A 55,668-nucleotide genomic window follows, 5' to 3' on the forward strand; every position below is an offset into this window, starting at 1 on the left:
CCCCCCCAACGCCGTCCCCCACCCCGCTCCGCTTCGCGGATCGACCCTCCCCACAAGGGGGAGGGTAAATCACTCCGCCGCCCGGTCCGCCGGATACGGCGTCCTGATCAGGATCGCCATGCCTATGGCCAGGAACAGGATGATAACCGCCATGCCGAGCCGCGCCGAATCGCTCACCGCCGTGATGGTCGCCACCAGGAACGGCGCCAGGAAACTGGTCGCGCGCCCGGCCAGCGCATAGATGCCGAAATAGCGGCCGGATTCCGACGCCGTGACGCTGCGCGCCATATAGGACCGCGATGACGCCTGCACCGGCCCGAAGGCGAGCCCGATCAGCAACCCATAGAGGATGTAGGCCTTTTCCGCGGCGGTGCCGAACAGGCCCCCGGAATCGGTGGTCGAGAGCTGGATAAGCCCGAGCAGCGTGAAGCCGGGGCCGGTCGAGACGACGCCGATGGTGGCGACCGAAAGCATGACCAGCGCGATCATCACCACCGCCTTGGAGCCGAGCGCGGTGTCGAGCCGCGCGGCGATCCAGCAGCCGAAGATGGCGACGACGTTGAGGATGATGCCGAACATGCCGATCTCGGTGATCGACCACTGGAACATGCCGGCCGCGAAGGTGCCGCCGAGCGCCAGCAGCGCATTGACGCCGTCCTGATAGATCATGCGGGCGACGAGGAAGCGGAAGATGCCGCCGCGCCTGCGCACCTCGACCAAGGTCGACTTCAGCTCCGACAGGCCTTCGCGCACCGCAGGCCTGATCGGGATGCCTTTGATGGCATCGGGAGTGAAGAGGAACATCGGCAGGATGAACAGGAAATACCAGCCGGCCGACAGCGGCCCGGTGGCGCGGGCATCCTCGCCGAGCTTCGGGTCCAGCCCGAACAGCGGGTCGAGGCCGATGATGGTCTTGCCGGTCTCCTGCGATCCGGCCAGGAACAGCACGACGAAGATCAGCGCGATCATACCGCCGAGATAGCCAAGCCCCCAGGCCATGTTGGAGATGCGGCCGATCTCGCTCTTCGGCACCAGGCGCGGCATCATGGAATCGTTGAAGACGGTGGAGAATTCAGCCGCCACCGAGGCCAGCGAGAACAATGCCACGATCAGGAACAGGTTCGAGCCGGGCGCGGCGAGCCACAGCAGCGCCAGGCTGGCGATCTTGATCGCCGCGAAGAAGGCGATCCACGGCTTGCGCGGCCCGGTCTGGTCGGCGATCGAACCGAGGATCGGCGACAGCATGGCGATGACCAGTCCGGCCGCGGCGATGCCGTAGCCCCAGACGGCCTGGCCGGTGGTCGGATCGCTGGCCATGCGCGAAACGAAATAGGGGCCGAAGATGAAGGTGGTGACGACCGTGAAGAAGGGCTGCGCCGCCCAGTCGAACAACATCCACCCCCAGATGCCGCGCCCGGACGCCCGCTGCACTGCTACTTCGGCCATGTCCCCTCCGGTCGCCTTCGTTTCGTTGGGCGGTTCACCCCATGTCTGCATGTTTTCCGCTGGTCATGCAAACGAACACGAGTCGCGCCGCCGTTCTTTGGCCTACCCGCCTTCATTCAGATTAACGGAGCAAGGGCGCCAACCCTATGCCCCTTGTGCGACGGTCGGACCGAAGGTCCGGGTGAGGGCCGGCGCCGCCTCCCCGCCTAGGCGAGGGTAAGTCAGGCGATGGCTCACATCCCCGTCAGATCGCTCATCAGGCCCGATGCCACCGACAGCCGCGACACGGTGATGTCGCCGCCCTCGGTCAGCGCCTGCAGCCGTTCGCGGGTGCGGCCGATCCTCTCCCCGCCGGCCTCCAGCCACGCCGCCACCGGGTCGGCTGCCCCGGCGTGGTTCACGAGTGCCGCCACCGCGATGCCGCGCCGCGCGGTCCCGATCGTGTCGGTGGCGCGCGACAGGGCGAGCTGGTCGTAATAGTCCGCCGGTGTGATGGAGCGGGCCGCCTCCTCGACGCGCGGAATACGGAAGGCGTCGCTGACCGCGAAGAAGGCCTTCGCCGCGGCGACGATGTCGGCGCCTGCCGTTCGCGCCGTCAGCGCGATGTCGGGGATCAGCTCCGCCACATCGGCCAGCGCCAGTTGCGCTGCCAGCCTGTCCGGCGCCCCGGCCTTGAACAGTCCATGCCGCTTCTCGTCGATCCGTTCGCGCGAATAATCGGGGAGCAGCGAAACGAGTTTCGGCTCCAGCGCCTTGCGAGCCTCCTGCAATTCGGCGATGCGCTGGGCAAGCGGCGCCGTGCCGGCGTCGTTCTTCAAGTACCAGCCGCTGGTCACGTAGATCAGCCGGCTGACCGCCTGGTAGAGATCGAGCTGCATCTGGCCGTCGATCTGATTGTCGAGTGCGTCGATCTCGCGGTAAAGCGCCGGCAAGGCAAAGCCGTCGCGCACCACGGCGAAGGTGCGCACCACGTCGGCGGCGGTGCGCCCCGTTGCTTCCCGCAACCGGTTGACGAAGGAGGGACCGCCGCGGTTGACCAGCTCATTGGCTACGACCCGGGCGATGATCTCGCGGCGCAGGCGGTGGCCGTGGATCTCGGCGGCATATTTCTTCGCCATCCGGTCGGGGAAATAGCCCATCAGGTCGCGGTCGAAATGCGGCTCGTCAGGCACGTCGCTTGCGACGATGTCGGAAAACAGCACGATCTTGGCATAGGCGAGCAGCACGCCGAGCTCGGCCCTGGTCAGCGGCTCGCCGCGCGCCTCGCGCTCGGCAAGGGCCGCCGGCGAAGGCAACGTCTCGACCGTGCGGTCGAGCAGGCCGCGCGCTTCCAGCGCCGACATGAAGCGGGCCTGGTGGGCGATGTCGGCGAGGCCGCGCTTGCGGGCGATGGAGAGCGCCAGCGTCTGCTGATAGTTGTTGGACAGGACCAGCTCGCCGACCTCGCCGGTCATCTCGGCGAGAAGCTTGTCGCGCGCCGGGCGGGTCAACGACCCTTTGCGCATGGCGGACGCCAGCGCGATCTTGATATTGACCTCGACGTCGGAACAGTTGACCCCGCCCGAATTGTCGATGGCGTCGGAATTGCAACGCCCGCCATTCATGCCGAATTCGATGCGCGCGCGCTGCGTCACCCCGAGGTTGGCGCCCTCGCCGATCACCTTGGCGCGCACGTCGAGCGCGGTGATGCGGACGGCGTCGTTGGCGCGATCACCGACCTCGGCGTTGGTCTCGGTCGAGGCCCGCAAATACGTGCCGATGCCGCCGAACCACAAGAGGTCGACGGGCGCCTTGAGGATGGCGCTCATGATCTCGACCGGCGTGGCGGTCGTCTTGTTGAGGCCGATAGCAGCAGCAGCGGCGGCCGGCAAGGTGATCGATTTCTGGCCGCGCGAGACGATGACGCCGCCCTCGGAGAGCTTGCTCTTGTCGTAGTCCTGCCAGCTCGAACGGGGAAGAGCGAACATGCGCTGGCGCTCGGCCATTGACGCCGCCATGTCGGGATCGGGATCGATGAAGATGTCGCGGTGGTCGAAGGCTGCGATCAGCCTTGTCTTCGGCGACAACAGCATGCCGTTGCCGAACACGTCGCCCGACATGTCGCCCACCCCGACGACGGAGAAGGACGTGGTCTGGATGTCGCGGTTCATCTCGCGGAAATGCCGCTTGACCGCCTCCCACGCGCCCTTGGCGGTGATGCCCATCTTCTTGTGGTCATAGCCGGCCGAACCGCCGCTGGCGAAGGCATCGTCAAGCCAGAAGCCATGGCTTTCGCTGATGGCGTTGGCGGTGTCGGAGAAAGTTGCCGTGCCCTTGTCGGCGGCAACGACGAAATAGGGGTCGTCCTGGTCGCGCCTGACAACGCCGGCCGGCGGGATGACGCCGTCGAGGCCGATATTGTCGGTGATCGACAAAAGGCTGGAAACGAAGTTCTTGTAGGCCGAGGTACCGGCTTCGAAGATGGCGTCGCGGCCGGCGCTCATCGGCAGCTTCTTCGGATAGAATCCGCCCTTGGCACCGACCGGCACGATGACCGCGTTCTTGACCTGCTGTGCCTTGACCAGGCCGAGCACCTCGGTGCGGTAATCCTGGGCGCGGTCCGACCAGCGCAGGCCGCCGCGCGCCACCGGACCGAAGCGCAGATGCACGCCCTCGACCTCAGAGCCGTAGACGAAGATTTCCCGCCACGGTCGCGGCTCGGGCAATCCGTCGACCGAACGCGAATCGAGTTTGATCGCCAGCGACTGGCCCTTGGCTTTCGTATCGGCAACGAAATGATTGGTGCGCAGCGAGGCTTCGATGAGATTGAGGTAGCGGCGGATGATGGCGTCGTCGTCGATGTTGGGAACGTCTTCCAGCGCGTCCCTGATCTTGGCCTTGAGATGCTTTGCCGCCACCACGCCTTCCGTCTCGGCTGTCGGGCCGAGCCGGGCGATGAACAGCGCGTGCAGGCCGCGTGCGATCTCGGGATAGCGGTTGAGGGCCGCGGCGATGAAATCCTGGCTCTGCGGAATTCCGGCCTGCTGCAAATACCGCCCATAGGCGCGCAGGATGGTGATTTCGCCCGACCACAGGCCGGCGGTCTGGGCAAGGCCGTTGTAGCCGTCATTGTCGACGTCGCCGCGCCACACCGACAGGAACGCGTCCTCGAACAGCGCGCCGCCATTGCTGAGGTCGATCGGCTTTCCGTAGCTGTTCTCCAGCTCCATGTCGTGGATGAAGACGGTGCCGGGCTGATCACTATTGATCATGCCGGGCTGATCCCTATTGCCGGCCTTGTCGTCGCCGACCTCGAAGGTGCGCTCGCTGATGACGCGGAAGCCGATATTTTCCAGCACCGGAACGCGCCGCGACAGCGCCACGGGGCTGCCATGGTGATAGATTTTCAGCGCCGCCTGGTGCGGCTTCTGCTCGGCATGGCGATAGTAATCGATGGCGATCGGATTGCTGGCGCTGATCTTGGCGATACGCCCGGCATCGACCAGCGCCACACCGGCGCTGAAGGAGTCCCGGTAGCTTTCCGGAAATCGTGCCGCGATCCTCTTCAGCGCCGGGTCGCTGCCGCTGGTTTCCGCCGCCTCAGAAAGGGCGTCCTCCCAGGTGCGCACGATGTCGCGGATCGCCGCCTCGATCGTTGCCTGTTCGACCTTCGGCGTCTTGCCGCCGGAGCGGCCGATGATGAAATGCACGCGCGCCAGCCCGCCTTCCGGGAAGGCCGGGTAGTAGGCCGACAGTCGGCCTTCGAACACCGTCTTGAGGTAGGTGCCGACCTTCTCGCGCACGACGCTGTCGTAACGGTCGCGCGGCACGAAGACGAGGATGGAGACGAAGCGGTCGAACTGGTCGGCGCGCACCAGTGCCCGCACGCGCGGCCTCTCGACGAGGCCCAGAATGGCCGCGGCATGCTTCCTCAGGATCGGCACCGGTACCTGGAACAGCTCGTCGCGCGGATAGCTCTCCAGCACGTTGATCAGCGCCTTGCCGGAGTGGTCGTGCCGGTCGAAACCGGATTTGGCGATGACGGTTTCGGCCTTCGACCTGAGATAGGGGATCTTCATCACCGAGCGCGTGTAGGCGGTCGACGTAAACAGGCCGACAATGCGCAGTTCGCCCGCCAGAGCGCCCTTGGCGGTGTAGGTCTTGATGCCGATATAATCGAGATAGATGCGCCGGTGCACGGAAGACTTGGCATTGGCCTTGGTGACGATCAGCGGCTCCGGCCCATGCAGGAAGGCTCGAATCTCCGGCGTTGTCGTCACCGCTTCGGTGCCGCGCCGCAGCACCAGCACGTCCAGGTCGGACAATATGCCCAGGCCAGGCTTGTCGGCACGCTCCAGCGTGCCGCTTTCCTCGCCGCCGACATATGTGAATTCGCGCATGCCGAGGAAAGTGAAATTGTCGTCGCGCAGCCACTCCAGGAAGGCGATCGCCTCGGCCACGCTCTTCTTGTCCAGGGGTACCGCCGAATAGCGGAATTCCGAGATCGCCTGGTCGAGGCGGGCCAGCATCGGCTTCCAGTCGCTGACGGCTGAATGGACTTGGCCGAGTATCTTGCGCAGCCGCTCGGCCAAGCCGTTCGCCTGCTCCGGGGTCAGCCGGGGAATATGGACGTGAATGACGCTCAGCCGGTCGTGGCTGCCGTCGTCCCTGGCGAAATTGCCGTCGCCGAGAATTTCCTCGACGCCGTCCTTGCCATGGCGGACGGTGATGACGGGGTGGGTGACCAGGGTCGGCTCGCCGGCACTCTCGGTGATCTCGCCGAGTATGGAATCGAACAGGAAAGGCATATTGTCGTTGACGACGGTGACGATCGTGACGGGTCGGCCCTCGCGAACGACGCCGGAATCGGTATCGACGGCGACGGCGCACGCGCCCTTCTTGTGACCGGCGACCGCGCGGCCGGCGAGATCCGCGGCGCGTTCGAGGTCGGCCACCTCATAGGCGGCAATGTCTTCCGCCGGCGCGCGGGCGAGCAGGTAGTCGGCAAGCCTGGCCGGCCTTTCCTGCGTCTTCGGCATCGCCGTGGCTTTCTTCTTCGACCTGCTCGCCGATTTCACGCTGGCCATGATGCTTCTTTCCTCCCGTCGTATGCTTTTGCGGACTATGTAGCAGATGACCGCTATTTGGCGACAAAGGTTTGACGGCGTGCCAAGAATTATCGCAATTCGGCGGCAGCCGGCGACAAACGAGGAGGAATGCCCATGACCGACAGGATCACCGCGCTCGATCTCGCCGCCGCTGAACTGAGCGATGCGACCAGGACCTATTTCGCCAAATGCGAGGAGAAGCTCGGCCTGGTCCCCAACGTGTTGCGCGCCTATGCCTTCGACGACAAGAAGCTGCGTGCCTTCACCGACATGTACAATGATCTGATGCTGGGTGATTCAGGCCTGTCGAAGCTGGAGCGCGAGATGATCGCGGTCGCTGTCTCCTCCATCAACCATTGCTACTACTGCTTGACGGCGCATGGCGCCGCCGTGCGGCAGCTGTCGGGCGACCCTTCGCTCGGCGAGATGATGGTAATGAATTTCCGCGCCGCCGATCTTTCATCGAAGCAGGTCGCGATGCTGGAATTCGCGGTCAAGCTGACAGAGGAGCCGGCCAAGATCGTCGAAGCCGACCGCGCGGCCCTGCGTATGGCCGGCTTCACCGATCGCGACATTTGGGACATCGCCTCCACGGCCGCCTTCTTCAACATGTCGAACCGGGTGGCGGCGGCAATCGATATGCGCCCGAACCCCGAGTACCACGCCATGGCAAGGTGACGATCAGGGCCTGACTCGGCAGTATATTAGCTATCGCTCATTCTCATTGCTTGTTTGCCGGTTTGGTCCGATGATCGCCGGGCGGCATGACCGCATGCCGGTTCGATGCCGCCGACAAGGGAGGAGAACATGGCGAAATTTCTCTATGTCTATCACGGCTCCGGCAAGATGCCGACCGAGGAGGCCGAACGCAAAGCCGCGATGGATGCCTGGAACGGCTGGTACGGCAAGCTCGGCTCGGCCGTGATCGATGGCGGCAATCCGGTCGGCATGTCGAAGACGGTGCTGCCCGACGGCAAGGTCGAGAACAATGGCGGCAGCAACCCGACCGCCGGCTACACGATCGTGGAAGCCAGGGACATCGACGATGCCGTCGCCAAGGCCAGGGATTGCCCGATCCTGATGAACCCGGCCTTCAGCGTCGAGATCGCGCCGATCGTCGAAACGATGTGACGGTCACGAGCGCGCCGCGATCGCCGCGGCTGCACCGGCCATGGTGGTGGCGCTGACGCGGTTGGCGATTCTCATGGCGCGCTTGCTCTTCAGGAGCTTGCGCGCCTGGGCGGCGGCAAGCACCCAGGCAAGGTCGATGATAACAAGCACCACCGCCATGGTCGCCGTCAGCTCGAGCCAGCCAACCACCGTCACCGAAGCAAGGTCGATGATGGTCGGCAGCAAGGCCAGGTAGAACATCATGATCTTGGGGTTGCCGAGCGTCACGGCCATGCCGGCGAAGAACAGTTTGCCGGGCGAGTCCTCGCGCGGCATCTCGCCTTCTTTCGCTTCGACAGGCGCGGTCCACATCTTCCAGGCGAGGTAAGCGAGATAGGCGACGCCGACCCATTTGACGATGACGAAAGCGAAATGGAAAGTCTGCGCCACCACCGCCAGCCCGAACACCGCCAGGGACAGCCAGATGCCCTCGCCGATCCACATGGCGAGCAGGAACGGGAACACGTCGCGAAATCCCTTGGCGATGACGCGGGCGACGAGTGCCGCGATCGAAGGACCCGGCGAACCGGCGGCCACGAAGAGCGCGGCGGCGAAGATCAGGAGCGAGGTGAGGTGCATGGCGAGGATCTCGGCTTGAAAACCTTCAATGCCAGACATTAGCAATGCCAGACATTAGCGCAAGCGATCGAGCTTCGGTAGCATCAACATGCTTGCCGGCCCGGCATCTCGCGGCTAGATAGATCGCCGCGAAACAATTTCGAGCTTCACTTTGCCTACGTAACCGCCGGTCTCGTCAACTCCCCTGACACAATGCATGGCGCCGCCACAACGGTGCCTTTTTCCATTTCATGTGTTCCTCTGGGCGGCGGTTCGAGACCGGTTTGGCACTGCTGAACCGCTGTCGCATGCGCCGCGACGCCTGATCCCAAGAACCGCAGCCTACCGCCACGCCGCGCCCGCCTGGGCATCTCGACATTGCCGACCTGATGAACTTCCCGACGGGAAGGGCATATCGGCATGTCTTCTATTCTGCGCATCCGCTGGACGGTCGCGCCTCAAACCGCACCACGTCCCCTGATCACCTGCAATCGCTGCGGCGGCGTCAAAGCCTATCGCAGCAGCGGAAAGTTCCGCGTCAACGCCAACGGGAAGCGCATTGACGCCTGGCTGATCTATCGTTGTATCAACTGCGACAATTCCTGGAATTTCGGCATTTTTGAGCGCCGCAACCGCCGCGACATCGAGCCGGCGCTGCTGCGGGCGCTGGAGAGCAACGATGCAGCACTTGCCCGGCGCCATGCATTCGATGTGACCGCACTGCGCGGCCAGGTGTGGCGTGTCGAGGAGTTTCCCGACGTCGACGTGCACAAGACGGCGCTTGGCGGGACAAGCGAAGCTGCAAGCGTGCTGGAGCTCCGGCTCGGGCTCGAAATCCCGATATCGCTGCGGCTCGATCGTTTGCTCGCCAACGAACTCGGCATCTCACGGTCGCGACTTCAAGCCCTGGAGGAGAAAGGCCTGTTGGTTGTCGATTGCGACGGGGCCAAGGCTTTGCGCAAGCCGGCACGCGACGGGACGACGGTCCGCGTCGATCTGGCCGGCGAACCCGACCGGCAGGCCATCATATCTGCCGCCAGGGGATGAACGGCAGAGGGCGAAGCACCTGGTGCTCCGCCCCTCCCGGATACGATCAGAAAGCAGAAATTACGCGGCGCCGACGGCCTTGGACGATTTCTCGAAGCGCTTGCGCTCGTTGGGATCCAGATAAAGCTTGCGCAGGCGGATGGTCTTCGGTGTCACCTCGACCAGCTCGTCGTCCTGGATCCAGGCCAGCGCGCGCTCCAACGTCATGCGGATCGGCGGTGTCAGCTTGACCGCCTCGTCCTTGCCGGCGGCGCGGATGTTGGTCAGCTTCTTGCCCTTCAGCACGTTCACTTCCAGGTCGTTGTCGCGGGAGTGGATGCCGATGATCATGCCCTGATAGACCTTGACGCCCGGATCGATGACCATCGGGCCACGATCCTCCAGGTTCCACATGGCGTAGGCGACGGACTCGCCCTGCTCGTTGGAGATCAGCACGCCGTTGGTGCGGCCGGGCAGTTCGCCCTTATAGGGCTCATAGGCATGGAACAGCCGGTTCATCACGGCGGTGCCGCGCGTATCGGTCAAGAGTTCCGACTGGTAGCCGATCAGGCCGCGCGTCGGCGCGTGGAAGACGAGGCGCTGGCGGTTGCCGCCGGAGGGGCGCAATTCGACCATCTCGGCCTTGCGCTCGGACATTTTCTGCACGACGACGCCGGCATGCTCCTCGTCGACGTCGATGACGACTTCCTCGACCGGCTCCAGCAATTCGCCGTTCTCGCCCTTCTGCATGACCACGCGCGGCCGCGACACGGCGATTTCAAAGCCCTCGCGGCGCATGGTCTCGATCAGCACGGCAAGCTGCAATTCGCCACGGCCCGACACGAAGAAGGAATCCTTGTCAGGCGATTCCTCGATCTTGAGCGCGACATTGCCCTCGGCTTCGCGCAGCAGGCGGTCGCGGATGACGCGGCTGGTCACCTTGTCGCCTTCCGTGCCGGCCAGCGGCGAATCGTTGACGAGGAAAGACATGGTCACGGTCGGCGGATCGATCGGCTGCGCGTGCAGCGGCTCGCTCACGCTCAGGTCGCAGAACGTGTCGGCGACGGTGCCTTTGGACAGGCCGGCAATGGCGACGATGTCGCCCGCCTGCGCTTCCTCGATCGGCTGGCGCTCGAGGCCGCGGAAGGCCAGTATCTTGGAAATGCGGCCGGTTTCGATCTGGGTACCGTCATGATGCAGCACCTTGACCGCCTGGTTGGCCTTCAGCGTTCCGCTCTCGATGCGGCCGGTGATGATACGGCCGAGGAACGGATTGGCTTCCAGGATAGTGCCGATCATGCGGAACGGGCCGGGATGCACGGTCGGCGCGGGCACATGCTTGAGGACGAGGTCGAACAGCGGCGACAGGCCCTGGTCCTTGGGACCTTCCGGATTTTCCGAGACCCAGCCGTCGCGCCCCGAACCATAAAGGATCGGGAAGTCGAGCTGCTCGTCGGTGGCGTCGAGCGCGGCAAACAGGTCGAACACCTCGTTGACCACCTCGACATGGCGGGCGTCCGGCCGGTCGATCTTGTTGATGACGACGATGGGCTTCAAGCCGACCTTGAGCGCCTTGCCGACGACGAACTTGGTCTGCGGCATCGGGCCTTCGGCGGCGTCGACCAGCACGATCGCCGAATCCACCATCGACAGGATGCGCTCGACCTCGCCGCCGAAATCGGCGTGGCCGGGGGTGTCGACGATGTTGACGCGGGTACCCTTCCAGTCGACCGAGGTCGCCTTGGCCAGGATGGTGATGCCGCGTTCCTTTTCGAGGTCGTTGGAATCCATGGCGCGTTCGGCGACGCGCTGATTGTCGCGGAAGGCGCCGGATTGTTTCAGAAGCTGGTCGACAAGGGTGGTCTTTCCATGGTCGACGTGCGCGATGATCGCGATATTGCGGAGGTTCATGATCTGGTCTCGGGAGCGTTGCAGGCAGCAGGCCAAAAGGCGCCGCCTCTTTCGTGTTGCGCGGCTCATACAGGGTTTTTCGCATTTGCGAAAGAGGAAGCGCGACACCAAATAATCATCAAATCTTAAGCATCGCCATGTGAAATGGTTTTGTTAACCAAGGCGGGAACCTTTTGCGGGCCCGGGCAGTTCGAACACCATGACCAACGCAGTCGTCAAATTTCGGCCGATTCTCGCAACTGCGGCTTTCGCCGTGCTGCTGGCTGCCGGCGCCGCTCAATCCGCGGCGACGCTCAAGGAAGCGCGGCCCGCTCTGCCGAGCGATATCCCGAGCGCCGAACAGGTCTTTGCGGATGCGCCCGATGGCGTCGATCCGGTGGTGACGGGGCCGGTCAGCGCGGCCTTCAAGCAAAGGCAGCAAAGCGCCAACTGCGATAGCGCGGTTTGGCCCAACGTTCCGATAGTCTGCTATCCCGACTGATCGGCTGCGCGCCGTTGGCGAAGCTGCCGATCTCCCCCTTATTGAAAGATCGCCAATCTGACCGACGGCCCCTCGTCCGAAGGCGCACTACGCCGCCTGCGGCTCCGGGTCGAACGCCGGCCGGCTGGTGTTGATCAGGAGCGAGATACAGGCGGCGGCAATCGCGGTCATGCCGGCGATCAGGAAGGCCAGTTCGTAATTGCCTTGCAGTTCGCGCATGGTGCCGCCGAAGAAGGCGGCGGTTGCCGCGCCCACCTGATGGCCCGCGACGATCCAGCCGAACACGATCGGGCCGCTGCGGTCGCCGAAGGCTTCATTGGCGAGCCGCAGCGTCGGCGGCACGGTGGCGATCCAGTCGAGACCGTAAAGCACGGCGAAGATGATCAGACTAGTCGCCGAAAAGCCGGAATAGGGCAGATAGATCAGCGAAAGGCCGCGGATTGCATAATAGACGCCGAGCAGCTTGCGCGGATCGAAACGGTCGGTGAGCCAGCCCGACAGCGTGGTGCCGATCAGGTCGAAAATGCCCATCATCGACAACAGGCCAGCCGCCTGCACCTCGTTGATGCCCATATCGCCGCAAAATGCGATGAGATGCGTGCCGACCAGCCCGTTGGTGGTGAAACCGCAGACGAAGAAGGTGGCGAACAGGTACCAGAAGACGCGCGTGCCGGCGGCGCGGCGCAGCGTGGTCAGCGTGTGGGTCAGGAAATTGCCTTGTGCCGCCGGCGGTACCGGCGGCACGTCATCGGCTTCCGCGCCATAGCGCACCATGCCGATCGATGCCGGGCGTTCCGGCACCAGCAGCAGCACCAGCGGCACGAGACAGGCCGTTGCGACGGAGATGGCGGTGACGACGGGCTTCCAGCCGCCCGACTGCGCCAGCGAGGCCAGCAGCGGCAGGAAGACCAGCAGACCGGTGGCGCTGGAGGCCGACATCAAGCCCATGACGAGGCCGCGGTTGGTCTTGAACCAGCGGTTGACGATGGTGGCGCCGAGCACGGTGGCGACCGCGCCGGAGCCGACGCCGGAAAACACGCCCCAGGTAATCAGCAGATGCCATGGCTTGGTCATCAGCAGGCTGAGCGCGGTGGAGGCCGACATCACGACAAGCGCGGCAAGCAGCGTGCGCCGCAGCCCGATCCGCTCCATCAGCGCGGCGGCAAACGGCCCGGTCAGGCCGTAGAGGAAGATGCCGACCGCGGCAGCCAGCGACACCACGTCGCGCCGCCAGCCGAAACTTTCCTCCAGCGGCAGCATCATGACGGCTGGCGCGGAGCGCAAGCCGGCCGCGATCAGCAGGCAGAGAAAGATGACGGCGACCACGACGAAAGCGTAGCGCTGGCCAAACGGACGGGATTGAGCTAGCATGTTACTGACCGGTACGTTGCAGGGTGGAAACATGTATACGTACCGATCGGTAACAGTGTCAACCGAGACCGCGAATGCCACCAGACAATAAAATTGAACCGTCCATCAGCAGCGCTCACGCGTCGGCTCCGCCAAAGGCGGCGGAAAAGATACTCGGCGTGGCGCGCGATCTGTTTTACCGGCAAGGCATCAGGGCAATTGGCGTCGATGAGATCGTCAGGCGCGCAGGGGTCACCAAGCCCAGCCTCTATCGCAGCTTTCCCTCCAAGGACGAATTGGCCGCCTCTTATCTGCGCCGATACGACCTCGAATTCTGGGAACGCTTCGACGAGGCGGTGAACGCCCATCCCGGCGATCCGCGCGCGCAAATCCGAGCCTTCCTGACCCGCGTCGGCAAGCGCACGCAGAAGCCTGACTATCGCGGCTGCGGCATGACCAATGCGGCCGTAGAATATCCCGAGCGCGGCCATCCGGCGCGCGTGGTGAGCGAGGACAACAAGCAGGAACTGCGCCGCCGCCTGCGCGCCATGGCCGCCGCGATGAATGCCGCCGACGCCGACACGCTGGGCGACGGTCTGCTGCTTCTGATCGAAGGCGCCTATATCAGCGGCCAGTTGTTCGGCGCCGGTGGCCCGGCGGCGTCGGTGGCGATCAACGCCGATCTGCTGATCGAGGCGAGCTTGAAGAAATAGTGTTTGGCGATAGGCTGCTGCGACCTTCAACGGAGATGTCCGCGATGCGCAGCCTGGTTCTTCCGCTCGTTCTCGCCAGCGTCTGCCGGGCAGCCCATGCCGGCGAGATATCGAGCGCCTACACCGATCTCGACTGGAAGAACGACTGCGTCACCTATGCGCAGGCCGGGGACGGTGATGGCGACTGGGCCGACCTCGCCTGTTCGGGCTATCGTGGCTATCCGGTGCTGATCGCCTATGACGATGCGCGCGAATCGCTGTTTTATGGTTTCCCGCCCGGCGGCGACATGACATCGGTCTGGGAAAGTTTCTCCGGCTTCAATTCCTCAGGCGCCAGGATCGAGTGGCGCATCGAGACCGACGGCGACAAGGCGGTGCCGTTCGCGGTCATTCACCGCCGCTCGATCAGCAATCCGGAAGACGAGAAGAAACCCACCGACGTGCTGCTCGTCTCCAAGGTCGCGCAAATGGATGCGCGCGACGGCTGCACGGTCGCACTGGTGCTGGCTACAGGAAATCCTGCCGCCAACGATCAGGCGCGCAAGCTTGCCGACGAGAAAGCACGGTCCTTCGCCTGCGGCAAGGACCGGCGCACCGTCATCGGCGAGGTGCCGGCTTTCGGGCGCGTCGACAATTGAAGGACAAGCGTTCGCCGCTCGCCGACGTGTCAAATGCTTCTGTTTTCACGCGCCCTCGTCATCACCGTTGAGGAACAGCAATGTCCCGGAGCGCGCGAATCTGCTTGTTGTGGGCTCAGCCGTAGATCTGCTTGTGGACCTGATAAAGCATTTCCGAGCGGTCGGCGCGCATGTCGGCCAGATCGCGGCTGGAGAAGCTGTCGATTTCAGCGACGAGGCGGTTGTAGTTCTTGCGCTTGGCGATGCTGCTGCGGGCGCGGGTCAAGAGGCTGTCGAGGATCATAGCGAGTTTCCTTCTGGGCCGCATTTGGCGGCCGGTTTCTTCCTCCCTTGATCGATACGGAGCATGACATAGGAATAGTGCATCGCAAAAAGAAGATGTTGCAATGCACCATTGCGCTATGTGCATAGCCGGTTAATGGCGCCTGAACGCCACCCCCGGCGCCGGCGCATTGCCCTTCCGTGATGGGAATGCCGGTTCCTGTCGTTTTGTCTTACAAATTGCGGAAATGTCATCGCCGCCGACCTTGCCATATCGATCTCCTGCTGGCTTGATCGCCGCCGGATTGCCAACGTTACCGGGAGGAAAGAATGGCCGCCGCCGACTACGAAATTCTCGATCCGCGTTTTGCGCGGCTGTTCAACGGCAATGCGCAAGTGGATAAGCTCTTCACCGGCTGCCGATGGGCGGAAGGGCCGGCCTGGTTCGCCGCCGGCCGCTATGTCGTCTGGTCCGACATCCCGAACAACCGCATGATGCGTTACGACGAGACCGACGGCAGCGTCAGCGTGTTTCGGCAGCCATGCGGCAATTCCAACGGCAACACCGTCGACCGGCAGGGCCGGCTGGTGACCTGCGAGCATTCGGGGCGCCGCGTGAGCCGCACCGAGTTCGACGGTTCGGTCACCACCATCGCCGCCAAATGGAAGGGCAAGCGGCTGAATTCGCCCAATGACGTGGTGGTCAAGTCGGACGGCTCGATCTGGTTCACCGATCCAACCTACGGCATCGACACCGATTACGAGGGCGACAGGGCCGAGAGCGAGATCGGCGCCTGCCATGTCTACCGGGTCGATCCCGGTACCGGCGATGTCGAGGCTGTCATCACCGACATGGTCAGGCCGAACGGGCTGGCTTTCTCGCTCGACGAGAGCAAGCTCTATGTCGTCGACACCGGCCGCACGCATGGCGCGCAGAACCCGGCGCATATGCGGGTATTCAATGTCGGCGAGGGCGGCAAGAAGGTCTCGGGTGAAAAAGTCTTCGCCGACTGCACCGCAGGCCTGTTCGACGGCTTCAGGCTCGATGATGCCGGGCGCATCTGGACCAGCGCCGCCGATGGCATCCATTGCTACGATCCGGACGGAACGCTGATCGGCAAGGTCAAGGTGCCCGAGGTGACGGCCAATTGCGTGTTCGGCGGCGCCAAGCTGAACTGTCTCTACATTGCCGGCACCACCTCGCTCTACATGGTCCGGCTGATGGTGAACGGCGCCAAGACCTACTGAGCTGAATTAAAGGGAGGATCGTCATGCCATTCGTCAACATCCGCATCGTCAAGGAAGTGATCGCCGCCGATCCGGCCGGCAAGAAAGCCGACATCGCCAAAAAAGTCACGGCGGCGATCATGGACGCCACCGGGCTCGGCAATGACGATGTCTGGGTGGTCTTCGAGGAGGTCAACGCCCGCGACTGGTACGTCGGCAAGACCGATGTCGAGACGCTGAGAAAAGGGTAGGCGCTAACGCGCGCGAATGAAATCCGCGAAAGCGGACAACGCATCGCGCGTTGCCAACGCGTTCGCCTGCTCCCCCAGGACGGCCTCCACCTCAGCTGGCTTCTTGCCGAGCAGCCCGATCTCCAGCCCGCCGTCATAAAGCGCGAAGGACATGGTGCGCATGATCTCCGCCAATGCGGCGCGGGCATAGAGCGAGCGCGGCGAGGCGTGCACCAGCATGGCCGGCTTGTCGACGGCGGCATCGCGCGACACCAGCCAGTCGAGCGCATTCTTCAGGCCGCCCGGCACGCCATGCGCATATTCCGGGCATGAGATGATGACGCCGTCGGCGGCGGTGACGGCATCGATCAGCCTGGACGCTTCGGACGGCGTCCGCTCACCCTCGTCGTCGGGGTTGAAGATCGGCAGCAGGCCGAGTCCTTCATGGATGGCGACGCGGCAGCCCTCTGGCGCGTTCCACGCCAGTGCCGCGACCAGGGCCGAATTGGTGGAGGCCGCCCGCAGGCTGCCGGAAATGGCAAGGAGGTTCAGCAAGGCGACGCTCTGACGAATCTTCCGCGCACGCTACCACATCGTCTGCTTGTATTCGTCGTCCAGCCAGCGGTCGGTCGCCTCGGCCGAATCGGCGAGCGCCAGTTGGTCGCGCAGGATCTGACCGAGCGTCGGCAGCGTGGCGCGATCGTGCCAGCTCTCCGGCTTCCAAAGCTCGGAGCGCATGAAGGCCTTGGCGCAATGCATGTAGGCGGCCTTGACGGCGACCACGACGACGCTCTGCGGCTCCTTGCCGTCGACGGCCAGCCGTTCGCGCAAAGCGGCGTCGACGGTGATGCGGGCGTCGCCATTGACGCGCAGCGTCTCGTTCATGCCGGGAATGAGGAACAGCAGCCCGACCGACGGATTGAGCAGGATGTTCTCCAGCGTATCCAGCCGGTTGTTGCCGGGCCGGTCGGGGATGGCGATGGTCCTGTCGTCAAGCACGGCGGCGAATCCTGGCTTGTCGCCTTTGGGCGTCACATCGGCATTGCCTTCGCCGTCGGAGGAGCCGATCAGCACGAAGGGGCTCTTGCCTATGAAGGAGCGGCAATGGCCGTCCAGCGCCTTCAATTCTTTGCGGATCGAACCATCCATCGGACGCGGCGTCTTGTAGATCGTCCGCAGCTCTTCGCGCGTGGTGACGAATTCCATGGCACTCCCCCAATTGCAGGCCTTATTTGCGGGCCTTCTCTTCGCCGCCGGTCTTGTCGTCCAGCGAATGGCGCAGGATCAGCGGCATCTGGCTGAAGGTGAACAGAAGCGTGATCGGCATGATGCCCCAGACCTTGAAGGTAACCCAGGCATCGGTCGAAAAATTCCGCCACACCACCTCGTTGACGAGGGCCAGGAACAGGAAGAACAGACCCCAGCGGAAGGTGAGTTTCCTCCAGCCCTCGGCATCAAGCCTGAAGGCGGAATCGAAGACGTAGCCAAGCAGCGATCTGCCGAAGAACAACCCTCCGAGCAGCACGCCGCCGAACAGCGTGTTGACGATGGTCGGCTTCATCTTGATGAAGATGTCGTCCTGCAGGTAGAGCGTCAACGCGCCGAAGATGAAGACGACGACGCCCGACACCATCGGCATGATCGGCAGGGTGCGGGTGAGTAGCCACGACGCGACCAGCGCGATCGCGGTGGCGGCCATGAACAGGCCGGTGGCGACGAAGATCGGGCCGCCGAATTCAGCCAGCGCCGGGAATTTCTGCGTCAGCCATTCGCCTCGCGCATTGGCGAAAAAGAACACCAGCAGCGGCCCTAGCTCGAGAACGAGCTTGAGCAGCGGGTTGACGCCTTCCTTCTTCTCTTTCTGCGGGTCGGACGGATCGCGTTCGAGAATGGGTGGGTTCATATCTTCCTTCTTACGCACGATCCGGTTGAAGCAATCTTCCCCGGGATCATGCCGTTACGCAACGCCAGCGATCGCCCTGGCGAATTCGCTTGCCGAGAACGGTTCGAGGTCGTCAACCTGTTCGCCGACGCCGATGAAATAGACCGGCAATCTGTGTTTTGCCGCGATCGCCACCAGAATACCGCCACGCGCCGTGCCGTCCAGCTTGGTCATCACCAGGCCGTTGACCCCGGCGACATTGCGGAAGATCTCGACCTGGTTGAGCGCGTTCTGGCCGGTGGTGGCGTCGACCGTCTGCAGCACGGTGTGCGGGGCTTCCGGATCAAGCTTGCCCAGCACGCGCACGATCTTTTCCAACTCGGCCATCAGCTCGGCCTTGTTTTGCAATCGGCCGGCGGTGTCGATGATCAGCACGTCGGAACCCGCTTCCTTCGCCTTCTCGAAGGCATCGTAGGCGAGGCCGGCGGCATCGGCGCCGAGCTTGGAGGCGATGACCGGCGATTTCGTCCGCTCGCCCCAGATCTTGAGCTGCTCGATGGCGGCGGCTCGGAAGGTGTCGCCGGCGGCCAGCATCACCGACAGGCCGCCATCGGTCAGTTTGGCCGCCAGCTTGCCGATGGTCGTGGTCTTGCCGGTGCCGTTGACGCCGACCACCAGGATGACATGCGGTTTGTGGCTGAGGTCGAGTTCCAGCGGCAGGGCGACGGGGGTCAGCACCTTCTCGACCTCCTGCGCCATCACGGTGCGGACCTCGGCGTCGGAGACATCCTTGCCGTAGCGGCTGGCGGCCAGCGAATCGGTGACGCGCAAGGCGGTCTCCAGCCCGAGATCGGCGCGGATCAGCACGTCCTCCAGGTCCTGCAGCGTGTCGTCGTCGAGCTTGCGCTTGGTGAAGACGCCAGCAATGTTGCCCGACAATTCGCGCGAGGAACGGGCAAGCCCGTCCCGCATGCGCTGGAACCAGGAGCGCCGCGGCGCCGGCTCCGGCGCCTTCTGCGGCTCGGCCTTCTGCTCCACTTTTTTGGCGACCGTCACCTTGACGGGAGCGGGCGTGGGCTTCGGCGGCGCGGGAACTGCCTCAGGTTCCGGCGCGATCTCGGCGCGCACAGGCTGCGGCTCGATCGGCGCAGGCTGGCGAATTGGCGGCGAGATTTCGGCGGCAGTTTCGGCACTGGGTGCCAGGTTCTCGACAGGCTGGCGCCCCTCACCCTTACCCTCTCCCCATGAAGGACGGAGAGAGGGAGGCGTTGGCGATGGAACTTCTTCCTTCTCCCCGTCACTATACGGGGAGAAGGCGCCGGCAGGCGGATGAGGGGGGGCGCCGGCCTGTGACGGCTGCGCCGAAGACGGTGTCGTAGGAATCTCGATTGGCGCCGGCGTCTCGACCGGAACTTCGGCGGGCGTCGGTACTTCGGCGGGTGCCGGTTCCGGCAGCTGCTCCGGGCGCGACGGGACAATTTCCGGCTCGGCGGGCGCTGGCGGCGGTACCTCCTGCGGCCGCGGTTCGGGCGCAGGCTCCGGAATGGCCGGAGGTGTCGGAACTTCCTCAGGTGCCGGCGGCTCCGGGCGCTCGGGCGTCGGTGCCGGTTCCTCCTCCGGCCGCGGCTCCGGCAGCGGTTCCGGCTCGGGCGGAACAGTCGGCTCCGGCACCGGCGGAATGGCCGGGGCAGGCTCGGGTGTCGGCTCCTCGGGCGGCGCGGGCTCGACGGGAGGCTGAGCCTGGGTCTCCTCCCGCTTCAGGAATTCCGGAACGGCCTGCTCGGCCGCCGGCTTCAGCGTGTCGAGCTGATCCCATTTGATCGGCGGCAGCGGGGCGGTCTCGTCGACGCGCTCCTCGACGACCTCCTTCTTGCCGAACGAAAATATCTTCTTGAAGAACCCGGCCATCTCTTGCGTTTCTCAGGCGGCGCGGGCGGCAAGCGGGGCCGCGATCAGCCGGGCGCCGTCATGACCGGTGACTGTTGCTTCGACGATCTCGCCCGGCGCGCCGGTGGCGAGCGCGGCGAGCGTAAACCCTTCGGTGCGGCCGAGCCCGTCGCGCTCGATCAGGATCGACTGGCGCGTTCCGGAGAGCGACGACAGATGGCGGCGATATGCGGTCTCGCCGGCGGCGCGCAGGCGGGCTGCCCGCTGCTTGACCACTTCGCGGCGGACCTGCGGCATGCGCGCGGCGGGCGTGCCTTCGCGCGGCGAAAACGGAAAGACGTGCAGGTGGGTCAGCCCGCATTCCTCGACGATCTTTGCCGAATTTTCGAACATCGCCTCCGTCTCGGTCGGGAAGCCGGCGATGATGTCGGCGCCGAAGACGAGGTCAGGGCGCAGCTTGCGCACGTCTTCGCAGAAGCGGATCGACTGATCGCGCAGATGCCGACGCTTCATGCGCTTCAAAATCATGTCATCGCCGGATTGCAGCGACAGATGCAGATGCGGCATCAGCCGCGGCTCGGTGGCGATGGCGTCGAGCAAATCGTCGTCGGCCTCGATGGAATCGATGGAGGAGAGGCGTAGGCGCTTCACGTCCGGCACCTGGCGCAGGATGGTCTTCACCAGCCTGCCGAGTTTCGGTGCGCCCGGCAGGTCGGCGCCGAAACTCGTCATGTCGACGCCGGTCAGCACGATCTCGGCATAGCCATTGCCGGTGAGCCGCTTGACCTGTTCGACCACGGCGCCCATCGGCACCGAGCGTGAATTGCCGCGGCCATAGGGGATGATGCAGAAGGTGCAGCGGTGGTCACAGCCATTCTGCACCTGCACGAAGGCGCGTGCCCTGCCCTCGATGGCATCGACCATATGGCCGGCGGTCTCGCGTACGGAGAAGATGTCGTTGACGCGCGCCTTCTCGCTGTCGTTGACACCGAAATCCGGCAGCGCGCGATAGGAATTGGCCTTCAGCTTCTCCTCATTGCCGAGAACGAGATCGACCTCGTCCATGGCAGCGAAATTCTGCGGCTCGGTCTGCGCCGCGCAGCCGGTGACGATGATGCGAGCCTCGGGGTTGTCGCGGCGCGCCTTGCGAATCGCCTGTTTGGCCTGGCGCACCGCCTCACCTGTGACGGCGCAGGTGTTGAAGATGACGGCGCCGCCAGCCAGCCCACCGAGGCCCGCAGTTTCGGCCTCGCGCCGCATCACCTCGGATTCATAGGTGTTCAGCCGGCAGCCGAAGGTCACCAGTTCGATGCGATTGGGGCCCTTCCCCACATCGCCATCCTTGAAAGGAGCGGGCATCAGGCCGCGCTTTCGGTGTCGCGCGCCCAGGCGCCGCTCGAGGGATCGAAGCTGCCGGAAAACTCCCATTCGGCCGCACCGGTCAGGATGACATGGTCGTTTTCAAGCCATTCGACGTGCAGCGAGCCGCCGCCGGGGGTCAGTAGATTGACGCTGCGCCCGGTGCGCCGGGTGCGGGCCGCAGCCACGACGGCGGCGCAGGATGCCGTGCCGCAAGCCTTGGTCAGGCCGGCGCCGCGTTCCCAGGTGCGGATGATCATGCTGTCGGGCGAGGTCACCTGCGCGATGGTGATGTTGGCGCGCTCGGGGAAGATCGGATGGTTTTCGAGCAGCGGTCCGAAGCGGTCGAGTTCGTAGGACCAGACGTCGCGGTCGACCCAGAAGATGGCATGCGGATTGCCCATGGAGACGACCGAGGGCGAATGCAGCACCGGAGCGTCGATCGGCCCGACCTGCAATTCGATCATCCGGGTGTCGCGGAATTCCTCGGCAAGCGGAATGTCCCGCCAGCCGAAGCGCGGCGTGCCCATGTCGACCGAGATCGAGCCGTCGGCATGTTCCTGCGCGTTGAGGATCCCGGCGACGGTCTCGAAGGTGAATGTCTTTTGTCCGGTCTCGGCCGCCAGCGCCTGGACGACGCAGCGCATGCCGTTGCCGCAGGCCTGCGCGCCCGAGCCGTCCGAATTCAATATGTCGATGAAATAGGCCGTACCCGGCGTCCGCGCCTCATGGATCGCCATGATCTGGTCGAATCGCGTCGAGGCATCGGCGTTGAGCGCGATCGCCGCTGTCGGCGTCACCCGGTCGGCACGGCCGCGCATGTCGGCAACGATGATCTCGTTGCCGATGCCGTTCATCTTGGCGAAGGGGGCGGTGCCTGCCATTTCTTCCGGTCATTCCGTACTGTTTGCCGCTATATGGCGGAAAAGGGCGGGAATTACCAGTGCATCGCGCCTTCAGGTGACGGCGAAGACGCCGAGCACGATCAGCAGGAATATGATCAGCACGATACCGATCAGGATGCGCGCGCCGGTGGCCGCCGCACCCGCTAATGCAGGCATGCCGAGCAGGCTCGCAGCGGCGGCGATAATCAGGAGAATGATGATCCATCTGAGCATGGAAATGCCTCGCAAAGCGATAGAAATCGAAGCCCCTTCAACAAACGCGCCGGTGGCGCTCGGGTTCCGCCTGCCGCGGCAGGCCCCGGTCAGAGCGCCGCTTCCTGCGGCACGTCCCAGACCTCGCCCGGCCGCAAGGCGCGAAAACGTTCGCGCGGCAGGCCCTCGGCCTCCAGCGCCTCGTCGAGCTTGCGTGCGGGCTCGTCGATCGGCTCGTCGGTGAGCTGGAACGTGCCCCAATGGCAACCGGCCGCATAGGCGGCGTTGCACAATTTCATGCCTTGCACCGCCTCCTCCGGGTTCTGATGCTGCGAGGCCATGAACCAGCGCGGCTCATAGGCGCCGATCGGCAGGATGGCGAAGCGGAAGCCGCCGTGCTTGTGAGCTATGAGCCGGTAGTTGATGCCATCATGGAAGCCGGTATCGCCCGCGAAATAGATCCGGCCGGCCCGCGTCTCGATGACGAAGCCGGCCCACAGCGCCATGCGCCGGTCGCGTGTGCCGCGCGCCGACCAGTGATGCGCCGGCTCGACATGGACGGCCACGCCATCCCCGATGTCGACCCTGTCGCCCCAGTCATGCGCCGAGAGCCGCATGCCGGGAACCGCCCCGCCAATCAGGACGTCATTGCCGAACGGGGTCACCACCAGCGGGTCGTGCCTGGCCTTGAGCTGCTTCAGCGTCGCGATGTCGAGATGGTCGTAGTGATTGTGACTGATCAGCACGAGATCGATCGGCGGCAGGTCGGCCAGGGCGATGCCCGGCGCGTTGACGCGTTTCGGCCCGACGAAGGAGAACGGCGAGGCCCGCAGCGACCATACCGGATCGGTGAGGATGTTCAGGCCCGCGGTCTGGACCAGCAGCGTGGAATGACCGACCATGGTCACGGTCAGGCCGGCGCCCTCGACACGTGCAGGCGGCTTTGCCTGCGGAAAGGGGCTCGGATTGGTGGCCGGCCATTTCGAGCGTTGGCCATTGAACTGCCATTTCAGCAGATCGGCGAAACGCGCCGGCGGCTGGCCGCCGGGATTGAAGAACAAGATTCCGTCGAAATGATCGCTGGGCGGGCCGTTATAGTAGCGATTGGCGGCTTTCGGTCTCGCAGCCAATTTGCGGCTCCAGCGAATTTCGTCTTGATAGACATAGCCCTTGTGCCGGCTGGCGCAAGCGTTTGCCGGCCGAATGCCAACGGCCCGGGCGGCCGGCTTGAGTAGGATCGGATTGGGGAGGACGATGCCATGGCGATGAAGCGGACCAGGACACCATGGATGAAGGCCGGGGATTTCGGCCGCTCGCTGGCGCGCGGCATCGGCGTCAACCTGCTGGTGAGCGACATGGCGGCCATGGAAGCCTTCTGCCGCGACGTGCTCGGCGCCGATATCATCTATGCCGACGAGGATTTCGCGGCGATCGAGCTGCTGGGCTCGGTGTTCATGCTGCACGCCGACCATTCCTATCTCGACAATGCCATGACAGGGACGATCGCCGGCGCCGAGACACGCGGCGCCGGCATCGAACTGCGCCTTTACGGCGCCAATCCGGATGCGGTCGAGGCCGCCGCGCGCGATCACGGCCACATCGTGCTGGCCGGAGCGATCGACAAGCCGCACGGCCTGCGCGAGAGCTATGTCGTCGGACCGGACGGCTATATATTCGTGCCGAGCGCTCCGCTGGCCGGATGATAGCGACAAATTTGCAACAATTCTTGGCGCAAACCCTATTTTAACCATATCGGGTTGAAATTTCGCCACCTTCTCCATCTTGGTGGAGGGCGACATTGTGCGGACGGCAGCCCCGCCGGATCCGACGGAGGTTGAAATGACTTTTTCGAAAACAGCCCTGGTGGCCGTATCGCTGGCGGCGCTCGTTGCGAGCGGCTGCTCAACCTCACGGTTTTCCTCGATGGACGACCAGCAGCCGGCGCCGCTGCAGCCGGCGCCGTCGGGTCAGGTGACGGCCAACCAGTTGCCGCCCCCGGCCTCCCCCGGCACCACGGATCCTTCGCAATTCCCGACCGCCCCGCAGAACAGCCAGGTCGCCTCCTTGCCGCCGGACGGTTCGGCGCCGGCGGGTGCGCCGGACCTGACCGCGGCCAGTGTCGCCGGCGTATGGAACGCCAGCGTTTCCGGCCAGAGCTGCAAGGTGGCGACGCCGCAGACCAAATTCGGCGCCGGTTTCCGCGCCGGACCGCTGCATTGCCCGGCGCCGATCGACGGCATCAAGTCATGGAACGTCGCCGGCAAGCAGTTGACGCTTTACGATGAGAATGGCGGCACGCTGGCACGGCTCTATTCCTCGGGCGGCTCGAAATTCGACGGCCAGACTTCCAATGGCCTGCCGATCTCGCTTACAAGGTAAGCCAATCCCTCGACAACGACGTGACCTATGCATCTGCGTGACGGCCTCCAGACCCATGTGACCGTCAGGCAGCGTTACGACCATCTGGTCGACACCGGTGCCATCGAGCGCGATCCGGCGCAGGAGCGGATCGTCACCGCTCTCGACCGGCTGATATCAGAGATTTCGGTGAAGCGGCTGGCGCACAAATCGAGCGCGCTTGGCTGGCTCTTCGCCCGAAGGCGCGAGACGCACGAGGCGGTCAAGGGCCTCTACATCCATGGCGGCGTCGGCCGCGGCAAGACCATGTTGATGGACTTGTTCTTCGAGCTGCTGCCGGTGCGGCGCAAGCGCCGCGTGCATTTCAACGACTTCATGGCCGAGGTGCAGGACCGCATCCAGAAGCACCGGCAGGAGCGCAAGGACGGCACGGTGAGGGAAGACGATCCGATTCCGCCGGTGGCGCGGGCGCTTGCCGAACAGGCCTGGGTACTGTGTTTCGACGAGTTCTCGGTCACCGACATCGCCGATGCGATGATCCTGTCCCGGCTGTTTTCGGCGCTGTTCGCCAGCGGCGTGGTGCTGGTGGCGACGTCGAACGTGGCACCGGAAAATCTCTATCGCGACGGGCTGAACCGTCAGCTTTTCCTGCCCTTCATCGGCATATTGGAACGGCACGCGCAGGTGCTCTCGCTCGATGCCGACAAGGACTATCGGCTGGAAAAGCTTGCCCGTACGCCGGTCTATGTCACGCCCGCCGATGCGGCGGCCGATGAGGCGATGGACGCGGCTTGGCAAACGATGACGCGCGGCGCGCCGACGGCCGAGACGTTGCTTGCCGTCAAGGGCCGGCAGCTGGCCGTTCCGCGCGCCGCCGGCGACGCGGCGCGTTTTTCCTTCGCCGATCTGTGCGAGAAGCCGCTCGGCGCGCGCGACTATCTGGCCCTTGCCGACCGCTTCTCGACCATCTTTATCGACCACATTCCGGTGCTGGGTGAAGGCCGGCGCAACGAGGCCAAGCGCTTCATCCTGCTGGTCGACACGCTCTACGACCATCACATCAGGCTGGTGGTAAGCGCGGAAGCGCCGCCGCAGCAACTCTATGTGGCCAAGCGCGGCGTCGAGGTGTTCGAGTTCGAACGCACGGCTTCGCGGCTGATCGAGATGCAGAGCCGCGACTGGCTGGAGGATTGGGCGGAGCGGCGGAAGGCGAAGACGACGCCGGAGGCGCGGCAGGCGCCGGCTACGCCGCCTTCGTCCCAGGGCGGAGCGACGCAAAGCGAAGCGCGCACCCTAGGACGAAGATAGGCCGAACTCCTGTCAGCCTCGCTACAGTTGATAAACATACATGAGGAAGCTCTCTGCTGACTCGTGCGTCTCCTCGCGCGACTCGTAAAGCGCGCGGGCGGCACGGTTGTCCGGCTCGGTGCCGACCCAGGCTTCTTCGCAGCCATTCTCCCTGCCGATCGCAAACATCGCGTCGAGCATCTTTCGCGCGATGCCCTGGCGCTGGAAGGCCGGCGATACGCCGACCTCGTCGATGTAGAGCTCCGTCGCCTTGTCGGGATGACGGTGAATGATGGCGGCGCATTGACCGACGGTCACGCCGTCGGCGAGCGCCACGACCATGAAGTGGCCGGGTTCCCTGAGATAGACTGCCAATCGATCTGGCCTGACCGGTTCGTCGAACACATCCTCGGCGACCCGCATCACAAGGGCGTCATCGCCGGCTTCAAGTCTTACGATCTCTATCTTCATCGTGTAAATTCTCTTCAGTCGAGTTAAAAACTTTTACGTTTACGTAAATCCCGGTTACTCTAACCGATTGAAAACGCTCGCTCCAAAATAATCGTTTGAATTTACGCGGCGCCGGGGCTATTGGGTGCGGCGAAATCTCGCGGGATCCCCGCAGCATTCCGGTCTCTTCCTCGACGCCGTCATCAGATCGTCAGCGATTTGAGCGACATCACGAACAAAGGGAAACTATCCTGACATGGCACGCAACAAGATAGCGCTTATCGGCTCTGGCATGATCGGCGGCACGCTCGCTCACATGATCGGCCTCAAGGACCTCGGCGACGTGGTTCTGTTCGATATTGCCGAAGGCATCCCGCAGGGCAAGGGGCTCGATATCGCGCAATCGTCGCCGGTCGACGGGTTCGATTCCAGGCTGACCGGCGTCAACGACTATGCCGGGATCGAAGGGGCGGACGTCTGCATCGTCACCGCCGGCGTGCCGCGCAAGCCGGGCATGAGCCGCGACGATCTGCTCGGCATCAACCTCAAGGTCATGGAACAGGTCGGCGCCGGCCTGAAGAAGTACGCGCCGAAGGCCTTCGTCATCTGCATCACCAATCCGCTGGATGCGATGGTCTGGGCGCTGCAGAAGTTTTCCGGCCTGCCCAACACCCATGTCGTGGGCATGGCCGGCGTGCTCGACAGCGCTCGCTTCCGCTATTTCCTGGCCGAGGAGTTCAAGGTCTCGGTCGAGGACGTTACCGCCTTCGTGCTCGGCGGCCATGGCGATTCCATGGTGCCGATGATCCGCTATTCGACGGTTGCAGGCATTCCTCTGCCCGATCTCGTCAAGATGGGCTGGACCTCGAAGGAGAAGCTCGACCAGATCGTGCAGCGCACCCGCGATGGCGGCGCCGAAATCGTCGGCCTGTTGAAGACCGGCTCGGCCTATTATGCGCCGGCCGCATCGGCGATCTCGATGGCTGAAGCCTATCTCAAGGACAAGAAGCGTGTGCTGCCTTGCGCGGCTCATCTTTCCGGCCAGTATGGCGTGAAGAACACCTATGTCGGCGTTCCCGTGGTGATCGGCGCCGGTGGCGTCGAGCGCGTCATCGAGATCGAGCTTTCCAAGCCAGAGCAGAAGATGTTCGATAGCTCGGTAGCGGCGGTGCAAGGCCTGACCGAGGCCTGCGTCAAGATCGCGCCGCAACTCGCCTCGAAGTGAACCCCAGCAGCTGATCCGGAGACGATCCAGATGAACATCCATGAATATCAGGGCAAGGCGCTGCTGAAGGGCTTTGGCGCGCCGGTGGCCCAAGGCGTGCCGGTGTTCAAGGCTGATGAGGCGGAAGCCGCCGCCAAGGCGCTGCCCGGCCCGCTCTATGTGGTGAAGAGCCAGATCCATGCCGGCGGCCGCGGCAAGGGCAAGTTCAAGGAGCTCGGGCCCGACGCCAAGGGCGGCGTGCGGCTGGCCAAGTCGGTCGCCGACGTCGTCGCCAACGCCAACGAGATGCTCGGCCACACGCTGGTGACCAAGCAGACCGGCCCGGCCGGCAAGCAGGTCAACCGGCTCTATATCGAGGATGGCGCCGATATCGAGCGCGAGCTCTATCTGTCTGTTCTGGTCGACCGTTCGGTCGGCCGCATCGCCTTCGTCGTCTCGACCGAAGGCGGCATGGACATCGAGGCGGTCGCCCACGACACGCCGGAAAAGATCATCACCGTCGCCATCGATCCGGAAAAGGGCGTTACCGCGGATGACGTGAAGAAACTCAATGGCGCGCTGAAGCTCGACGGCGATGCTGCCAGGGACGGCGGCACGCTGTTCCCGATCCTCTACAAGGCCTTCGTCGAGAAGGACATGAGCCTGCTCGAGGTCAATCCCCTGATCGTCATGAAAAACGGTCGGCTGCGCGTCCTCGACGCCAAGGTGTCGTTCGACAACAACGCGCTGTTTCGCCATCCGGATGTGCTCGAGCTGCGCGACACCACCGAAGAGGACGAGAAGGAGATCGAGGCGTCGAAATACGACCTCGCCTATGTCGCGCTCGACGGCAATATCGGCTGCATGGTCAATGGCGCCGGCCTCGCCATGGCGACGATGGACATCATCAAGCTCTACGGCGCCGAGCCGGCCAACTTTCTCGATGTCGGCGGCGGCGCGTCGAAGGAAAAGGTGACGGCGGCCTTCAAGATCATCACCAGGGATCCGGCGGTCAAGGGCATCCTGATCAACATCTTCGGCGGCATCATGAAATGCGACATCATCGCCGAGGGCGTTATCGCCGCGGTCAAGGAAGTCGGCCTGAAAGTGCCGCTGGTCGTGCGCCTGGAAGGCACCAATGCCGAACTCGGCAAGAAGATCATCAACGACAGCGGCCTCAACGTCGTGTCAGCCGACGATCTTGACGACGCGGCCAAGAAGATCGTGGCGGCGGTGAAGGGCTGATCAAGTGCCTCCACGCAAGATAAACCTCGTCGAGGCTGCGGATGCGAAGATCGCGGATGTCTTCGATCCGCATATCGCCGGCGACGTCAATGACAGCCAGGCGAAGGTCGCCAAGTTCGGCGCGGTTTTCGACTGGCATGCCCATGACAACGAAGACGAAGCCTTCCTCGTGCTGCGCGGTCGCATCGCCATCGATTTCCGCGACGGTCCGGTCGAGCTCGGCGAAGGCGACTTCATCGTCGTGCCGCGCGGCGTCGAGCACCGGCCGCGTTCGCTGACACCGGAACCGGTGGTGCTGATGTTCGAGCCGGCGACGACGCTCAACACCGGCAATGCCAAGAGCGATCTCACCGTCACCGACCTGAAGCGGCTCTGAACCATGAACGCGGCCTCCTTCTCCTCGCTCTCGCCCGATCACCAGCGCCTGCAGGCGCTGGTCGGCGCGTGGCGTGGCGAGGAAGAGGTCGCGGACACACAATGGGCCGATGGCGGCTCAGCGACTTCGGAAGTACTGGCAGAGGCACAGTTCGGCGGCCTGTTCGTAGTGCAACGCTATCGCCAGCGCCGCGACGGGACGATTTCGTTCGGCGCGCACAGCGTGTTCGGCTTCGACCGGCAAAACAGCCTTGTCACCATGCATCAGTTCGATTCGATGGGCTTTGTGCCGGCCTCGCCGGCCTCCGGCACGTGGGAGGGCAACACACTGACGCTGTTGCGCTCGTCGCCGCGCGGGGCCGCACGCGTGACCTACGCTTTCGACGGCAGCGACAGCTATCGCATGCGACTGCAATGCCAGCCCGTCGGCAGCGACGGCTGGCAAGACATGATTAGCGGCCTTTACCGGCGCGTCCCGCCTTCCGTTTTGGGGGATGGCTGAGCGATGGAAATCCTGGGCAAAGCGGTTGAAGAAAGACACATAATCACACATATATTGGCTGTGTGTTTATGTGGAGACGAGCGATGAAGAACGTCACCCTGGCCATGGACGAGGCCCTGCTCGAGAAGGCGCGAGGCCTTGCCGGACGTCGCAAGACGACGCTCAACGCCCTCATTCGTTCACTGCTTGCGCATGAAGTCGAGCAGGAAGATCGGATTGCCTGGGCCAAGGCGGGAATGAAGCGGCTTATGGACGAGGCCGCGAAACGGAGCGACAGCGCCGACACCCCCTACAAGTGGGTTCGAAGGGACGCCTATGCCGACCGGGAAGATCGACTGCTTTCTCGACACGAACGTCCTGATCTACGCGGCTTCGGAGAAGAATCGTGACCCACGTCGCGCGCCAATCGCAGAAGACCTCGTATCGAGCACTGTCTTTGGCGTGTCGGGGCAAACCTTGGCCGAATTCACAGCGGTGGCGCGAGGAAAATCCCTTCTGGGGGATGATCTGCTCGACCAATGGCTGGTCCTCCTCGGCACTTGTCCGCTGGTGCCTGTCGACGAAAGCTATGTTCGCGCAGGACTGGACCTCGCCCGCCGCTACGGAATCCACTACTACGACGCCGCGCTTCTTGCCGCAGCCGGATATCTCGGCGCGCCGATTTTCTACACCGAAGATCTCAACCACAACCAGGTTTATGGCTCGGTGCGAGCCGTCAATCCTTTCTTGTAATCGCTGAATTCAGAGGCGTTCTCACCATGTCCATTCTCGTCGACAAGAACACAAAGGTGCTCGTGCAGGGCCTGACCGGCAAGACCGGCACCTTCCACACCGAACAGGCGCTGGCCTATCACGGGACCAAGATGGTCGGCGGCATCCATCCCAAGAAGGGCGGCGAGACCTGGACCGGCGCCAAGGGCGAGAACCTGCCGATCTTCGCCACCGTCGCCGAGGGCAAGGCCAAGACCGGCGCCAACGCTTCCGTCGTCTATGTGCCGCCAGCGGGTGCTGCCGAAGCCATCATCGAGGCCATCGAGGCCGAAATCCCGCTCATCGTCTGCATCACCGAAGGCATTCCCGTCATGGACATGATCAAGGTCAAGGCGCGGCTCGACCGTTCGACATCGCGGCTGATCGGCCCGAACTGTCCCGGCGTGCTCACCCCCGACGAATGCAAGATCGGCATCATGCCCGGGAACATCTTCCGCAAGGGTTCGGTCGGTGTTGTTTCGCGCTCGGGAACGCTTACCTATGAAGCCGTGTTCCAGACCACCAATGTCGGCCTCGGCCAGACCACCGCCGTCGGCATCGGTGGCGATCCCGTCAAAGGCACCGAATTCATCGACGTGCTCGAAATGTTCCTCGCCGACGACGAGACCAGGTCGATCATCATGATCGGCGAGATCGGCGGCTCGGCCGAGGAAGACGCCGCGCAGTTTCTCAAGGACGAGGCCAAACGCGGCCGCCGCAAGCCGATGGCGGGCTTCATCGCCGGACGCACGGCGCCGGCCGGCCGCACCATGGGCCATGCGGGCGCGGTCATCTCGGGCGGCAAGGGCGGCGCCGAAGACAAGATCGCGGCAATGGAATCGGCCGGGATAAAAGTTTCGCCATCGCCGGCCCGGCTGGGCACGACGCTGGTCGAGGCAATTAAGGGCTAGTGAGTAGTCAATAGTGAGTAGTGAAAAGGGAAGAACGGGTGAGTAGCAGCTGAACGGGAAAGTCTTCATTTTTCCTACTCCTTACTGACTACTCACTATTCCCCTCGAAAGGAGACGGAGCCAGGCTCCGCAGACAAAATGGCACGACAAGATCAGGCCAACGACCAATTTTCGCTCACCTCTTTCCTCTATGGCGGCAATGCCGATTATATCGACGCGCTCTATGCGGCGTATGAGGACGATCCAGCCTCGGTCAATCTCGAATGGCAGGAGTTCTTCGCCGGCCTGAAGGACGATGCCGGGGATGTCCGCAAGAACGCCAAGGGCGCCTCGTGGGCCAAGCCCTCCTGGCCTCTGCAGGCCAATGGCGAGCTGGTATCGGCGCTCGACGGCAATTGGGGCCTGGTCGAAAAGCACATCGAAAAGAAGGTCAAGGAGAAGGCTGCCGCCAACGGTGCCGCCCCTTCCGACGCCGACGTGCACCAGGCGACGCGCGATTCCGTGCGCGCCATCATGATGATCCGCGCCTATCGCATGCGCGGCCATCTGCACGCCAATCTCGACCCGCTCGGCATCGCCACGCTCGAGGATTACAACGAGCTTTCGCCAGAGAATTACGGCTTCACCGAAGCCGACTACGACCGGCCGATCTTCCTCGACAATGTGCTCGGGCTCGAATTCGGCACCATCCGCCAGATGCTCGACATCCTGACCCGCACCTATTGCTCGACGCTGGGCGTCGAGTTCATGCATATCTCCGATCCGGAAGAGAAAGCGTGGATCCAGGCGCGCATCGAGGGCGCCGACAAGGAGATTTCCTTCACCGCGACCGGCAAGAAGGCGATCCTGCAGAAGCTGATCGAGGCCGAGGGCTTCGAGCAGTTCGCCGACGTCAAGTTCAAGGGCACCAAGCGCTTCGGCCTCGACGGCGGCGAAGCGCTGATCCCGGCACTGGAACAGATTGTCAAGCGCGGCGGCCAGCTCGGGCTGAAGGAGATCGTGCTCGGCATGGCGCACCGCGGCCGCCTCAACGTGCTCTCCCAGGTGATGGCCAAGCCGCATCGCGCCATCTTCCATGAATTCAAGGGCGGCTCGGCCGCACCCGACGAGGTCGAGGGCTCGGGCGACGTCAAATACCATCTTGGCGCCTCCTCGGACCGCGAGTTCGACGGCAACAAGGTGCACCTGTCGCTGACCGCCAATCCCTCGCATCTGGAAATCGTCGACCCTGTGGTGATGGGCAAGGCGCGCGCCAAGCAGGATTATCTGTTCGGCCGCGGTCGCGAGGAGATCGTGCCGCTGGAAGAGCGGGCCAAGGTGCTGCCGCTTTTGCTGCATGGCGACGCAGCCTTTGCCGGCCAGGGTGTCATTGCCGAAATCCTCGGCCTATCGGGCCTGCGCGGCCACCGCGTTGCCGGCACATTGCATTTCATCATCAACAACCAGATCGGCTTCACCACCAACCCACGTTTCTCGCGCTCGTCGCCCTATCCGTCCGACGTCGCCAAGATGATCGAGGCGCCGATCTTCCACGTCAATGGCGACGATCCGGAAGCCGTGGTGCACGCCACCAAGGTGGCGATCGAATTCCGCATGAAATTCCACAAGCCTGTCGTGGTCGACATGTTCTGCTACCGCCGCTTCGGCCACAACGAGGGCGACGAGCCGGCCTTCACGCAGCCGATCATGTACCGCAACATCCGCAACCATAAGACAACGGTGCAGATCTATGCCGACCGGCTGATCGCCGAAGGCCACTTGACGCAGGCCGAGTTCGACAAGCTCAAGGCCGACTGGCGGGAGCATCTGGAATCCGAGTGGGAAGTCGGCCAGCATTACAAGCCCAACAAGGCCGATTGGTTGGATGGCGCCTGGTCGGGCCTGCGTACGGCCGACAACCAGGATGAACAGCGGCGCGGCAAGACCGCAGTGCCGGCCAAGACACTGAAGGAGATCGGCAAGAAGCTGACCGAGGTGCCGAAAGATTTCGAGGCGCACAAGACGATCATCCGCTTCCTCGAAAACCGCCGCCAGGCCATCGAATCCGGCGAAGGCATCGACTGGTCGACGGCCGAGGCGCTGGCTTTTGGCGCCATCCTGCTCGACGGCAACCCGATCCGCCTCTCCGGGCAGGATTCGGAGCGCGGTACCTTCTCGCAGCGCCATTCCGTGCTCTACGACCAGCGCGACGAGACCCGCTACATCCCGCTCAACAATCTGTCGGCGGCGCAGGCGGGCTATGAGGTCATCAACTCGATGCTGTCCGAAGAAGCCGTGCTCGGCTTCGAATATGGCTACAGCCTGGCCGAGCCGAAGGCGCTGACGCTGTGGGAAGCGCAGTTCGGCGACTTCGCCAATGGCGCCCAGGTGGTGTTCGACCAGTTCATATCCAGCGGAGAGCGCAAGTGGCTGAGAATGTCGGGCCTCGTCTGCCTGCTGCCGCATGGCTATGAGGGCCAGGGGCCGGAACATTCGTCTGCCCGGCTTGAGCGTTTCCTCCAGCTCTGCGCCGAAGACAACATGCAAGTGGCCAACTGCACGACGCCGGCCAACTACTTCCACATATTGCGTCGGCAGTTGAAGCGCGACTTCCGCAAGCCGCTGATCCTGATGACGCCGAAGTCACTGTTGCGCCACAAGCGGGCGGTGTCGACGCTGCCGGAAATGTCGGGCGAAAGCTCGTTCCACCGGCTGCTGTGGGACGATGCCCAGCTCTTGCCCAACCAGGCCATCAAGCTGACCAAGGATTCCAAGATCCGCCGTGTCGTGCTGTGCTCGGGCAAGGTCTATTACGACCTCTACGAGGAGCGCGAGAAACGCGGCATCAACGACATCTATCTGCTGCGTGTCGAACAACTCTACCCGTTCCCGGCCAAGGCGCTGATCACCGAATTGTCGCGCTTCCGCAATGCCGAAATGGTGTGGTGCCAGGAGGAGCCCAAGAACATGGGCGCATGGTCGTTCATCGACCCGTATCTGGAATGGGTGCTGGCGCATATCGACGCCAAGCACCAGCGGGTGCGCTACACCGGCCGGCCGGCAGCCGCCTCGCCGGCGACCGGGCTTATGTCCAAGCACCTCGCCCAGCTCGCCGCCTTGCTCGAAGATGCGCTCGGCGAGTAGGCAGAATTGGGCGAATAGAACAGACAGATAGAAACGGACAGGCACAATGGCTACCGAAATCCGCGTTCCCACTCTCGGCGAATCCGTCACCGAGGCGACCATCGGCAAATGGTTCAAGAAGGTGGGCGATGCCATTGCCGCCGACGAGCCGCTGGTCGAGCTCGAAACCGACAAGGTGACGGTCGAGGTTCCCTCGCCGGGCGCTGGAATCTTGGGCGAGATCGCGGCCAAGGAAGGCGAGACGGTCGGGGTCGGCGCGCTTCTGGGCTCGATTTCGGCCGGCGCCGCCGCCGCACCGGTCACCAAGCCGCAAGCCGTGGCGCAGGCATCGAGCCCCGACGCCGCGCAGACCACCAAACAGGCCGCCGCCGAGACCGCCAAGGTCGCCGGCGACGCCGGTCCGGTCGAGCCGCGCACCATGCCGCCGGCGCCGGCAGCGGCGAAACTGATCGCCGAGAACAATCTGTCGGTCGACCAGCTTTCCGGCTCCGGCAAGCGCGGCCAGGTGCTGAAGGGCGACGTGCTCGACGCCATCTCCAAGGGTGCGCCGTCGCAGCCGGCCGAGACGCCGAAGGCGGCCCCGGCCCCGGCAGCGCCGGTTGCTGCCCGTGCGCCGTCCTCAGGCAACGACGCGGCGCGCGAGGAGCGCGTGCGCATGACCAAGCTGCGCCAGACCATCGCGCGCCGGCTCAAGGAAGCGCAGTCGACCGCCGCCATGCTCACCACCTTCAACGAGGTGGACATGTCAGCGGTGATGGCGCTCAGGACCAAGTACAAGGACGTGTTCGAGAAGAAGCACGGCGTGAAGCTCGGCTTCATGGGTTTCTTCACCAAGGCCGTCACGCACGCGCTGAAGGAAATCCCCTCGGTCAACGCCGAGATCGATGCCACCGATATCATCTTCAAGAACTACGCCCATATCGGCGTCGCCGTCGGCACCGAGAAGGGTCTGGTCGTTCCGGTGGTGCGCGATGCCGACCAGATGTCTATCGCCGAGATCGAGAAGGAGATCGGCCGGCTCGGCATCGCCGCGCGCGACGGCAAGCTGTCGGTCGCCGACATGCAGGGCGGCACGTTCACGATTTCCAATGGCGGCGTCTACGGGTCGCTGATGTCCACGCCGATCCTCAACGCGCCGCAGTCGGGTATTCTGGGCATGCACAAGATCCAGGACCGGCCCGTGGTGGTCGGCGGCCAGATCGTGATCCGGCCGATGATGTATCTGGCGCTGAGCTACGATCACCGCATCGTCGACGGCAAGGAAGCGGTGACCTTCCTGGTGCGCGTCAAGGAAAGTCTGGAGGATCCGGAACGGCTGGTGCTTGATCTGTGAGGCGGTCGGATGGCGGCTCGCGGTCGGAGTAGCCAATAATGGCCCTGTTCCCTGGGCCTGCCAGACCGATAGCGCTGGCGGCCGGTATGGCATTCGCCGCTGTCCACGCTAATGCCGCATGCCCGGCCGAACTCGCCGTCTACGGCGATGCCCAGAGCGGCAGTGAGATCAATTTTACGCCGACCGGCACGTCGGCGACCGTCACCAACACGTTCCGCTTGATCCTCGACAACGATGTGGTGCTGAACGGCATCGTCCAATGGAACGAAGGTGTTTCGCGGCCGAACGGGGCGCTGATGTACAAATGCCCGGGAGGCGACGTTACCGGCACCGAGCTTGCCGCCTGCACCTTGTGGAGCGGCGTCATCTATACGTCGGATGAAAAGGGCAGCATCGGCCTGTTGCCGGCCGAAGGCGTCGAAGCACCGAAGACGCTGATCCTGCCCGATCTCGGTCCGGTGTTGCATCAATCCACCGCCTATGGCGGCGCCGGGTTTTCGAAAGTGCCGTCGGACGTGTTTGCCTTGAAGGGATGCCAGGAATGAGCGGGACGCAAAAGGTGCTGCTGGTCACCGGTGGCAGCCGCGGCATCGGCGCCGCGATCTGCCGGCTCGGGTCGAAGGCTGGCTATCGCGTAGCGGTCAACTACACCTCCCACCAGACCGCCGCCGAGGCACTGGTCGGCGAAATCAAGGCCGCAGGCGGCGAGGCCTTTGCGGTCAGGGGCGATGTCGGCGTCGAATCCGATATCGTTGCCATGTTTGAAGCCGTCGACCGCGGCTATGGCCGGCTCGATGCTTTCGTCAACAATGCCGGCATCGTCGACGTCAAGGCGCGGGTCGATGAGATGGATGTTTCACGGCTGGAGCGCATGATGCGCATCAATGTCGTGGGGTCGTTCCTCTGCGCCCGCGAAGCGGTGAAGCGGATGTCGAGCCGTCACGGTGGGTCGGGTGGATCCATCGTCAACATCTCGTCGGCTGCGGCAGTTCTGGGCTCGCCGGGCGAATATGTCGACTACGCCGCGTCCAAGGGCGCGATCGACACCTTCACCATGGGGCTCGCCCGCGAGGTGGCGCTGGAAGGCATCCGCGTCAATGCGGTGCGGCCGGGCATCATCGATACCGAAATCCATGCCTCGGGTGGACAGCCGGACCGGATAGAACGCTTCCGCGATCTTCTGCCGATGAAAAGAGCCGGCACCGCGGATGAAGTCGCGGGCGCGGTTCTCTACCTGTTGTCCGATGCCGCGTCCTATACGACCGGCGCGATCCTGAACGTCAGCGGCGGCCGCTGAGCGCCCCAAGAAAAAGGGAAACAAACATGGCTTATGACGTCGTAATCATCGGCTCGGGACCGGGCGGCTATGTCTGCGCCATCAAGGCGGCGCAGCTCGGGCTGAAGGTCGCGGTGGTCGAGAAGAACCCGACCTTCGGCGGCACCTGCCTCAACATCGGCTGCATTCCGTCCAAGGCGTTGCTGCATGCCTCCGAGATGTTCGCCGAAGCCGGCCACTCCTTCGACACACTGGGTGTCGAAGTGACACCGAAGCTCAATTTGAAGAAGATGATGGCGCACAAGGATGCCACGGTGACGGCGAACGTCAACGGCGTCGCCTTCCTGTTCAAGAAGAACAAGATCGATAGTTTTCGCGGCATCGGCACGGTGGTCGCGGCGGGCAAGGTGTCGGTGACGAGCGAGGACGGCAAGGTCGAGGAAATCGAGACGAAGAACATCGTCATCGCCACCGGCTCGGATGTCGCCGGCATTCCTGGCGTCACGGTCGACTTCGACGAAAAAGTCATCGTGTCCTCGACCGGCGCGCTGTCGCTGGACAAGGTGCCCGGCCATCTCGTCGTGGTCGGCGGCGGCGTCATCGGGCTCGAGCTCGGCTCGGTCTGGGCGCGGCTCGGCGCCAAGGTCACCGTGGTCGAATTCCTCGACACCATCCTCGGCGGTATGGACGGTGAGGTCTCCAAGCAATTCCAGCGGCTGCTCTCCAAGCAGGGCTTCGAATTCAGGCTCGGCGCCAAGGTCACCGGCGTCGCCAAGGCCAAGAAGGGCGCCAGCGTCACTTTCGAGCCTGTGAAAGGCGGCGCGGCCGAGACGATCGAGGCCGACATGGTGCTGATCGCCACCGGCCGCCGCGCTTTCGCCGACAGCCTGGGCCTGAAGGAAGCGGGCGTCGAGGTCGATGAGCGCGGCCGGGTCAAGACCGACGCGCACCTCAGGACCAACGTACCAGGCATCTATGCCATCGGCGATGTCATCGCCGGGCCGATGCTGGCGCACAAGGCCGAGGATGAGGGCGTGGCAGTGGCCGAGACCATTGCCGGCCAGGCCGGCCATGTGAACTATGACGTCATTCCGAGCGTCGTCTACACCAGCCCGGAGATCGCTTCGGTCGGCAAGACCGAGGAAGAATTGAAGAAGGCCGGCATCGACTACAAGGTCGGGAAATTCCCGTTCACCGCCAATGGCCGGGCGCGCGCCATGCTGCACACCGACGGCTTCGTCAAGATCCTGGCCGACAAGGCCACCGACCGCGTGCTCGGCGTTCACATCGTCGGCTTCGGCGCCGGCGAGATGATCCACGAGGCGGCGGTGCTGATGGAATTCGGCGGCTCGTCGGAAGATCTCGCCCGCACCTGTCATGCCCATCCGACCATGTCGGAAGCAGTGAAGGAAGCGGCATTGGCGACGTTCTTCAAGCCGATCCATATTTAGAACGATCCAGGAAAACCGTGAAACGGTTTTCCCGGGCAAGCGCGTAACGCTTCCCTTGAGGGAATTGCCTCCTTGCCTGCCCCAAACAGAACGGCCCACCGGAAGGCGGGCCGTTCTTCGTTGAAAGCCGTGGCCCGATTACTGGGCCGGTGCGGGAGCTGGGGCTGGCGCAGGAGCCGGTGTCGCCGGTGCAGGGGCCGGCGCGGGTGCTGGGGCAGGGGCAGGGGCAGGAGCCGGTTCGGCGGGCTTCATCGGCTCCGCGGGCGCTGGCGCCGGGGCCGGTGTGCTCGCGGCGGGCGGTTCGGTCGCCGGATGCTCACCACTTCTTCCGAAAACATAATACGCGACAATCGCCAGAATAACGACGACCAATGCAATCAGCCAAGGGCTGCCGCCGCCACCTGATCTGGGCGTGTCGTTTGATGGATTCGCCATAAAAGTGTCCTCCGTGGATGAAAATGATCAATCAACAGCCATCAACGCGCAACCGTCGATGGGGTTTCACGCTAGGGAAGGAAAGCGCCGAAAACGCGGCGCCTGATTCCTCCGCTGCCCACGCGACTCAATCGACAGCGGTGACAGTATAGCCGGCTTTGCGGAAATCCTCGACCAGGCCCTCGGGACCGGGCAGATGCAGCGCGCCGACGGCGATGAAGGCACTGCCTTTGGCGAGGAATGGTCCGGCATGATCGACCATCGCCTTGTTGCGGCTGGTGATCATGGTCTGCTCGAACGCCGCATAGCCTGTCGCGTCGCCCGTCTCGCCGGGCAGCACGGCGCGAAACAGCGGCCAGAACATGCCGGTCTCGCCGCGCTGGTAGAGCACGATCATGGTTTCGTTGACGTCGTTCATCTTGTCGCCGAGCTTCAGCGTGTCGACCAGTCCCTTCATGTGGAACGCCATCGGCAGCGAAGCCATGGCGCGCAGCTGGTCGGCGACGGTTTCCAGCCCTTCGACGGATTTGCCGGAGGCCTTGGCATCCTCGGCAAGCTTGACGTCGAGCACCGGCGCGCCGCCCGCCTTGCGGGCGAGCTCGCAGGCTGGAAGCGCCACCATGGCCGACAGCATCCACGGCTTCATCTTGGCGACGGTTGCCGGCGGGATGCCGCGTTCGTCGAGCGCCTTGTCGACCGCCGCGGCGTCGTCGGGCGACAGCAGCGACGACAGCGTGGTGCTGTCGGTGAACATCATCAGCTCCGGCTGCTTGAGCAGGGCCGCCATCATCTTCTGCTGGTCGAGCACTTCGGTGGTCTCGATGACGATGGTGCCGGCGCCGTCATAGGCCTTCTGCGCCGCCGGCGGCAGCGCTGTGACGCGCGGGTCGGTCATATGCATGGTGCCGAACAGGAAGGACGGCTGTTCGCCCGTCTTCTCCAGCTTCCACAGCAGGCCCTTGCCGTTCGGCGTTGCGGCGGCTTCCGCCTCGATCTTGCGGTAGGTGGACGGGTCACTTTTCTGCAACGCCGACAGCATGTCGGCGCCGGTGCAGGACGGGATTTCGGCATGCGCCTTGCCCGCCGCAAACAACAGGACGGCGAGCAGAGACAGGAAGAACAGCACATGGAACGCCAGGAGCAGCTTCAGCGAGAAGAGCGCAGCGCGGTCGGCGATGACGATGACCCGTTTCATGGTCCTTTCCTAAGCTGGAAAAACGGCAAAACGGTTAACCCGGAGAACGAAATTGTCTTCGGTTCAATCAGTTTTGACTATCGCTCGAATTACTGAACGGCTTGCGGTTGGTTGAGCCGCCCACCCCTCATCATCCCGTGGCGAAGTCCGGAAGCCTCGCGCAACCCCAATACTTCACGCCCTCGGGTGAGCCGATTCATAGATCTCCAACAGCCTCGACGTATCGACGCCGGTGTAGATCTGCGTGGTCGACAGGCTGGCATGGCCGAGCAGTTCCTGGATGGTGCGCAGGTCGCCGCCGCGGCCGAGCAGATGCGTGGCGAAGGAATGGCGCAAGGCGTGCGGCGTTGCGGTGTCCGGCAGGTTGAGCGCCGAGCGCAGCTTGGCCATCTCGCGCTGGACGATGGCCGGGTTGAGCGGGCCGCCGCGCGCGCCGCGAAACAACCGGCCCTTGGGGTCGAGATGGTAGGGGCACAGCCGGCGGTATTCGGCAACCGCCCTGAGCGCCACCGGCAGCACCGGCACCAGCCGCGTCTTGCCGCCCTTGCCGGTGACGCGCAGCACCGTGTCGGCCTCCGACGCCAGTTCGGCGCCGGCAAGGCCGAGCGCCTCGGAAATGCGCAGGCCCGAGCCGTAGAGCAGCGTCAGCACGGCGGCGTTGCGGGCGGCGATCCAGGGTTCCTCCGCCAATTGACCCTCGACGGAAACGACATGTTTTGCGTCACTGGCCGTCAGCGGTTTCGGCAGTGACTTTGGTTGGCGAGGCGCGCGCAGGGCCGCCGCGCCCGCTGCGTTGGCGAGACCACGCCGTTCCAGAAAGCGCAAGAGTGAGCGAATGCCGGCCAGCCCCCGGCCGAGCGTGCGGGCGCCTGCGCCTTCATTGCGGCGGGCGGCCAGAAAGCCGCGCAGGTCGGCCGGGCGCAGATCGGCGATGTCGGCTATGCCGGGCGGGCCGCCATTATGACCCGTCAGGAAATGCAGGAACTGCCTGGTGTCGCGCTCGTAGGCTTCCACCGTCTCGGGCGACAGCCGACGTTCTCGCGCGAGCATCTTGAGCCAGCTTTCGCGCGCCGCCTGGAGGTCGGGCTTTGCCGGGATAAGGAATTCCTGCATGGCGTCGTTCCGGTTCGCCGTCATTTTCCGGCAGCCGGGTTAGGAAGCGGTGAAGAGGCGTCATTGAAATGACAATCCGGTGGGGCTAGGAGTCGACCGGCGGCAAGTCAAAACCGTGGTGATTGGCCAAACGGGGTATCCGCAAATAGAGAGTTGCAGGGACGAGACCCGTGAGCCTTTCTGAACTGCCGTCGGTTTTGATCACAGTAACGGAAGGGATCCACGGGTCTGCGCAGTCGCTTCGTGCCTGCTCCGCCCATGGATGACGAAGGTAAAAGCGCGCCATGAGCAAGCCCCAGAACCCCGTCCAGATGGCCGTGATCGGCGCCGCCCACGGCATCAAGGGCGAATTGCGCGTCAAAACCTTCACCGGCGATCCGCTGGCGCTCGCCGATTACGGGCCGCTTTATGCGAAGGACGGCCGCGCCTTCCAGATCATCGACATAAGGCCCGCCAACACCGTGGTCGTGGTGCGCTTCAAGGGCGTCAGCGACCGCAACGCGGCCGAGGCGCTGGCCGGCACGGAGCTGTTCGTCGATCGCTCCATGCTGCCCGATGACGGCGAGGAAGACGAATTCTATCATGCCGACCTGATCGGTCTGGAGGTTCGGGACGATACGGGAGCCGTCCTTGGTAAGGTCGTCGCCGTGCACAATTTCGGCGGCGGCGACATCCTCGATGTGACGCTGGCCGGACGCAAGGGCGTGTTGATCCCGTTCACGCAGGCCGCGGTGCCCGAAGTGTCCATCGCCGAGGGTTTTGTGCGCGTCAACCAGGCGGCGGCCGGACTGGTCGAGGACGAGGACGGCGAAGCGCCGCGCGAGGAAGGCTTCGACCCGAAGGGCAGGCCGCGCGGCCCGAGGGACGCCGGGGGCAACCGGTGAGCTTCTCCGCCTCCGTGCTTACGCTCTACCCGGAAATGTTTCCGGGTCTGCTTGGCCTTTCGCTGGCCGGGCGGGCGCTGGAGGCCGGTACATGGTCGCTGCAGGCGATCCAGATCCGCGACTTCGCAACCGACCGCCACCGCACTGTCGACGACACGCCGGCCGGCGGCGGCGCCGGCATGGTCATGCGCGCCGATGTCTTGGCCAGGGCGATCGACCATGCCTCGCCCGAAGGCGATTTGCGGCCACGGCTGCTGATGAGCCCGCGTGGAAAGCCGCTGACGCAGGCGCGCGTGCGCGAACTGGCCGCCGGGCCGGGCGCCGTCATCCTGTGCGGCCGCTTCGAAGGCATCGACCAGCGGGTGATCGACGCGCGAGGATTGGAGGAAGTCTCGGTCGGAGACTTCATTCTGTCCGGTGGCGAGCCGGCGGCGCTTGTGCTGCTCGACGCGGTCGTGCGGCTGCTGCCCGGCGTCATGGGCAATGCGGTGTCGGGTGAAGAAGAGAGCTTTGAAAACGGCCTGCTCGAACACCCGCACTACACGCGGCCGCAGGATTTCGAGGGCCGGCCTATTCCCGAGGTGCTGACCTCGGGCAACCACGGCAAGATCGCGGCGTGGCGGCGGGCACAGTCGGAGAAGCTGACTCGAGAACGGCGGCCGGACTTGCTCGGCTCTCCTCAGCCCTTGGCGAAATAGTAGAAAGCCAGGAACAGCCCGACCGCGACGACGAAGCCACGCACCACGTTCTGCGGCACGCGCTTGGCGATCCACACGCCGGCATAGCCGCCCAACGCGCCGCCGGGGATCATGATGATCGCTTGCGGCCAGGCGACGACGCCACCCGAGACGAAGACGACGATGGCGACCGCTGCGATGACCATGGCCAGCATGTTTTTCAGCGCGTTCAGGCGGTGGTAGTCGCCGGCCTGGGTCAGGCCGAGCGTCGCCAGCATCATCACGCCCATGCCGGCCCCGAAGAAGCCGCCATAGATGGCGGTGACGAACTGCGCCAGCGAGCCGGCCAACGAGCCCACAGAAGCCTCATGCCCCGGCTTGGGTGCGGGCTTCAGCCACGGCCCGGCGGCGAACAGCGCCGTCGCGGCCAGCAGCAGCCATGGCACCAGGACGCGAAATGACGGATTGTCCAGCGCCAGCAGGATAAGCGCGCCGGCCAGTGCGCCGAGCGCCGATATCAGGCAGAGCAGCAGGGCACCACGCCAGAAATGGCGGATGTCGTCCCGGTAGGCCAGCGTCGAGGTGATGTAGCCGGGAAATTGCGTCACCGAGGAGGTCGCGTTGGCGACGATCGGCGGCAGGCCGACCAAGGTCATGGCACCGAAGGTGATGAAGGTGCCGCCGCCCGCGACCGCATTGGCGGCGCCGGAAAGAAAACCCGCCATGAATAGCAGGACCGCGTCGAAAAAGGACATGAGGATGCCGCCGGAGAACTATGGTTGCCCCGCCTTAGGCAGCTTGAAGGGCCCTTGCAACCCGGTAGTGGACAGATACGATGGTGCACGCGAGCAAAAAAGACGCGGCCAAGACGTGACAAAGCGTCGAAATAGCTGTATGTGCCCGCCGAACCGGGAGAAATCTGCCGGACCCGTCAACAATGGCGGTGTAGTCGCCCCTGCCCGATGTTTTCGAACAAAGGGCATAGCCGAGCGGTCATTGGAACTGCAAGGCGAGCGCCGGGCGCTCTGACTGTCGGAAGAACAAGAAGTGGATTATTGAGATGGATCTCATCCGTCAGATCGAGGCCGAACAGGCCGCCAAGATCGAAGCAAAGCGCAAGCTTCCCGAATTCCAGCCCGGCGACACCGTGCGCGTCCAGGTCCGCGTGACCGAAGGCACCCGCACCCGCGTCCAGGCATATGAAGGCGTCGTCATCGCCCGTGCCGGTTCGGGCTTCCAGGAAAATTTCACCGTCCGCAAGATCTCCTACGGCGAAGGCGTCGAGCGCGTGTTCCCCGTGTTTTCGCCAATGGTCGAAGGCGTCGAGATCGTGCGTCGCGGCAAGGTGCGTCGTGCCAAGCTCTATTATCTGCGCGACCGTCGCGGCAAGTCGGCCCGTATTTCGGAGAACACCGGCGTGCGCGCCCGCAAGCTCAATGATGAGGAGCGCGACGCGCTGAACGCCGAGAAGGCGCGCATCGAGGCCGAGAAGGTTGCCGCCGCGCAGGCGCTGGCCGCCGAGACAGCCGCCAAGGAAGCCGCCGAGAAGAAGGCCGCCGACGAGGCCGCGAAGGCTGCGGAAGCCGCCGCCGCCGAATAAGGTTTAGACAGATATTCTTAAAAAAAGGCGGCTTCGGCCGCCTTTTTTCGTTTCGGAGCCCGCCTTTTGCCAAATGCGGGCTTCCAAAGCGGGATTGATTTCTATAATATGGTAGACTAAATAATCGTGTACAAACTAATTTTGGAGACTTGATATGACCGCACTCTATTCGACCCAGGCTCGTGCCGTCGGCGGCCGCGCCGGCCACGTCCAGACTGATGACGGCCTGCTCAGCCTCGATCTCGCAATGCCGAAGGAGCTTGGCGGCAAGGGTGGCGCCACCAATCCCGAACAGCTTTTCGCCGCCGGCTATGCTGCTTGCTTCGAAAGCGCCATGCGGTTTCTCGCCGGCAAGCAGAAACTGCCGCTGCGCGATGCCTCGGTGACGGCCACTGTCAGCCTCCATCCCAACGGTCAGGGCGGTTTCCTGCTCGGCGTTTCCCTGGCGGCCGAGACGAAAGGTCTTGATCAGGCGGCCGCCGAAGCGCTTGTATCGGCAGCGCACCAGATCTGCCCCTACTCCAACGCAACCAGGGGCAATATCGAGGTGGCGATTTCGGCAAAGGCGACATGACGGCGAAAACCAAAGACACGGCCAACCAGGTCCCGGCGGGCGACGCCGGGACAAGCGCGGTCCCAAGGCTCAGCGACCAGCTCTGCTTCGCGCTCTATTCGGCGAGCGGATTGATGACGAAGCTCTACCGGCCGTTGCTCGATCCGCTTGGCCTGACCTATCCGCAATATCTGGCCATGCTGGCGCTGTGGGAGCGCGCGCCGAGCACGGTGGGCGAGCTCGGCGAGGCGCTGGGCCTCGATTCGGCGACGCTGACGCCGCTGCTCAAGCGGCTCGAGGCCGGCGGCCTGGTTACGCGCCGGCGCGATCCTGCCGACGAGCGCCGCGTGCTGGTCGAGCCGACAGCCAAGGGCCAAGCCTTGCGTGAGCGCGCCAGGGACATCCCCGCCGCCATGCTCTGCAGCATGCCGCTCGACCCAGCCGAGTTGAAGTCGCTGCATGGCACGCTGACCCGCTTCGTCGCCGGGCTGCGCGAGGCCGATGCCGGAGCGCCGCAGCGCGGCTGATCGGCCACGGCAAGGATCGTTCCCCAAAATCCCGGCCGAAAGTATCTATTTGCGTTTTTCGCCGGCCGTGGCGCAGCGGAGCGTCTTGCATGGCGCTTGCGGCGAGCTAAAGTCGGCGCCGGATTTCCTTTGCAAGCCCGGCCCATGTCCGGGCGCTTTCACTTCCGGGGAGTGTGTCATGACAAAATCGAAACTGCTGCTGGCCGGCCTGCTTGCCGTCATGCTTGCGCCCGTTGCCGCCTTCGCCCAGGCGCTGCCCGATCTCGGCGGCAAGAAAGTGGTGGTGGTGACGGAAAACGCCTATCCGCCGCTACAGTTCATCGATGCCAAGACCGGAAAACAGATCGGCTGGGAATATGACGCGATGAACGAGATCGCTAAGCGGCTGAATTTCACCGTCGAGTACCAGAACACGTCCTGGGACGCGATGATCCAGGCGGTTTCCGACAACCAGTACAACATCGGCATGACCGGCATCACCATCAAGGACGACCGCAAGCAGAAGGTGGATTTCTCTGACCCCTATATGCGCTCGGAACAGTTCATGTTGGTGCGCGGCGACGAGAGCCGCTTCACCGACGCCAAGACCTTCGGCGCCTTCAAGGACGGGCTGATCGGCGCGCAGGCCGGCACGACGCCCTTCTACACCGCTGTCTACAGCGTGCTGGACGGCAATGAGCAGAACCCGCGCATAAAGCTGTTCGAGACGTTCGGTGCCACCGTGCAGGCGCTGAAGACTGGCGACGTCGATGTGGTGCTCACGGACGGCACTGCGGGCAAGGGCTATGTCGACGCTTCCGAGGGCAAGCTGAAGCTGATCGGCGGCCCGCTCGGCACCGAGGATTTCGGCTTCATCTTTCCCAAGGGCTCCGACCTGGTGAAGCCTGTCAACGCCGCGATCGCCGCGCTCAAGGCCGACGGCACGTTCGATGCGCTGAACAAGAAATGGTTTCTTGATTACAAGATGGGGCAGTAGTTCGTCTTGATGCGGGCGGTGCGCGTGCGGGAACTCGCGCTGAGTTTGCGCTTGAACGCCCCCCTCTGCCCTGCCGGGCATCTCCCCCTCAAGGGGGGAGATTGGCAGCTTGGCCTTCGTCCCACATGCAGCATCGATGAAGATTGGCGAAGGTCGATGAGACATCTGATCTCCCCCCTTGAGGGGGAGATGTCCGGCAGGACAGAGGGGGGCGCCTTGGCGCCTGCCTTGCGCACTATGCACCTCGCCGGCCACGCCTGATGGCCCCCCCACCATCCTCCGTCAAACCTGAATTCCCCTGGTGGCTGGCCGCCGCCCTTGTCCTTGCCTTGGCCGCCGCGCTCGCCATCGCCGCCAGCGATCTTTATGCCCAGGTCTTCGCCACTGTCGCCAAGGGCATCGGCGTCACCGTCTTCGTCACCATTGTCGCCTTCGCGCTGGCCTCGATCATCGGCGTCGGCATCGCGCTGATGGGATTGTCGGGTTCGCAGTGGCTGCGGCAGATCGCGCGTTTCTATGTCGAGATCATCCGTGGCGTACCGATCCTGGTGCTTTTGTTCTGGATCGCGTTTGCCGGCGCACCGGCTTTCGTCGCAGCCTGGAACGCGCTGACCGCGCCGCTGCAGAGCACCGGCTATCTCGGCGAGTTGCAGGTGCGCGACGTCTCGCTCTTGTGGCGCGCCGTCATGGCGCTGACCATCGGCTATTCCGCCTTCATCTCCGAAGTGTTCCGGGCCGGCATCCAGGCGGTCGAGAAGGGCCAGATCGAAGCGGCCAAGGCGCTCGGGCTCACGCGGGCGCAACGTTTCCGGCTCATCGTCTTTCCGCAGGCGATCCGTACCATCCTGCCGCCGCTCGGCAATGACTTCGTCGCCCTGGTCAAGGATTCCTCGCTGGTCTCGGTGCTCGGTGTCGCCGACATCACGCAGATGGGCAAGGTCTATGCCGCCGGTTCCTTCCGCTTCTTCGAGACCTATTCGATAACAGCCTACATCTATCTTATCCTGACCGTCGGCTTGTCTTTGGCGCTCCGGGCGCTGGAACGGCGGTTGCGCCGCCAGCATCAGGAATAGTGTTTCGGCAAGGACGGCGTTACGCTCCGGTTGCGCACTGGAGGAGGAGCATGCCCATGAACGTCGACAAGGCCAATGCTGCGCTGGATTCGGTCTATACGGCCGATACGCCCGAAACCCTGGCGCAGGCCTATGCCGCATGGGCCGCGACTTATGACAGCGAGACCGCCTCGCTCGGTTATCTCCTGCCGTTCCTCATCACCGCCTGGGTGGCGCGCCACGTGCCTGCGGGCGAAGGGCCGCTGCTCGACGCCGGCTGCGGCACTGGCCTGTCCGGGCCGTCGCTGAAGGCGCTGGGCTACGGCGATATCGCCGGGCTCGACCTGTCGGACGACATGCTGAAGATCGCCGGCAGCCGCAACGCCTATGGCGAGCTGAAGCAGGCAATGCTGGGCGGCCCGCTGCCCTGGCCCGACGGCCATTTCCGCGCCTTCTTCTCGACCGGCGTGTTCACCATCAGCCATGCGCCGGCTTCCGGCCTGCACGAACTGGTGCGCATCACGAAGAAAGGCGGCCACGCCATCTTCACCGTGCGCGACCAGGTGTTCGAGAGCGGTGGTTTCCAGGCCGTCTTCGACGAGCTGGAACGCACGGGAAAATGGCGGCTGATGGAGCAAAGCCCGTGGTTCCGCTGCTATGCGATTGCCGAGCCGGATGCGCTGGTGAAGACGTTTGTCTTCGAGGTGCTTTGAACCGCGGGTCCGCCAAGCTTGGTGCGCATCCCCCGGAGGCGTGGACGCGAGGACGAGGAACCCAGGTCCCGCGCAGCCACCGCCAATTGCCGAAAAGCCAAAACATTGCTATCTACCCCGCCATGGAAGAGCTTTTTGGCGATCCGGCCTACAAGGGGTTCGTGCTGCAGGACAGAAAACGCCTGCCGTCGCGCTTCTCCGCGCGCGTCTGTGGCGCGCCGACCAGCCGACTTACGCGGGCCGACTGATCAACTCGTTTCGCCTGACATCTCGGCGTCTGCCCTTCCCTTTCTCATATCGACGGATTTACGCACATGAGCGCACCGCGCACCCTCTATGACAAGATTTTCGACGACCACGTCGTCGACCGCCAGGACGACGGCACCTGCCTGCTCTATATCGACCGCCACCTCGTCCATGAGGTGACCAGCCCGCAGGCCTTCGAGGGCCTGCGCATGAGTGGCCGCAAAGTCCGTCATCCCGAAAAGACGCTGGCCGTGGTCGACCACAACGTCTCGACCTCGCCCGAGCGCAAGTTCGGCATCAAGAACGAGGAAAGCCGCATCCAGGTCGAGGCGCTGGCCAGGAACGCCAAGGATTTCGGCGTCGAATATTATTCCGAGAATGACATCCGCCAGGGCATCGTCCACATCATCGGGCCGGAGCAGGGTTTCACCTTGCCCGGCATGACCATCGTCTGCGGCGACAGCCACACCTCCACCCACGGCGCCTTCGGCGCGCTGGCGCACGGCATCGGCACGTCGGAGGTCGAGCACGTGCTGGCGACGCAGACGCTGATCCAGCGTAAGGCCAAGAACATGCTGGTGCGCGTCGACGGCCAGTTGCCGGAAGGCGTCACCGCCAAGGACATTATCCTCGCCATCATCGGGGAGATCGGCACCGCCGGCGGCACCGGCTATGTCATCGAATATGCCGGCGAGGCGATCCGCTCGCTGTCGATGGAAGGCCGCATGACGATCTGCAACATGTCGATCGAGGGCGGCGCGCGCGCCGGCCTGATCGCACCTGACGAGACGACCTTCGCCTATGTCAAGGACAAGCCGCGCGCGCCCAAGGGCGCCGCCTGGGACGCCGCGCTCGCCTACTGGAAGACACTGCAATCCGACGAAGGCGCGCATTTCGACAAGGTGATCGTGCTCGATGCGGCCAAACTGCCGCCGATCGTCTCCTGGGGCTCTTCCCCGGAGGATGTTGTCTCGGTGCAAGGGATTGTGCCGAACCCGGAAGACATCACCGACGAAAACAAGCGCACCTCAAAGCAGCGCGCGCTCGACTATATGGGCCTGACGCCGGGAACGAAGATCACCGACATCGCCCTCGACCGTGTCTTCATCGGCTCCTGCACCAACGGCCGCATCGAGGATCTGCGCGCCGCCGCCAAGGTGGTCGAGGGCCGAAAAGTCAATCCGCGCGTCAACGCCATGATCGTGCCGGGCTCCGGCCTGGTCAAGGAACAGGCCGAGGCCGAAGGGCTGGACAAGATCTTCCTCGCCGCCGGCTTCGACTGGCGCGAGCCGGGCTGCTCGATGTGCCTTGCCATGAACGACGACCGGCTGAAGCCGCATGAGCGCTGCGCCTCGACCTCGAACCGCAATTTCGAGGGCCGGCAGGGCTTCAAGGGGCGCACCCATCTGGTGTCGCCGGCCATGGCTGCGGCGGCGGCGATCGCCGGCCACTTCGTCGATATTCGCGACTGGAAGTAAATCGCGGCTGGTTCGATCGAAACGCAAGGGCCCGGATCGCGATGCGATTCGGGCCTTCTGCTTAAGCGTTCAGAGCATGTTTGGAGCTTCACCGGTCGTCGCGGCGGATGATCTCGTGGAACTGCTCGCGGCGCCCGGGTTCTTCGGCGGCGACCACCAGGGCCAGCCCGCGTTCATCGAAGAGTTTGAACCATTCGTCCCACTCGACCAGCTCATAACCTCCGGCATTGATCGGGCGCTCCGGCTGGTCTTCGTCCTCATAGGCGTGCTGGCCGAATACCAGCCGCAGCATCGCCTGCGTGCCGGCCTCGGGCGACACGTCGACAATGGCCGGAAAGCCGGCGCGTGAAGCGGCCCATGAACGGATTGCCTCGTGATCGGTCAGGGTGATTGTATCGGCCATTATCGGTTCCTCTTCTGCGCTGGACAAACGCAGGTCCGGCGCGCCGGTTCCACGTCACGCTCCGCACCAGCGTGACGCATATTCGCTTTCGCTTAACCGCTTGTTTGGGCTTGCAGCCTAAGGTCTTCCCCGACGTCAAGCGAGGGGAAGTCACGGTCCTTTGGACACCGGCCTGCTGATAGCGTTGCTAAACCCGACGATCGCGCTGGCCCTCGGCGCGGCGTTCCTCGTGCTTTGGTTCTATCAGCGCCACCGTCCCTATCTGGCCGTGCTGGCGGTAAGCTATTCGCTTGCGGCGGCCGGGTTCCTGTTCCAGCATTTCACGCTGCCCGTTGGCCTGGCACCGTCGAAGCTGCTCTCCAACCTATGCTTCTGCGTTGCCGGATCCTGCCTGGCCGGCGCGATCGTGGCGCGGCATGGCCGGCGAGTGCCCTATGCCGGGCTTTGCGTCTTGGCGAGCGGCGGCATGGCCGCCTTTTGCTGGTTCCTGTTCGTCCAGCCGGACCTGACATGGCGGGTCCTCGTCATCAATTTCGCGCTCGGCGGCATCAGCCTGGTGGCGGCCGCCGAATTGCGCAAGGTGCGTGGCAATGGCCCGACGGAAAATATCCTGTTCGTCCTGGCGTTGCTCGCGGGGCTGAATTTCTTCGTGCGCACGCTTGCCGTCATCGTCGCGCACGGGCCTTTCGCGACCTATGACGAGCTCTATACATCATCCTATTGGGCGACGGCGTTGCTGTCGCATGCGCTGCTGTCGCTGCTGATCGCGCTTTGCCTGTTCTCCGCCGCCGCGCTCGACGTGATGAAGGCGTTGAAGGTCGAAACCTACACAGATCCGCTGTCTCGCCTCCTCAACCGGCGCGGCTTCGAGCAACGGGCGGCACTGCTCTTGCAACGCTGCGCGGCGGCGAAATTGCCGGTGGCCCTTGTGCTGGCCGATCTCGACCACTTCAAGGCGCTCAACGACCTGCATGGGCATGCCGCGGGCGACCGGGTGATCGCCGACTTCGCCGCCAAGCTTCGCGCCGCCGCCGGTGCGCGCGGTGAGGCCGGACGTATCGGCGGCGAGGAATTCGCGGTGCTCCTGCCCTTGACCGACCTTGCCGCCGCGCGGCTGCTCGCAGAGACCGTGCGCGTGGCCTACTCGGCCGGCGGCGTCGACGGACTTCCGCCCGGCACCAAGGTCACCGCCAGTTTCGGCGTGGCGGCGCGCAGCGGCGACGAAGCGCTGGAGCCGTTGATGCGCCGCGCCGACGAGGCTCTCTACAAGGCCAAGAAGAACGGCCGCGACAGCGTGCGCCTGTCCTATGAGCGGCCGGAAACGCTGTTTGTGCCGGAGCCGCTCAAAGCCGGCTGAAGGCGATCGGCCCGACGCCTTCATCATCCAGGACCCGCGCCGCACCGCTTCGTTCCTTGCTTCGCCCTGAAGGGCGATGGCAACCATCCTTCGGCCAATGTCCGAGGCGTGCGCGAGCCTCGATATGACCTGACGTTAACTTCTTTTTCGCCCGTCGATGGTTTGCTGCCGTCAGGGGCTTGGGAAATCATGGGCGGCGCGGACTTCATCCTTGTCATCAATCTATTCGTTGCCGGGCTGCTGGCGGCGGCCTTCATGGCCATTGCCGTCTATGGCATCGGACGCGTCTCGGCACGCTGGCTGGCGTTCGGCTATGTGCTGGGCATGGCCTATTTCGTCGTGGAATTCAGCATCCCCGCCTTCGACAATGCGCGGCTGGTGGTCGTCGCAGCCTTTGCCGTTTTCCTTGGCGCCACCATCGCCTTCAACGGCGGGCTTGCGCATAGATATGGCGTGACGCCGCCCTGGTCGGCGATGCTCCTGATCCTGGCCGTTGCGTCTGTCGCGGTCTATTTCGCCCAGGATCTGCCGCGCCAGTCCCTAGTCAGCAAGATGGCCTACCAACTGCCCTACGCCGTCATGCAGCTTACCGGGTTCGGCATTGTCTGGTCGTCCAGGCAAAGGCGTGACCGGCTCGATCGGATGCTGATGGCGGTGCTGGCGGCCAGCGCCATGCAGTTCGCCAGCAAGCCATTCATCGCCGATGCGCTTGGCGGCCGCGGCGCCGCCCCACAATCCTATCTGCAGACCAGCTATGCCCTGGTATCGCAATCGCTCGGCACCGTGTTCGGCGTGGCGCTGGCCTTGCTGGCGCTGGCCATACTGGTGCGCGACGTGCTCGCCGAGGCGACGTCGAAATCGGAAACGGACACGCTGTCGCGGCTCCTCAACCGCGGCGGCTTCGAGCATCACGCCGAGAGGGCGCTGGGGGAAGCGGCGCGCCGCGGCGTCCCAGTCGCGCTGGTCATCGCCGATCTCGACCACTTCAAGTCCATCAACGACAATTACGGCCATGCCTCGGGCGACCGGGTCATCGAGGCCTTTGCCCGCTTCCTGCGCGAGGCCGCGGCCGACCACCATGTCGCCGGTCGTATAGGCGGCGAGGAGTTCGCCATCATCCTGCCAGGCACCCACCTTGCCGCCGCGCGGCTGTTCGCCGAAGGCGCGCGCAGCGCCTTCGGGACGCTGCCCATCGACGGGCTCCCCGCCGACAATCGCTGCACGGCAAGCTTCGGCGTCGCCGAGCTTCATGCCGGCGAGCATTTTTCCGATCTGATGCGGCGTGCCGATGAAGCGCTCTATCAGGCCAAGGATGCCGGGCGCGACTGCGTGCGCGTTTCCGCCGGGCCAGCCAGGCCAGAGGCCGTGGCGCTGTTCAGCGGCAGGGGCTGAGCTCGGGCATTTCGCCGTCGGAGAGGCCATACATATAACTGCGCCCCTTCACGAACACCGGCGGCCGATAGCAGTCGCCATAGCCCGACATCTCGTCAGCCCCGTTCTCGTAGATCACCTTGGGCTGGCCGGCGCTGGTATAGTCGGACAGCTGCTTGGCGAGCTTGCCTTCGCCGACGAGGATGCGCTTGTAGCCGGCGGCACTGTCGATGACGAGATTGCCGAAGGAATCGGCGTAGACCCGATCCTGGTGGCGTCCGTCCGCCAGCGCCGGCGCGGCGAAGCCGACGGCCAATACCGCCACTGTGAGCGCCGCAAGGCGCGATCTGCCCGAATTCGAACGCATGGCGTCCTCCATGTTGGAGACAAAGCCTCCTCGAATCGGAAATTAACCTTTTCTTAACCTTTGTTAAGAGGCTGGCGCGGTTCTCACCCATGTCTTGATAAACATGGTTAACGAGGCACATGACGCGATCGTGATCGACGGCCGCGAGGCGCTGGTGATGAAGGCGGGCTCGGCGCCGCTGACCTGCCGCTGAGCCGAAGCCCGCGCCGCCACATATATGCTGCACCGCAGCGAGAACGGGCCGGCTTGGCATCGTCACGCCTAATCGATTGAAGCCCGGACCTGCCTTTTAATCAGACTAAATTACGTTTTCGAAACGGTTTTCTGGCTTTGACGCGGTGCAAAAAGAGCATTAGAAACCGGCTGTCCGAAGTCGCAACCGGAAGCGGCAATGCCGCATTTCCACCTGAGGCTCCAGGAACGCCGAACTGGGGGAGCCATGAGCAAATCACCAGCCACCCGCGAATTCGCCAGACGTGAACGGCCGCTTTCGCCGCACCTCAGCGTGTACCGGCCGCCGATCACCATGACGATGTCGATCATCCATCGCATCACCGGTGGCGCGCTCTATTTCGGCACGCTCCTGGTCGCGATATGGCTGATGGCGGCGGCGAGCTCGCAAGCCACTTTCGATTGGGTGAGCTGGGCCTTCGGAACCTGGCTCGGACGGCTGATCCTGTTCGGCTACACCTGGGCGCTCATGCACCACATGCTGGGCGGCGTGCGCCACCTGATCTGGGATACCGGCGCCGGTCTCGAAAAGCATACCGCCTCCAAGATCGCCTGGGCGACCCTGGCCGGCTCGGTCCTGCTCACGCTGCTGATCTGGATCGCCGGCTATATGGCGCGAGGAGCCTGACCATGAGCACTGGAAAGACCGACATGCGCACGCCGCTGGCGAAAGTCCGCGGCCTGGGCTCGGCCCGCGAAGGCACCGGGCATTTCTGGCGCCAGCGCCTCACGGCAATCGCCAACATCCCGCTGATCCTGTTCTTCACCGGGTTCCTGGTCGCGCTCAACGGCGCCGGTTATGCGGAGATGCGGGCAGCGCTCGCCAACCCGCTCGTGGCGCTGATGATGGCCCTTGTGCTCATCTCGCCGCTTTATCACATGCGGATCGGCATGCAGGTGATCATCGAGGATTACGTGCATGGCGAAGGCATGAAGCTGGCGCTGATCGCCCTCAACACTTTCTTCACCGTAGCGGTCGGCGTGGCTTCGCTCTTCGCCCTGCTCAAACTGGCATTCGGAGGCTGACGTTTTGGCCAAGGACGCGAAAGAAGCCAATACGGCAGGCTATACCTATGTCGACCACAAATTCGACGTCGTGGTCGTCGGTGCCGGGGGCGCGGGACTGCGCGCTACGCTGGGCATGGCCGAACAGGGCCTGCGCACCGCCTGCATCACCAAGGTTTTCCCGACCCGCTCGCACACGGTGGCGGCGCAGGGCGGCATTGCCGCTTCGCTTTCCAACATGGGCCCGGACTCCTGGCAATGGCACATGTACGACACCGTCAAGGGTTCGGACTGGCTGGGCGATGTCGACGCCATGGAATATCTGGTGCGTGAAGCGCCGGCCGCCGTCTACGAACTCGAGCATTACGGCGTGCCGTTCTCGCGCACGGAAGAGGGCAAGATCTACCAGCGGCCGTTCGGCGGCCACATGATGAATTACGGCGATGGCCCGCCGGTGCAGCGCACCTGCGCGGCCGCCGACCGCACCGGCCACGCCATCCTGCACACGCTCTACGGCCAGTCGCTTAAGAACAACGCGCAGTTCTTCATCGAGTATTTCGCGCTCGACCTGATCATGGAGCCGGACGGCACATGCACCGGCGTCGTCGCCTGGAACCTCGACGACGGCACCATCCACCGCTTCTCGGCCAAGATGGTTGTGCTGGCGACAGGCGGCTATGGCCGCGCTTATTTCTCGGCCACATCGGCCCACACCTGCACCGGCGACGGCGGCGGCATGGCCGCGCGGGCGGGGTTCCCCTTACAGGACATGGAGTTCGTGCAGTTCCACCCGACCGGCATCTACGGCGCCGGCTGCCTGATCACGGAAGGCGCGCGCGGCGAGGGCGGCTATCTCGTCAACTCCGAGGGCGAGCGGTTCATGGAGCGCTACGCGCC

Annotated in this window: 57 protein-coding genes (1 of these 57 only partly in view); 37 read left to right on the forward strand and 20 right to left on the reverse strand. The window is 64.3% G+C overall.

Features of this window, described 5'->3' with window-relative positions; genetic code table 11:
• Window positions 1-69: 69 nt before the first annotated feature.
• Together LB547_RS26115 and LB547_RS26120 are read right to left on the reverse strand one after the other, a co-directional pair.
• Window positions 70-1,446, reverse strand: a complete 1,377-nt coding sequence (locus tag LB547_RS26115; protein WP_140676173.1) for an MFS transporter — start codon at window positions 1,444-1,446, stop codon at window positions 70-72.
• 233 nt (window positions 1,447-1,679) lie between these two features.
• Complete coding sequence (locus LB547_RS26120; protein WP_140759202.1) at window positions 1,680-6,512, reverse strand: NAD-glutamate dehydrogenase; 4,833 nt, start codon at window positions 6,510-6,512, stop codon at window positions 1,680-1,682.
• 135 nt (window positions 6,513-6,647) lie between these two features.
• Between LB547_RS26120 and LB547_RS26125 the strand changes: the two genes are divergently transcribed.
• Together LB547_RS26125 and LB547_RS26130 are read left to right on the forward strand one after the other, a co-directional pair.
• Window positions 6,648-7,211, forward strand: coding sequence for a peroxidase-related enzyme (locus tag LB547_RS26125; protein WP_140670607.1), 564 nt, complete (start codon window positions 6,648-6,650; stop codon window positions 7,209-7,211).
• Between the two features lie 129 nt (window positions 7,212-7,340).
• Window positions 7,341-7,664, forward strand: a complete 324-nt coding sequence (locus LB547_RS26130; protein ID WP_140759200.1) for a YciI family protein — start codon at window positions 7,341-7,343, stop codon at window positions 7,662-7,664.
• A gap of 3 nt (window positions 7,665-7,667) precedes the next feature.
• On the opposite strand, the gene LB547_RS26135 is transcribed toward LB547_RS26130, so the two are convergent.
• Window positions 7,668-8,282, reverse strand: coding sequence for a LysE family translocator (locus tag LB547_RS26135; RefSeq protein WP_140518106.1), 615 nt, complete (start codon window positions 8,280-8,282; stop codon window positions 7,668-7,670).
• Between the two features lie 399 nt (window positions 8,283-8,681).
• Here LB547_RS26135 and LB547_RS26140 point away from each other — a divergent pair, with 399 nt between their 5' ends.
• Complete coding sequence (locus tag LB547_RS26140; protein ID WP_140518065.1) at window positions 8,682-9,308, forward strand: DUF1062 domain-containing protein; 627 nt, start codon at window positions 8,682-8,684, stop codon at window positions 9,306-9,308.
• Between the two features lie 60 nt (window positions 9,309-9,368).
• Here LB547_RS26140 and typA read toward each other — a convergent pair whose 3' ends face one another.
• Window positions 9,369-11,198: a translational GTPase TypA gene (typA, locus tag LB547_RS26145; protein WP_140492867.1), complete on the reverse strand. Its 1,830-nt coding sequence runs from the start codon at window positions 11,196-11,198 to the stop codon at window positions 9,369-9,371.
• A 253-nt stretch (window positions 11,199-11,451) separates the two neighbouring features.
• Between typA and LB547_RS26150 the strand changes: the two genes are divergently transcribed.
• Entirely contained in the window at window positions 11,452-11,679 is a 228-nt protein-coding gene (locus LB547_RS26150; RefSeq protein WP_224518939.1) for a hypothetical protein, read from the forward strand.
• An 87-nt stretch (window positions 11,680-11,766) separates the two neighbouring features.
• Here the strand turns inward: LB547_RS26150 and LB547_RS26155 are convergent, their stop codons facing one another.
• Window positions 11,767-13,050: an MFS transporter gene (locus tag LB547_RS26155; RefSeq protein ID WP_140880322.1), complete on the reverse strand. Its 1,284-nt coding sequence runs from the start codon at window positions 13,048-13,050 to the stop codon at window positions 11,767-11,769.
• Between the two features lie 74 nt (window positions 13,051-13,124).
• On the opposite strand from LB547_RS26155, the gene LB547_RS26160 reads away from it, so the two are divergent.
• Together LB547_RS26160 and LB547_RS26165 are read left to right on the forward strand one after the other, a co-directional pair.
• Window positions 13,125-13,742: a TetR/AcrR family transcriptional regulator gene (locus tag LB547_RS26160; RefSeq protein ID WP_140524978.1), complete on the forward strand. Its 618-nt coding sequence runs from the start codon at window positions 13,125-13,127 to the stop codon at window positions 13,740-13,742.
• 44 nt (window positions 13,743-13,786) lie between these two features.
• Entirely contained in the window at window positions 13,787-14,380 is a 594-nt protein-coding gene (locus LB547_RS26165) for a hypothetical protein (protein ID WP_140492855.1), read from the forward strand.
• 115 nt (window positions 14,381-14,495) lie between these two features.
• Here LB547_RS26165 and LB547_RS26170 read toward each other — a convergent pair whose 3' ends face one another.
• Window positions 14,496-14,663, reverse strand: coding sequence for a hypothetical protein (locus LB547_RS26170; RefSeq protein ID WP_140492852.1), 168 nt, complete (start codon window positions 14,661-14,663; stop codon window positions 14,496-14,498).
• A 308-nt stretch (window positions 14,664-14,971) separates the two neighbouring features.
• Between LB547_RS26170 and LB547_RS26175 the strand changes: the two genes are divergently transcribed.
• Window positions 14,972-15,889 carry an SMP-30/gluconolactonase/LRE family protein gene (locus LB547_RS26175; RefSeq protein ID WP_140518068.1) on the forward strand — a complete coding sequence of 306 codons (918 nt, stop codon included), beginning with the start codon at window positions 14,972-14,974 and terminating at the stop codon, window positions 15,887-15,889.
• A gap of 23 nt (window positions 15,890-15,912) precedes the next feature.
• Window positions 15,913-16,119 carry a tautomerase family protein gene (locus LB547_RS26180; protein ID WP_013892236.1) on the forward strand — a complete coding sequence of 69 codons (207 nt, stop codon included), beginning with the start codon at window positions 15,913-15,915 and terminating at the stop codon, window positions 16,117-16,119.
• A gap of 3 nt (window positions 16,120-16,122) precedes the next feature.
• Here LB547_RS26180 and LB547_RS26185 read toward each other — a convergent pair whose 3' ends face one another.
• From LB547_RS26185 to LB547_RS26220, 8 genes are all read right to left on the reverse strand, one after another.
• Window positions 16,123-16,653 (reverse strand): NADPH-dependent FMN reductase, encoded by a 531-nt coding sequence (locus LB547_RS26185; protein WP_140524976.1) that lies wholly within the window; start codon window positions 16,651-16,653, stop codon window positions 16,123-16,125.
• Window positions 16,654-16,683: 30 nt separating this feature from the next.
• Complete coding sequence (locus tag LB547_RS26190) at window positions 16,684-17,304, reverse strand: pyridoxamine 5'-phosphate oxidase family protein (RefSeq protein WP_140729433.1); 621 nt, start codon at window positions 17,302-17,304, stop codon at window positions 16,684-16,686.
• Between the two features lie 22 nt (window positions 17,305-17,326).
• Complete coding sequence (locus tag LB547_RS26195) at window positions 17,327-18,001, reverse strand: septation protein A (protein ID WP_140524974.1); 675 nt, start codon at window positions 17,999-18,001, stop codon at window positions 17,327-17,329.
• A 54-nt stretch (window positions 18,002-18,055) separates the two neighbouring features.
• Entirely contained in the window at window positions 18,056-19,888 is a 1,833-nt protein-coding gene (ftsY, locus tag LB547_RS26200; protein ID WP_140566685.1) for a signal recognition particle-docking protein FtsY, read from the reverse strand.
• Window positions 19,889-19,900: 12 nt separating this feature from the next.
• A complete protein-coding gene (mtaB, locus tag LB547_RS26205; protein WP_140759198.1) occupies window positions 19,901-21,226 on the reverse strand; it encodes a tRNA (N(6)-L-threonylcarbamoyladenosine(37)-C(2))-methylthiotransferase MtaB in 1,326 nt (441 codons plus the stop codon).
• Entirely contained in the window at window positions 21,226-22,110 is an 885-nt protein-coding gene (gene dapF, locus LB547_RS26210; protein ID WP_140518073.1) for a diaminopimelate epimerase, read from the reverse strand. The genes mtaB and dapF overlap by 1 nt, the downstream gene beginning before the upstream one ends.
• 72 nt (window positions 22,111-22,182) lie before the next feature.
• The gene (locus LB547_RS26215; protein WP_140492827.1) at window positions 22,183-22,344 is read right to left on the reverse strand and encodes a DUF1328 family protein; all 162 of its coding nucleotides are present in this window, start codon (window positions 22,342-22,344) and stop codon (window positions 22,183-22,185) included.
• An 89-nt stretch (window positions 22,345-22,433) separates the two neighbouring features.
• Complete coding sequence (locus tag LB547_RS26220; RefSeq protein ID WP_140492824.1) at window positions 22,434-23,453, reverse strand: MBL fold metallo-hydrolase; 1,020 nt, start codon at window positions 23,451-23,453, stop codon at window positions 22,434-22,436.
• Between the two features lie 129 nt (window positions 23,454-23,582).
• On the opposite strand from LB547_RS26220, the gene LB547_RS26225 reads away from it, so the two are divergent.
• From LB547_RS26225 to zapE, 3 genes are all read left to right on the forward strand, one after another.
• Entirely contained in the window at window positions 23,583-24,026 is a 444-nt protein-coding gene (locus tag LB547_RS26225; protein WP_140492821.1) for a VOC family protein, read from the forward strand.
• A gap of 136 nt (window positions 24,027-24,162) precedes the next feature.
• Window positions 24,163-24,702 (forward strand): protease inhibitor Inh/omp19 family protein, encoded by a 540-nt coding sequence (locus LB547_RS26230; RefSeq protein ID WP_140492818.1) that lies wholly within the window; start codon window positions 24,163-24,165, stop codon window positions 24,700-24,702.
• A 27-nt stretch (window positions 24,703-24,729) separates the two neighbouring features.
• The gene (gene zapE, locus LB547_RS26235; protein ID WP_140492814.1) at window positions 24,730-25,989 is read left to right on the forward strand and encodes a cell division protein ZapE; all 1,260 of its coding nucleotides are present in this window, start codon (window positions 24,730-24,732) and stop codon (window positions 25,987-25,989) included.
• 21 nt (window positions 25,990-26,010) lie between these two features.
• Here the strand turns inward: zapE and LB547_RS26240 are convergent, their stop codons facing one another.
• Window positions 26,011-26,439 (reverse strand): GNAT family N-acetyltransferase, encoded by a 429-nt coding sequence (locus LB547_RS26240; RefSeq protein ID WP_140759196.1) that lies wholly within the window; start codon window positions 26,437-26,439, stop codon window positions 26,011-26,013.
• A gap of 235 nt (window positions 26,440-26,674) precedes the next feature.
• On the opposite strand from LB547_RS26240, the gene mdh reads away from it, so the two are divergent.
• The 12 genes from mdh (at window position 26,675) to lpdA (ending at window position 38,588) form a co-directional block, all read left to right on the forward strand.
• On the forward strand, window positions 26,675-27,643 hold the full coding sequence (gene mdh, locus LB547_RS26245) for a malate dehydrogenase (protein WP_140492808.1): 969 nt from the start codon (window positions 26,675-26,677) through the stop codon (window positions 27,641-27,643).
• Window positions 27,644-27,673: 30 nt separating this feature from the next.
• The gene (sucC, locus tag LB547_RS26250; RefSeq protein WP_140492804.1) at window positions 27,674-28,867 is read left to right on the forward strand and encodes an ADP-forming succinate--CoA ligase subunit beta; all 1,194 of its coding nucleotides are present in this window, start codon (window positions 27,674-27,676) and stop codon (window positions 28,865-28,867) included.
• A 4-nt stretch (window positions 28,868-28,871) separates the two neighbouring features.
• Window positions 28,872-29,243, forward strand: a complete 372-nt coding sequence (locus LB547_RS26255; RefSeq protein WP_140492802.1) for a cupin domain-containing protein — start codon at window positions 28,872-28,874, stop codon at window positions 29,241-29,243.
• Between the two features lie 3 nt (window positions 29,244-29,246).
• Window positions 29,247-29,744: a DUF1579 family protein gene (locus tag LB547_RS26260; RefSeq protein WP_140759194.1), complete on the forward strand. Its 498-nt coding sequence runs from the start codon at window positions 29,247-29,249 to the stop codon at window positions 29,742-29,744.
• Between the two features lie 83 nt (window positions 29,745-29,827).
• Window positions 29,828-30,133: a hypothetical protein gene (locus LB547_RS26265; RefSeq protein ID WP_140759192.1), complete on the forward strand. Its 306-nt coding sequence runs from the start codon at window positions 29,828-29,830 to the stop codon at window positions 30,131-30,133.
• Window positions 30,060-30,476 carry a PIN domain-containing protein gene (locus LB547_RS26270; RefSeq protein WP_033838548.1) on the forward strand — a complete coding sequence of 139 codons (417 nt, stop codon included), beginning with the start codon at window positions 30,060-30,062 and terminating at the stop codon, window positions 30,474-30,476. Before LB547_RS26265 ends, LB547_RS26270 begins: the two co-directional genes overlap by 74 nt.
• Window positions 30,477-30,502: 26 nt before the next feature.
• Window positions 30,503-31,405, forward strand: coding sequence for a succinate--CoA ligase subunit alpha (sucD, locus tag LB547_RS26275; RefSeq protein ID WP_140559278.1), 903 nt, complete (start codon window positions 30,503-30,505; stop codon window positions 31,403-31,405).
• Window positions 31,406-31,543: 138 nt separating this feature from the next.
• Window positions 31,544-34,528, forward strand: coding sequence for a 2-oxoglutarate dehydrogenase E1 component (locus LB547_RS26280; RefSeq protein WP_140759190.1), 2,985 nt, complete (start codon window positions 31,544-31,546; stop codon window positions 34,526-34,528).
• Between the two features lie 46 nt (window positions 34,529-34,574).
• Window positions 34,575-35,861 (forward strand): 2-oxoglutarate dehydrogenase complex dihydrolipoyllysine-residue succinyltransferase, encoded by a 1,287-nt coding sequence (gene odhB / locus LB547_RS26285; protein ID WP_140759188.1) that lies wholly within the window; start codon window positions 34,575-34,577, stop codon window positions 35,859-35,861.
• A gap of 86 nt (window positions 35,862-35,947) precedes the next feature.
• On the forward strand, window positions 35,948-36,406 hold the full coding sequence (locus LB547_RS26290; protein ID WP_181167599.1) for a hypothetical protein: 459 nt from the start codon (window positions 35,948-35,950) through the stop codon (window positions 36,404-36,406).
• The gene (locus LB547_RS26295) at window positions 36,403-37,158 is read left to right on the forward strand and encodes an SDR family oxidoreductase (protein ID WP_140554849.1); all 756 of its coding nucleotides are present in this window, start codon (window positions 36,403-36,405) and stop codon (window positions 37,156-37,158) included. The genes LB547_RS26290 and LB547_RS26295 overlap by 4 nt, the downstream gene beginning before the upstream one ends.
• 26 nt (window positions 37,159-37,184) lie before the next feature.
• The gene (gene lpdA / locus LB547_RS26300) at window positions 37,185-38,588 is read left to right on the forward strand and encodes a dihydrolipoyl dehydrogenase (protein ID WP_140566666.1); all 1,404 of its coding nucleotides are present in this window, start codon (window positions 37,185-37,187) and stop codon (window positions 38,586-38,588) included.
• Window positions 38,589-39,150: 562 nt separating this feature from the next.
• Here lpdA and LB547_RS26305 read toward each other — a convergent pair.
• Both LB547_RS26305 and LB547_RS26310 read right to left on the reverse strand, forming a co-directional pair.
• Window positions 39,151-40,218 carry a TraB/GumN family protein gene (locus tag LB547_RS26305; protein ID WP_140559275.1) on the reverse strand — a complete coding sequence of 356 codons (1,068 nt, stop codon included), beginning with the start codon at window positions 40,216-40,218 and terminating at the stop codon, window positions 39,151-39,153.
• A gap of 174 nt (window positions 40,219-40,392) precedes the next feature.
• Window positions 40,393-41,331, reverse strand: coding sequence for a tyrosine recombinase XerC (locus LB547_RS26310; RefSeq protein WP_140492761.1), 939 nt, complete (start codon window positions 41,329-41,331; stop codon window positions 40,393-40,395).
• Between the two features lie 284 nt (window positions 41,332-41,615).
• On the opposite strand from LB547_RS26310, the gene rimM reads away from it, so the two are divergent.
• Both rimM and trmD read left to right on the forward strand, forming a co-directional pair.
• Window positions 41,616-42,215: a ribosome maturation factor RimM gene (gene rimM, locus LB547_RS26315; RefSeq protein ID WP_140518088.1), complete on the forward strand. Its 600-nt coding sequence runs from the start codon at window positions 41,616-41,618 to the stop codon at window positions 42,213-42,215.
• Window positions 42,212-42,913 (forward strand): tRNA (guanosine(37)-N1)-methyltransferase TrmD, encoded by a 702-nt coding sequence (gene trmD / locus LB547_RS26320; protein ID WP_140492755.1) that lies wholly within the window; start codon window positions 42,212-42,214, stop codon window positions 42,911-42,913. Before rimM ends, trmD begins: the two co-directional genes overlap by 4 nt.
• Here trmD and LB547_RS26325 read toward each other — a convergent pair.
• Window positions 42,895-43,647: a sulfite exporter TauE/SafE family protein gene (locus LB547_RS26325; RefSeq protein ID WP_140518089.1), complete on the reverse strand. Its 753-nt coding sequence runs from the start codon at window positions 43,645-43,647 to the stop codon at window positions 42,895-42,897. The genes trmD and LB547_RS26325 overlap by 19 nt on opposite strands.
• Before the next feature lie 305 nt (window positions 43,648-43,952).
• Between LB547_RS26325 and rplS the strand changes: the two genes are divergently transcribed.
• The 7 genes from rplS to leuC all read left to right on the forward strand — a co-directional run bounded on the left by rplS (window position 43,953) and on the right by leuC (window position 50,037).
• Complete coding sequence (gene rplS / locus LB547_RS26330) at window positions 43,953-44,492, forward strand: 50S ribosomal protein L19 (protein WP_140518090.1); 540 nt, start codon at window positions 43,953-43,955, stop codon at window positions 44,490-44,492.
• Between the two features lie 154 nt (window positions 44,493-44,646).
• Window positions 44,647-45,066 (forward strand): organic hydroperoxide resistance protein, encoded by a 420-nt coding sequence (locus LB547_RS26335; RefSeq protein WP_140492746.1) that lies wholly within the window; start codon window positions 44,647-44,649, stop codon window positions 45,064-45,066.
• Window positions 45,063-45,572 carry a MarR family winged helix-turn-helix transcriptional regulator gene (locus LB547_RS26340; RefSeq protein WP_140518092.1) on the forward strand — a complete coding sequence of 170 codons (510 nt, stop codon included), beginning with the start codon at window positions 45,063-45,065 and terminating at the stop codon, window positions 45,570-45,572. Before LB547_RS26335 ends, LB547_RS26340 begins: the two co-directional genes overlap by 4 nt.
• A gap of 178 nt (window positions 45,573-45,750) precedes the next feature.
• Window positions 45,751-46,548 carry a transporter substrate-binding domain-containing protein gene (locus tag LB547_RS26345; protein ID WP_140492740.1) on the forward strand — a complete coding sequence of 266 codons (798 nt, stop codon included), beginning with the start codon at window positions 45,751-45,753 and terminating at the stop codon, window positions 46,546-46,548.
• 260 nt (window positions 46,549-46,808) lie between these two features.
• Entirely contained in the window at window positions 46,809-47,621 is an 813-nt protein-coding gene (locus tag LB547_RS26350) for an amino acid ABC transporter permease (RefSeq protein ID WP_140559269.1), read from the forward strand.
• Between the two features lie 56 nt (window positions 47,622-47,677).
• A complete protein-coding gene (locus tag LB547_RS26355; RefSeq protein WP_140524674.1) occupies window positions 47,678-48,313 on the forward strand; it encodes a class I SAM-dependent DNA methyltransferase in 636 nt (211 codons plus the stop codon).
• 314 nt (window positions 48,314-48,627) lie between these two features.
• Entirely contained in the window at window positions 48,628-50,037 is a 1,410-nt protein-coding gene (gene leuC / locus LB547_RS26360; RefSeq protein ID WP_140524672.1) for a 3-isopropylmalate dehydratase large subunit, read from the forward strand.
• Window positions 50,038-50,125: 88 nt separating this feature from the next.
• On the opposite strand, the gene LB547_RS26365 is transcribed toward leuC, so the two are convergent.
• Window positions 50,126-50,440, reverse strand: a complete 315-nt coding sequence (locus LB547_RS26365) for a hypothetical protein (RefSeq protein ID WP_140492726.1) — start codon at window positions 50,438-50,440, stop codon at window positions 50,126-50,128.
• 160 nt (window positions 50,441-50,600) lie between these two features.
• On the opposite strand from LB547_RS26365, the gene LB547_RS26370 reads away from it, so the two are divergent.
• On the forward strand, window positions 50,601-51,797 hold the full coding sequence (locus tag LB547_RS26370) for a sensor domain-containing diguanylate cyclase (protein WP_140759186.1): 1,197 nt from the start codon (window positions 50,601-50,603) through the stop codon (window positions 51,795-51,797).
• Window positions 51,798-51,986: 189 nt separating this feature from the next.
• The gene (locus tag LB547_RS26375) at window positions 51,987-53,189 is read left to right on the forward strand and encodes a sensor domain-containing diguanylate cyclase (protein WP_140492718.1); all 1,203 of its coding nucleotides are present in this window, start codon (window positions 51,987-51,989) and stop codon (window positions 53,187-53,189) included.
• Here LB547_RS26375 and LB547_RS26380 read toward each other — a convergent pair.
• Entirely contained in the window at window positions 53,173-53,535 is a 363-nt protein-coding gene (locus LB547_RS26380) for a hypothetical protein (protein ID WP_140580167.1), read from the reverse strand. The two genes, LB547_RS26375 and LB547_RS26380, sit on opposite strands and share 17 nt — an antisense overlap.
• 439 nt (window positions 53,536-53,974) lie before the next feature.
• Between LB547_RS26380 and sdhC the strand changes: the two genes are divergently transcribed.
• The 3 genes in view from sdhC to sdhA are tightly spaced (at most 4 nt apart) and all read left to right on the forward strand, a layout consistent with a single transcriptional unit that may run on beyond the window.
• Window positions 53,975-54,394: a succinate dehydrogenase, cytochrome b556 subunit gene (sdhC, locus tag LB547_RS26385; protein ID WP_140518100.1), complete on the forward strand. Its 420-nt coding sequence runs from the start codon at window positions 53,975-53,977 to the stop codon at window positions 54,392-54,394.
• Window positions 54,395-54,396: 2 nt separating this feature from the next.
• Complete coding sequence (gene sdhD, locus LB547_RS26390; protein WP_140759184.1) at window positions 54,397-54,792, forward strand: succinate dehydrogenase, hydrophobic membrane anchor protein; 396 nt, start codon at window positions 54,397-54,399, stop codon at window positions 54,790-54,792.
• A gap of 4 nt (window positions 54,793-54,796) precedes the next feature.
• Window positions 54,797-55,668: the start of a succinate dehydrogenase flavoprotein subunit gene (gene sdhA / locus LB547_RS26395; protein WP_140759182.1), read on the forward strand. Its footprint extends 964 nt past the window's final position; the window shows 872 of its 1,836 coding nt (coding positions 1-872); it begins with the start codon at window positions 54,797-54,799; the stop codon falls past the right edge of the window.

It is taken from the genome of Mesorhizobium sp. B264B1B (genome assembly GCF_020165765.1).
Classification (GTDB): Bacteria; Pseudomonadota; Alphaproteobacteria; order Rhizobiales; family Rhizobiaceae; genus Mesorhizobium.

Coding starts and splice junctions, on each gene's coding strand:
- LB547_RS26115 (WP_140676173.1), bottom strand. CDS start 1,446: ATGGCCGAAGTAGCAGTGCAGCGGGCGTCCGGGCGCGGCATCTGGGGG.
- LB547_RS26120 (WP_140759202.1), bottom strand. CDS start 6,512: ATGGCCAGCGTGAAATCGGCGAGCAGGTCGAAGAAGAAAGCCACGGCG.
- LB547_RS26125 (WP_140670607.1), top strand. CDS start 6,648: ATGACCGACAGGATCACCGCGCTCGATCTCGCCGCCGCTGAACTGAGC.
- LB547_RS26130 (WP_140759200.1), top strand. CDS start 7,341: ATGGCGAAATTTCTCTATGTCTATCACGGCTCCGGCAAGATGCCGACC.
- LB547_RS26135 (WP_140518106.1), bottom strand. CDS start 8,282: ATGCACCTCACCTCGCTCCTGATCTTCGCCGCCGCGCTCTTCGTGGCC.
- LB547_RS26140 (WP_140518065.1), top strand. CDS start 8,682: ATGTCTTCTATTCTGCGCATCCGCTGGACGGTCGCGCCTCAAACCGCA.
- typA (WP_140492867.1), bottom strand. CDS start 11,198: ATGAACCTCCGCAATATCGCGATCATCGCGCACGTCGACCATGGAAAG.
- LB547_RS26155 (WP_140880322.1), bottom strand. CDS start 13,050: ATGCTAGCTCAATCCCGTCCGTTTGGCCAGCGCTACGCTTTCGTCGTG.
- LB547_RS26160 (WP_140524978.1), top strand. CDS start 13,125: ATGCCACCAGACAATAAAATTGAACCGTCCATCAGCAGCGCTCACGCG.
- LB547_RS26165 (WP_140492855.1), top strand. CDS start 13,787: ATGCGCAGCCTGGTTCTTCCGCTCGTTCTCGCCAGCGTCTGCCGGGCA.
- LB547_RS26170 (WP_140492852.1), bottom strand. CDS start 14,663: ATGATCCTCGACAGCCTCTTGACCCGCGCCCGCAGCAGCATCGCCAAG.
- LB547_RS26175 (WP_140518068.1), top strand. CDS start 14,972: ATGGCCGCCGCCGACTACGAAATTCTCGATCCGCGTTTTGCGCGGCTG.
- LB547_RS26180 (WP_013892236.1), top strand. CDS start 15,913: ATGCCATTCGTCAACATCCGCATCGTCAAGGAAGTGATCGCCGCCGAT.
- LB547_RS26190 (WP_140729433.1), bottom strand. CDS start 17,304: ATGGAATTCGTCACCACGCGCGAAGAGCTGCGGACGATCTACAAGACG.
- LB547_RS26195 (WP_140524974.1), bottom strand. CDS start 18,001: ATGAACCCACCCATTCTCGAACGCGATCCGTCCGACCCGCAGAAAGAG.
- ftsY (WP_140566685.1), bottom strand. CDS start 19,888: ATGGCCGGGTTCTTCAAGAAGATATTTTCGTTCGGCAAGAAGGAGGTC.
- mtaB (WP_140759198.1), bottom strand. CDS start 21,226: ATGCCCGCTCCTTTCAAGGATGGCGATGTGGGGAAGGGCCCCAATCGC.
- dapF (WP_140518073.1), bottom strand. CDS start 22,110: ATGGCAGGCACCGCCCCCTTCGCCAAGATGAACGGCATCGGCAACGAG.
- LB547_RS26215 (WP_140492827.1), bottom strand. CDS start 22,344: ATGCTCAGATGGATCATCATTCTCCTGATTATCGCCGCCGCTGCGAGC.
- LB547_RS26225 (WP_140492821.1), top strand. CDS start 23,583: ATGGCGATGAAGCGGACCAGGACACCATGGATGAAGGCCGGGGATTTC.
- LB547_RS26230 (WP_140492818.1), top strand. CDS start 24,163: ATGACTTTTTCGAAAACAGCCCTGGTGGCCGTATCGCTGGCGGCGCTC.
- zapE (WP_140492814.1), top strand. CDS start 24,730: ATGCATCTGCGTGACGGCCTCCAGACCCATGTGACCGTCAGGCAGCGT.
- LB547_RS26240 (WP_140759196.1), bottom strand. CDS start 26,439: ATGAAGATAGAGATCGTAAGACTTGAAGCCGGCGATGACGCCCTTGTG.
- mdh (WP_140492808.1), top strand. CDS start 26,675: ATGGCACGCAACAAGATAGCGCTTATCGGCTCTGGCATGATCGGCGGC.
- sucC (WP_140492804.1), top strand. CDS start 27,674: ATGAACATCCATGAATATCAGGGCAAGGCGCTGCTGAAGGGCTTTGGC.
- LB547_RS26260 (WP_140759194.1), top strand. CDS start 29,247: ATGAACGCGGCCTCCTTCTCCTCGCTCTCGCCCGATCACCAGCGCCTG.
- LB547_RS26265 (WP_140759192.1), top strand. CDS start 29,828: ATGAAGAACGTCACCCTGGCCATGGACGAGGCCCTGCTCGAGAAGGCG.
- LB547_RS26270 (WP_033838548.1), top strand. CDS start 30,060: ATGCCGACCGGGAAGATCGACTGCTTTCTCGACACGAACGTCCTGATC.
- sucD (WP_140559278.1), top strand. CDS start 30,503: ATGTCCATTCTCGTCGACAAGAACACAAAGGTGCTCGTGCAGGGCCTG.
- LB547_RS26280 (WP_140759190.1), top strand. CDS start 31,544: ATGGCACGACAAGATCAGGCCAACGACCAATTTTCGCTCACCTCTTTC.
- odhB (WP_140759188.1), top strand. CDS start 34,575: ATGGCTACCGAAATCCGCGTTCCCACTCTCGGCGAATCCGTCACCGAG.
- LB547_RS26290 (WP_181167599.1), top strand. CDS start 35,948: ATGGCATTCGCCGCTGTCCACGCTAATGCCGCATGCCCGGCCGAACTC.
- LB547_RS26295 (WP_140554849.1), top strand. CDS start 36,403: ATGAGCGGGACGCAAAAGGTGCTGCTGGTCACCGGTGGCAGCCGCGGC.
- lpdA (WP_140566666.1), top strand. CDS start 37,185: ATGGCTTATGACGTCGTAATCATCGGCTCGGGACCGGGCGGCTATGTC.
- LB547_RS26305 (WP_140559275.1), bottom strand. CDS start 40,218: ATGAAACGGGTCATCGTCATCGCCGACCGCGCTGCGCTCTTCTCGCTG.
- LB547_RS26310 (WP_140492761.1), bottom strand. CDS start 41,331: ATGCAGGAATTCCTTATCCCGGCAAAGCCCGACCTCCAGGCGGCGCGC.
- rimM (WP_140518088.1), top strand. CDS start 41,616: ATGAGCAAGCCCCAGAACCCCGTCCAGATGGCCGTGATCGGCGCCGCC.
- LB547_RS26325 (WP_140518089.1), bottom strand. CDS start 43,647: ATGTCCTTTTTCGACGCGGTCCTGCTATTCATGGCGGGTTTTCTTTCC.
- rplS (WP_140518090.1), top strand. CDS start 43,953: ATGGATCTCATCCGTCAGATCGAGGCCGAACAGGCCGCCAAGATCGAA.
- LB547_RS26335 (WP_140492746.1), top strand. CDS start 44,647: ATGACCGCACTCTATTCGACCCAGGCTCGTGCCGTCGGCGGCCGCGCC.
- LB547_RS26340 (WP_140518092.1), top strand. CDS start 45,063: ATGACGGCGAAAACCAAAGACACGGCCAACCAGGTCCCGGCGGGCGAC.
- LB547_RS26345 (WP_140492740.1), top strand. CDS start 45,751: ATGACAAAATCGAAACTGCTGCTGGCCGGCCTGCTTGCCGTCATGCTT.
- LB547_RS26350 (WP_140559269.1), top strand. CDS start 46,809: ATGGCCCCCCCACCATCCTCCGTCAAACCTGAATTCCCCTGGTGGCTG.
- LB547_RS26355 (WP_140524674.1), top strand. CDS start 47,678: ATGAACGTCGACAAGGCCAATGCTGCGCTGGATTCGGTCTATACGGCC.
- leuC (WP_140524672.1), top strand. CDS start 48,628: ATGAGCGCACCGCGCACCCTCTATGACAAGATTTTCGACGACCACGTC.
- LB547_RS26365 (WP_140492726.1), bottom strand. CDS start 50,440: ATGGCCGATACAATCACCCTGACCGATCACGAGGCAATCCGTTCATGG.
- LB547_RS26375 (WP_140492718.1), top strand. CDS start 51,987: ATGGGCGGCGCGGACTTCATCCTTGTCATCAATCTATTCGTTGCCGGG.
- LB547_RS26380 (WP_140580167.1), bottom strand. CDS start 53,535: ATGCGTTCGAATTCGGGCAGATCGCGCCTTGCGGCGCTCACAGTGGCG.
- sdhC (WP_140518100.1), top strand. CDS start 53,975: ATGAGCAAATCACCAGCCACCCGCGAATTCGCCAGACGTGAACGGCCG.
- sdhD (WP_140759184.1), top strand. CDS start 54,397: ATGAGCACTGGAAAGACCGACATGCGCACGCCGCTGGCGAAAGTCCGC.